Source organism: Nocardia sp. NPDC057663 (assembly GCF_042799895.1).
In the GTDB taxonomy this organism is placed as follows: Bacteria; Actinomycetota; Actinomycetes; order Mycobacteriales; family Mycobacteriaceae; genus Nocardia.
Genome location: NZ_JBHVHX010000031.1, coordinates 1 through 54,573 on the forward strand (window position 1 = coordinate 1; position 54,573 = coordinate 54,573).

Genomic DNA, 54,573 nt, shown 5'->3' on the forward strand with positions numbered 1-54,573 from the left:
CTTCGTCGCCTATGCAACGGCGCCTGACCGGCGGGACGGCCGCGAACCGCCGCTGACGCGGCGGCCCCTCCTCGAGGTCGGGGCGTGTGGGGCTGGGTTTGTCGGAGCGCTGGAGATCGCGAGTACGCGGCTGCTCCTCGGCGCCGCTCCTCGGGGTTGCGGGGGCGGGGCAGGGGTGCGGAAAGTGACCGCGCGATGTCGGGGTTTCGACCGCCGTCGTCCGCGCCGCTACTATCGGGCCCCGTGGTAGAGACGATCGTGCGGCCGGGGCATCCGCCCAAGGATGCTTCGGAGCCCGCGCGACAGGCGCGACTCGGCGGGTGGGCGCGCATCGTCGCGCTCGTCGCCGCTCTCGTCGGCGTACTGAGCGCGATCGCCATCCCGTTCCTCCCGGTCCGGGTCGACACCGCCACGGTGTCCTGGCCGCAGCGCGGCACGACCACCTCGATCGAGTCCCCGCTCGTCGCCTACGCTCCGGCCGCCCTGTCGGCCACTGTGCCGTGCGCCGCGCTGAGCACGCTGGCCGAGAGCGGCGGCGTCGCCGTGTCGACGATTCCGCACCAGTCGGCCGACATGGAGAAGTACGGCTTCGTCGTCAAGGTCGTCGCCGACACCCCCGACCGGCCCGGCCGCGTCGACGTGGTGTCGCGCTCGACACTGCTGTGGACGGCGCCGCTCGCCGATGTGCTCGGCAACACCTGCGCGATCTCCGTCGCGCTCTCACCGCAGGAAGCCGCGGTCACCGCCACGGGTCTCGGCGCGTCCGGCGCGGCGGTGCCCGCCGACCTGCGACCCCAGGTGGTCGGTGTCTTCAGTGAGCTGACCGGTGTCCCGCCCGCCGACCTCGCGGTGCAGGTGGTGGCCGATTCCCGCTACACGACCTCACCGACCTGGATCAAGCTGGCCGCGATCGTGCTGTGCCTGCTCGCGACCGCGCTGTCGCTGTTCGCCCTGCACCGGCTGGACGCGCTCGACGGCCGCTCGGCCCGCCGGTTCCTGCCGCAGCGCTGGTGGCGGCTGCGGCCGGTCGACTGGCTGGTGTTCGCCGTCCTGATCGTGTGGCATTTCATCGGCGCCAACACCTCCGACGACGGCTATATCCTCGGCATGGCCAGGGGTGCCCGCAGTTCCGGCAACATGTCGAACTACTACCGCTGGTTCAGCGTCGACGAGGGCCCGTTCTACACGCCCTACACCGACATCATCGGCTGGATCACCCACCTCTCCGCCGTCAGCCCGCTGGTCCGCCTGCCCGCCCTCGGCGCGGGCCTGCTCACCTGGTGGCTGATCAGCCGCGAGGTGCTGCCCCGGCTCGGCGTGGCGGTGCGCCGTCAGCGGGTCGCGACCTGGACCGCGGCGCTGGTGTTCCTGGCCTTCTGGCTGCCCTACAACAACGGCCTGCGCGCGGAATTCGTGGTCGCGCTGGGTGTGCTGGTCACCTGGGTCTCGGTCGAGCGGGCCATCGCTACCCGGCGGCTGCTGCCCTTCGCCGTCGCGGTGATCGTCGCCGCGTTCACCCTCACCGGCGCGCCGTCGGGCCTGATCTGCCTCGGCGCGCTCGTGGCCGGCGCGCGTGTCGTCACCGCGGTGATCGTGCAGCGGGCGAAGTCGGTCGGCTATCTCGCGCTGCTGCTGCCGATCCTGGCGGCGGGCACGGTGGTGCTGACCGTCGTGTTCGCCGACCGGACCCTGGCCGGTGTGCTGGAGATGTTCGAGGTGCACGGCAAGATCGGGCCGGGGGAGTCCTGGTTCTTCGAGTTCCTGCGCTACCAGTACCTGTTGCAGCTCAATGCCGACGGCTGGCTGACCCGGCGCTTCGGCGTGTTCGCCATGCTGCTCGGCCTGATCGTGTGTACCGCGGTCATGCTGCGCCGCGGCGGCCACATCCCCGGCATCGCGGTCGGCCCGACCCGGCGCCTGCTCGGCATCACCCTGGCCGCCATGGTGCTGATGATGTTCTCGCCCACCAAGTGGACCCACCAGTTCGGCGTGTTCGCCGGCCTGGCCACCTGTGTCGCCGCGGTGACCGCGGTCGCGGTGAGCTCGGAGGTGCTGCGGCCGTTGCGTAATCGCGCGCTGTTCGCCGCCGCCGTCTTCTTCGCCCTGGCCATGACCTTCGTCGGCGCCAACGGCTACTGGTATGTGTCCTCGTGGGGAATTCCCTGGTGGGACAAGCCGCCGACCGTCGCGGGTTTCGGCCTCTCGACCGTGTTCGCCGGCCTGACCGCCCTGGCCCTCGCGGTCGCCGCGTGGTTCCACATCCACCCGAACCCGAAACCACGGGCGGGGCGGCTGGCGGCGGTGCCGGTCCTGGCCGTCGCGGCCGCGATGATGGTGCTGTTCGAGCTGGCCTCCTTCGCGAAAGCCACGATCGCCCAGTACCCCGCCTACTCGGTGGCCAGCTCCAACGTCGAAGCCGCGTTCGCGGGCGGCTGCGGCATGGCCGACGAGGTGCTCGTCGAGACCGACCCGAACGCGTCGATGCTCGCCCCGCTGACCGGCGATGTCGCCACCACGATGGCGGGCGCCGACTCGACCGGCTTCCGCCCCGACGGCGTCGCCCCGGTCCTGACCTCCGACGAGGTGGAATCGACCACGGGCCAGGCGAATTCAGTGTCGGACGACCCGGACACGCTGCGCGACGCCTCGACCTCCGCCGGTTCGGAATCCCGGCAGGGCTCGCTGCAGCTCCCGTTCGGGCTCGACCCGGCGACCACCCCCGTGCTCGGCAGCTACCGTTCCGGCGCGCAGGAACCCGCCGCGCTGACCACCGGCTGGTTCCGCCTGCCCGACGGCCCGCGCGGCCCGCTGCTTGCGATCTCGGTGGCGGGCCGGATCCGGTCGGTCGACGCGGACGGCATCGTGCACCCCGGTCAGGAACTCCTCGTCGAATACGGCACCGCGGCCCCCGACGGCACGGTCACCGTGACCGGACAGATCATGCCGATCGATATCGGCCCCGCCCCGACCTGGCGCAACCTGCGTGTCCCGCTCGACCAGCTGCCCGCAGGCACCGGCGTCGTCCGGCTGGTCGCCCAGGACAAGGATCTCGGCCCCGACCAGTGGCTGGCGGTGACCCCGCCGCGCATGCCGCAGACCACCACGCTGAACGCGCTCGTCGGCCGCGACACCCCCGTGCTGCTGGATTGGGCTGTGGGCCTGCACTTCCCGTGCCAGAACCACCTGCCGACCTACAACGGGATCTCGGTCCTGCCCGAGTACCGCATCCTGCCCGACCGCAACGGCGCCACCATCACCAACCTGTGGCAGGGCCACGACGGTGGCGGCCCGCTCGGCTGGACCCAGCTCCTGTTCACGGCCCGCACCCTGCCGACCTACCTGAACAACGACTGGGACCGGGACTGGGGCTCGATCGAGCAGTACCTGCCCTTGGACAACGGCGCGGTACCCGCGAAGCCGACGGTCGACTCCGACAACCGTTGGGGGACATGGACTCCGGGCCCGATCATCACGGCCTGGTAAGCCCGACCTGCACGCGCTGTCAGCAAGCGCTGAGCATTCAGCAATCGCTCCGATGGTCCAGATTTCGACCGATGGGCGGGATAGTGAACGTTCAGCGCGGCGACCGACCGGCCTCGTCAGGGGGAGTATGCCGCGATGCGCTGCGCCAGATCGGGCAGGTCCGCACCGGTCAGTCCGGGGTAGCCGTGCAGCATGGCCCGCCAGTGGGCCGGGACGGCGGAGGCGCCCCAGCGCGCGCCGAGCAGGCCGCCCGCGATGGCGGCCGTGGTGTCGGTGTCGTTGCCCGCGCGGACACAGGCTTCCAGTGCGCGGGGCAGATGCTCCGGTGTCGACTGGTCGGTCGTGGTGATCGCCCACCAGGCGGTCTGCAGGGCGTGCACCACCCAGCCGTTGTTCGGGAAGTCGTCGGGGGTGCCCTTTTCGGCCTCGTCCAGGCGCTCGGTCCAATACTCCGAGTGCGCTGAGCCGCCGACGTATTCGCGCACCCCACCGAAGTCGGCGTTCAGCACGGCATGCCGCACCGCGTATGTCCATATCTTGCACGCCTCGACGGCATGCTCGTCGTCATGCGTGAGCATCCCGACCCGCCCCGCCGCCGCAACACATTCGTCCGCATCGTCGAGATAGGCGAGCGCCACCGGCGCGGTCCGCATCAACGACCCGTTCCCACCGGTCCGCCCGGTCAGCGACATCGCCACCACCTGCATGTCCAGCGCGGAAGAAGGCCTGGCCGACAACACCTTCCAGGTCTGATTCCCGATATCCGGCGGCTTCGAGTCGAACCACGCGACGAACCCCGCCGCCACCGCATCCAGATCGATCCCCGGCCCGTTCACTGCCGCCAACACGATGGCCAACGCCATCGACGTATCGTCGGTCCACTCACCCGGCGCCCAATCGAACGGCCCACCCCCGACCATATCGATCACCACCGCAGGCCCCGGCTTGGTGAACTCATACCCCGCCCCCAACGCGTCCCCCGCAGCCCCACCGACCAGCACCCCCGCCACCCGATCGGAAAACCCCGCATCCTGCACCGAACTCACCCCTCTCGGGCACCCACTCTCCGATTGTCCAGCTGTCGACCCTACCGCTCGACTTGTGCGACACCCCGAGCTTTCGCCCCGGGCGCGCCCGCTTTCTGCCCGCTGCCGCCGCGGACCAATCGAGGTCCCGCCGTCGTTGCGACGCCGGAACCGCGACCGCTTCAGCGCGCGGCGACTTCGCCGGCCGGTTCAGCAGTGGAGCCGGTGCGGCGCGTCCGGCGGGCTCGGCGGAGGGCGTCGGTGGTGAAGACGACAAGGGCGGCCCAGATCAGGGCGAAGCCCGCCCAGCGGGAGGCAGGCATGGGTTCGTGCATGACGGCGACGCCCCAGGCCATCTGCATACCCGGGGTGAGGTACTGCAGGATGCCCATCATCGAGAGGGGGACGCGCTGGGCAGCGACGGCGAACAGCAGCAGCGGGACGAGGGTGACCGGGCCGGTGGCCAGCATCAGGCCGAAATGGGCGGGGCTGGAGGTGAGTTCGCTGCGGCCGGTGGCGAGTAGCACGATCACGAAGGCCAGGGCGAACGGGACGGCGACGATGCCCTCAGCCGCGATGCCGCGCAGCGCGTCGAGCCGGATCACCTTCTTCACCAGGCCGTAGGTGGCGAACGAGGCGGCCAGGATCAGGGCGATCACCGGTGGCCGGCCGTAGTCGACGGTCAGCACGACCACCGCGAGCGCGCCGAGCCCCAGCGCCGCCCACTGCGCCCTGGTGAGCCGCTCCCGGAACAGTGCCACCCCGATGGCGACCGTCACCAGCGGATTGATGAAGTAGCCCAGTGCACACTCCACGATGTGACCGGTGGTGACGCCGAACACGTACACACCCCAGTTCAGCGACAGCGCCGCGGAGGCGAGGGCCGCCATCCGCCAGGTCCTGGCGTCGATCCCGCGCAGTTCACCCAGCCGCCCGGTCACCGTGAGCAGCAGCAACACCACCGCCAGCGTCCAGAGGATCCGCTGCGCCACCACTTCGGCGGGCGAGGCGAAGGCCAGCAGTCCGAAGAAGGCGGCGAACAATCCCCAGATCAGGTAGGCGCCCGTACCGAAGACGACACCGGGCGGAGACGGGCTGCGCTGCATTCATCCCATGTTACGGCTGACGTAGCCTGACGAGCATGTCCATTTCCGTGCAGGAGCCCGCGGCGACAGGGCTCACCGCAGCACAGGTCGACCAACGACGCCGCGACGGGCGCACCAACGATGTGCCGGCCAGGGCCAGCCGTTCGGTGCGCGACATCGTCCGGGCGAACGTCTTCACCCGCATCAATGCCATTCTCGGTGTGCTGTTCCTGCTGGTGATGTCCACGGGCTCGATCATCGACGGCATGTTCGGCCTGCTCATCGTGGCCAACAGCGCGGTCGGCATCATCCAGGAGATCAGAGCCAAACGGACCCTGGATCAGCTGGCGATCGTCAGCCAGGCCAAGCCGACGGTCCGCCGCGACGGCGTCGCCGAGCAGATCGCGCCGGGCGAGGTGGTGCTCGACGATCTGATCGAGCTCGGCCCCGGCGACCAGATCGTGGTCGACGGCGAGGTGGAGGAAGCCGCCGCGCTCGAGATCGACGAGTCGCTGCTCACCGGCGAGGCCGACCCGATCGACAAGGGTGTCGGCGCGCCGGTGATGTCGGGCAGCTTCGTGGTCTCGGGTTCGGGCGCCTACCGCGCGACCAAGGTCGGCAAGGACGCCTACGCGGCGAAACTGGCCGAGGAGGCGAGCAAGTTCACCCTGGTGCACTCGGAGCTGCGCTCCGGCATCGACAAGATCCTCAAGTTCATCACCTACCTGCTGATCCCGGCGGGTGCGCTGAGCATCTACAACCAGCTGGTCTCCAGCAAGGAGTCCTGGCGACCCGCCGTGTCGGGCATGGTCGCTGCGCTGGTGCCGATGGTGCCCGAGGGCCTGGTGCTGATGACCTCGATCGCGTTCGCGGTCGGCGTGGTGCGCCTGGGCAAACGCAACTGCCTGGTGCAGGAACTGCCCGCGATCGAGGGCCTGGCTCGCGTCGACGTGGTGTGCGCCGACAAGACCGGCACCCTCACCGAGAACGGCATGCGCCTGTCGCACATCGAACCACTCGGCACCTTCGACGACGCGCAGGTGCGCCAGGCGCTGGCCGCCCTCGCGAGCGACGATCCGCGCCCGAACGCCAGTGTGCAGGCCATCGCCGAAGCCCTGCCGGACGCGCCGGGTTGGTCGCAGACCGCCATCGCCCCGTTCTCCTCGGCCAAGAAGTGGAGCGGCATCTCCTATGGCGCCCAGGGTGATTGGCTGCTCGGCGCGCCCGACGTCCTGCTCGATCCCGCCTCCGCCGACGCCGCGCACGCCGAACAGCTCGGCTCGTCGGGGCTGCGCGTGCTGCTGCTGGCCAAGGGCGACCGAACGGTCGACGCCGACGACGCCCCCGGCCGGGTCGAGCCCGCCGCGCTGGTCGTGCTCGAGCAGAAGGTGCGCCCCGACGCCAAGGGGACCCTCGAATACTTTGCGAGCCAGCACGTCTCGATCAAGGTGATCTCCGGCGACAATGCCGTCTCGGTCGGCGCGGTCGCGTCCTCGCTCGACCTGCCCGGCGGCGACCATCCGGTCGATGCGCGCACCCTGCCCGAGGATCGCGACGAACTGGCCGACGTCCTCGACCGCGACACCACCTTCGGCCGCGTCCGCCCCGACCAGAAGCGCGCCATGGTCGGCGCGCTGCAGTCGCGCGGGCACACCGTCGCCATGACCGGTGACGGCGTCAACGACGTACTGGCCCTCAAGGACGCCGACATCGGCGTCGCGATGGGCGCGGGCAGCCCGGCGACCCGCGCCGTGGCCCAGATCGTGTTGCTGGACAACAAGTTCGCGACCCTGCCGTATGTGGTGGGGGAGGGCCGCCGGGTGATCGGCAATATCGAGCGCGTCTCGAATCTGTTCCTCACCAAGACCGTGTACTCGGTGCTGCTGGCGTTCCTGGTCGGCCTGGCCGGTGTCGGTTCGCAGATCTTCGGCTACGACCCGATCGGGTATCCGTTCCTGCCGCGCCACGTCACCATCGCGGCCTGGTTCACCATCGGCATCCCGGCGTTCGTCCTGTCGCTGGCGCCGAACAACGAGCGCGCCCGTACGGGTTTCGTCGGCCGGGTGATGCGCCTGGCGGTGCCCTCGGGTGTGGTGATCGGCGTCGCGACGTTCGTGGCCTACCTGATCGCCTACGCCGGACCGGAAGCCTCCGAGACACAGAAGATCCAGGCCGGTACCACCGCGCTGATCACGCTGATCATGATCGCGGTGTGGGTGCTCGCGCTGGTCGCCCGGCCGTACGTGTGGTGGAAGGTGGTGCTGATCGCGGTCTCGGTGCTTGCCTACATCGCGCTGTTCACGATTCCGTTCACCCGCGAGTTCTTCAAACTCGACCCGTCGAACCCGCGGCTGACGCTGGCCGCGTTCGTGTGTGGCGCGGTGGGCATCGTGCTGGTCGAGTTGGCGTGGTGGGTGCAGTCGCGGCTGTCCGGCAACCGCGGCAAGTTCGTTCCCGCGGTCGGCGCCCAGGGCGCGTGACGGACCGCTGACCAGGCCCGGTTCGCCTCGAGAACCCTTGTGCCCGGCGAACATTCGGTGTTGGAGTACCTTTGCGCACTATGGAGGTATTGCTGCACCAGATCGACGCGTTCGCCGACGCACCGTTCTCGGGCAACCCGGCCGCGGTCATGCCGCTGCCCAGCTGGCTGCCGGATACGCTGCTGCAACAGCTGGCGGAAGAGAACAACCTCGCCGAGACCGCGTTCTATACCTCCGAGTTACCCCCGGACGCCGGTGGTCCGCCCGGCGAATGGCCCGCCTTCCACCTGCGCTGGTTCACCCCGGCGGTGGAGGTCGACATGTGCGGCCACGCCACGCTGGCCTCGGCCACCCAGATCATCGAGGACCTGCATCCCGAGCACGACCGGGTCAGCTTCTACACCCGCTCCGGCTGGCTGCACGTCGACCGCACCGACGACGACGAGTACGTCCTGAACCTGCCCGCCCTCGCCTCGGTGCAGGTCGACCCGGATCCGGCGCTGGTCGCCGCGCTCGGTGTCACCCCGATCCGTGCCTACACCGGCCAGGACGAGGTGATCGTGGTCGCCACCGAAGCCGAAGTCCGTGCCGCCACACCGGATCTCGGCGCCTTCCCGGCCATCCCGCGCGGCGCGATCATCACCGCCCCCGGTGACTCCGCGGATGTCGTCTCCCGCTTCTTCGCCCCCGGCGTCGGAGTCCCCGAGGACCCTGTCACCGGCTCCGCCCACGCCCAGCTGATCCCGCTGTGGAGCCGCGAACTCGGCCGCACCATCCTGACCGCCCGCCAGCTCTCCCGGCGCGGCGGCACCTTGCGCGCCGAACTCGCCGACGACCGTGTCCTGCTCCTCGGCCGCTGCCGCCGCTACCTCGACGGCGTGGTCACCCTGCCCGACTGATCCGGCGCCGTGTCCGTGCCCGGCGCCGGTCGGCTGCCCCGCGAGGCACAGCCGACCGGCGGGCGCGTCCTAGCCGGCCCCGGAGAGGCTGTCCACCAGCGATTCCCGGCGACTCTCACGTATCGCCGATCGCCTCGGCCGCCCCATCGGCCACCAGACTCGATCACCCGCGAGGAAGGTCAGTGCGGGAACCAGGACCGTCCGCACGAGCAGGGTGTCGAGCAGGACACCGAACGCGACGGTGAATCCCAGCTGCGCGAGCGAGACCACCGGCAGCGTGGTGAGCACGGCGAAGGTGGCGGCCAGGACGACTCCCGCCGACGTGATCACGCCGCCGGTGACGGCGAGACTGCGCAGCATGCCCGCCTTGGTGCCCACCTCCGCCGCTTCCTCGCGAGCCCGGCTCACCAGGAAGATGTTGTAGTCGACGCCGAGGGCGACCAGGAACAGGAACGCCATCAGCACCAGACCGGAATCCAGTCCGCTGAACCCGAAGACGTGCTCGAAGACGAACACGCTCGCACCCAGCGCCGCGGCGAAGGACGCCACCACGGTGAGCACGAGCCCGATCGGCGCCGCCAGCGCGCGCAGCAGCAGTGCCAGCACCGCGGTGACCACCAGCAGCACCAGCGGGATGACGACCCTGCGATCGTGCGCCGACGCCTCGGCGGTATCCAGATTCGCCGCGCTCGGTCCGCCGACGACCGTGCCGGGCGCCGTCGTGGCGAGGGTGCCGCGCAACCGCTCGATCGTCGCGGTCTCGGCCGGGGTGTTGGCGAGATCGCGAGGGATGGCGGTGATTTCGCTGATCTCGTCGCCGGTCCGGCCGTACTCGACGTCGGCGATGCCGGGATCAGCGCGCACCGCATCGGCCACCGCGTCCCGGGAACCGCTGGGGCTCACGATGGTCAGCGGAGTGCCCGCGCGGGCCGGGAAGTGGTCGGCGATCACCTGCATCCCTGTCACCGATTCCGGTGCGGTGACGAATTGTTCCGCACGCGAGAGCGAGTCGGTATTGCCGAGCAGGCCCAGGCCGAGCGCACCGAGCACCGCGACAGCGGCCACCGCGCTGAGTGCGGGCCGATCGGCGATGACGGTCCCGATCCTGACCCACAGCCCGGAGGTGCCCGGCGCCGCGGTGCCCGGTCGTGGAATCCGCGGCCAGAAGATCCACCGGCCGCACACCACCAGCATCGCCGGGAACAGCGTCACCATCACCACCACCGTGCAGACGATGCCCGCCGCACCGACCGGGCCCATGCCCGCGGCACTGTTCATGTCCGCGGCCAGCAGGCACAGCAGGCCCAGGCTCACCGTGGCCGCCGACGCCGCGATCGCGGGCACCGTGCGCCGCAGGGCCGCGACCATGGCGGCTCCGACCTCGGCGGTGGTCCGCAGTTCCTCGCGATACCGGGCGACGATCAGCAGCGCGTAGTCCGTGCCGACGCCGAACACCAGGATCGTCAGCACCGCCGCGCTCTGATCGTTGACCGTCACGCCGAAAGCCCGCGTCAGCCCGTACACCGCCGCCATCGCCGCCACATTCGCCACGGCCACCGAGACCAGCGGGACCAGCCACAGCAGTGGACTGCGGTAGGTCAGCAGCAGGATGACCGTCACGACGAGAACGGTCACGATCAGCAGCCGTTCGTCGATGCCCTCGAAGGCGCCCTCGAAATCGGCGTCGAGCGCCCCGGGCCCACTCACCGAAACCCCCAGTCCGGCCGGGTGTTCGGCGACCGCGGCGCGCAGGGCCGCGATGTACTCGGCGGGTTCGCCGTGTGAGCTCGCGACCATGATCGGATACATCACCGCCGCACCGTCGGTGGCGGCGACGGGCTGTGCGGGCCCGGCGGCGCTGCCGTATTCCGCCCGCAGCCGGGCGTAGTGGGTGGTAACCGCATCGCGGTCGGCGTCGGTGAGTCCGCCCGCCCGGTGGTACACCACCAGGAAGGTGTGCTCGGTGCCGCCGGGCAGCGTGGCCGAGAGTTCTTCGGCCAGCGTGGATTGCGCGGCGGCGGGCAGGTAGTCGGTTTCTTTGTCGGACTTCACCGCGTCGAGCGAGCCGGCCAGGGGGAACAGTGCGGCCACCGCCGCGATCCACAGGCCGATCAGCAGCCACGCGCGGGCTTTCGGGAGGAACAGGAATCTCATGGTGAGCAGCGTCGCGCCGAATCCGCCCCGAATCGTCCGCCCACGGGCCGGTCTCGCGGATACTCCGCGCGGAGTACGCACGGTGGGCGCGACTGCCGGACAATGAACGACGATGGACAGGCGATGGCGAACCGACGCAATGCTCACCGCGGCCGTGCTCGCTGTGGAGTCGGTGCTCGCCCGGGTGCTCGCCGAGCAGCGCCCGCTCGACATCGTCGGTGCGATCCTGCTGGTCAGCTCGACCCTGCCGCTGGTGGCGCGCAGGCGGGCGCCGCTCGCCGCGCTGGCGGTGCACATCGGGATCAGCCTGATCTATCACTCGATGGAGTACCCGCACGAAGCGGTTTTTCCCGCGACGATGGTCGCCCTCTACACCGTGGCCGCCTACGGCAACCGGCGCCGCACCGCCCTCGTCATCGTGGTCGTGGTGCTGCTCGGGGTCGGCGGCATGCTGGCCTCACCCGAACTGCACGAGAACCTGGCGCTGCAGGCGTTCGGCGCGACGGGCTGGATCGTGCTGTCCTGTGTTGCGGGGGAAGCGGTCCGGTTGCACCGCGCCTATCTCGGCGAGGTGCTCGCTCGCGCGGAACGGGCCGAGCGCTCGCGCGACGAAGAGGCCGAGCGCCGGGTCGCCGAGGAACGGCTGCGCATCGCGCGTGATCTGCACGATCTGCTCGCCCACACGATCACCGTCATCCAGGTGCAGGCCGGGGTGGCGGGCCATCTCCTCGCCGAAGGACACGCCGAGCCCGCGGTACTCGGCGCCGCCCTGGACACGATCGGCGCGGCGTGCGCCGACGCCCGCGCCGAACTGGGCGCCACCGTCGGTGTGCTGCGCGCGCCCGGCGGCGACTCCCGGTCGCCGCTGCCCACCCTCGAACAGATCCCGGTGCTCGCCGACACGGTGGCCGCGGCGGGCGTCGAGGTGACGACGTCGAGCACCGGCCGCGTCCGCCCGCTGTCGCCGACTGTGGAACTGGTCGCCTACCGGATCGTTGGGGAGGCGCTGACCAATGTGGTCAAACACGCTGGTGCGCACTCGGTTCGGGTCGTGCTGGCCTATCACGACAGCTGTCTGGTCGTCACCGTGGCCGACGACGGTCGTGGGAGACGGTCCACCACACCGGGGTTCGGGATCAGGGGCATGACCGAACGCGCCGAGGCCATCGGGGGAACCTTGCGCGCCACATCGACACCGACCGGTTTCACCGTGATTGCGGACCTGCCATTGGCGAACTCCCTCGTCGGCGTCGTTCAGCGCGAATCTGTCTATGGTGCCTCATGATTCGTGTCGTTCTCGCGGATGATCAAACGCTCGTGCGCGGCGCATTCGCACTGCTGGTGGACTCCGCACCCGACCTCACTGTCGTCGGCCAGGCCGCGACCGGCACCGAGGCGATCACGCTGGCCAGATCCGAGCGCGCCGACGTCGTCGTCATGGACATCAGGATGCCCGAGCTCGACGGGATCGCCGCGACCGCGCGGATCGCCGCCGACGACGACCTGGCCGGCGTCCGCGTCCTGGTGCTCACCACCTACGACACCGACGACAATGTGCTCGCCGCGCTGCGTGCGGGCGCCAGCGGATTCCTCATCAAGGACACCAAACCCGTCGCCCTGCTGGCCGCGATCCGCACCGTCGCCGCCGGCGAATCGCTGCTCTCGCCCAGCGCCACCGCCGCCGTCATCGCCCGCGTCCGCGCGGTCCCCGACCCGACTCCCCGGCCTTCGCTCGGCACCCTCACCGACCGCGAACTCGACGTGCTGATCCGCATCGCGCGGGGGATGTCCAACGCCGAGATCGCCGAGGCGCTGGTCGTCAGCCCGTTGACCGTCAAGACGCACGTCAGCCGGATTCTCGCCAAACTGCTTGCCCGCGACCGGGTTCAGCTGGTCATCGCCGCCTACGAGGCCGGCCTCGTCACGCCGGGCCCCGGCTGACGGGCTATTCGGCGGGAACGGGCGCGTCGTCGGGGGTGGGGGCGACCACGTCGGTGGTTTCCGGCAGCAACGGCGCCACCGCGAAACGGCCCGCGATCGCGTCGGCGGGCAGTGCCTGCACCGCCCGGACACCGGGTTGTGCTGCCAGCTCACGCAATTGGGGGAGGGTGCCGCGCACCACGAGTCCGGCCGTGCACGCGCAGCCGGCGCGCAGCCTGGTCTGGGTGACCCTGGCGACGTCGGCGCTGCGCTGATCGCGGTATTGCGCCGCGGTGAGCAGTCCCGCCGCGGCGTCGGCGGACTTCACCGCTGGTTCGTCGCCCGCCGGGGTGGCGACGGTGATCACCGGCGTCTGCACCCGGTCGATCGGTACGTGCTGGATCACGCCGGCGATACGCAATCCGCCGGCGGCGGCCGGGATCTGTTGCGGAGTCAGGTAATCGGTGAACGACACCAAGGCCCAGTGCAGATCGGTGTCGTCGCCGATGAGCGAGTCTTGCGACTCGTTCAGGTAGTCGTCGATCCGCTCACCTTGCGCGGGTCCGAGCCGATCGGTGGCGACACCCGTCGGCGGTCGCGGATTGACGATGCCGAGCACTACGACGACCACACCCAGCACCACCGCCGCGCCGAGGATCAGCGGCATGCGCCAGGGTGATCGCCGCTGCGCCGGATCCGGCTCGGCGGCGGGCTCTGCGCCCCCGCGGTCGTCCGGCGCCGTGTCCGGCGCCGGTTCGGACGACCGCGGGTCGTCAGGCATTGCGCAATACGTCCAGCGCGTTCGCCAGGTCGTCGGGGTACTCGCTGGTGATCTCGAGCCAGCGACCGTCGGCGGGGTGGTTGAAGCCGAGCTGACGGGCGTGCAGCCACTGCCGTTCCAGGCCGAGGCGCTTGGCCAGGGTCGGGTCGGCGCCGTAGGTGAGGTCACCGCAGCACGGGTGGCGGACGGCCGAGAAATGCACCCGGATCTGATGGGTGCGGCCGGTCTCCAGGTGGATGTCGAGCAGGCTGGCCGACTGGAACGCCTCGACCGTGTCGTAGTGGGTGACGCTGGGTCGCCCGTCGGCGGTGACGGCGAACTTCCAGTCGTTGCCGCGCGCCCGCCCGATCGGCGCGTCGATGGTGCCGCTGCTCGGATCGGGATGTCCCTGCACGAGTGCACGATACTGCTTGTCGACCGTGCGTTGCTTGAAGGCGCGCTTGAGCACCGTGTAGGCGTGTTCGGATTGGGCGACGACCATCACGCCGGAGGTGCCCACGTCGAGCCGGTGCACGATGCCCTGGCGTTCGTGCGCGCCGGAGGTGGAGATGCGGTAGCCCATGGCGGCCAGCCCGCCGACCACGGTCGGCCCGGTCCAGCCGACACCGGTGTGCGCGGCGACGCCGACCGGCTTGTCCACCGCGACGATGTCGTCGTCGGCGTAGAGGATCTTCATCCCCTCCACCGGGGTGGCCTCGACGACCAGCTCCCGCTTGGGCTCGGGGAACACCACTTCCAGCCAGGCGCCCGCGGTCAGCCGGTCGGATTTGCCCGCCGCGACACCGTCGAGCTGCACCGAGCCTTCCTCGGCCAGTGCGGCCACCGCGGTGCGCGACAATCCGAGCAGCCGGGACAGGCCCGCGTCGACCCGCATCCCGTCCAGTCCGTCGGGGACGGGCATCGTCCTGGTTTCCCTCATGCGGTCTCCTCGCTGGTGTGTTTGCGACCGCTGCGGGTGCCGTCCGGTTCGAAACCGAACACGGTGAGCGCGACCAGCAGGATCGCCCCGCACACGATGGCCGAGTCGGCGACGTTGAACACGGGCCACCAGCCGACGGCGACGAAATCGACGACATGGCCCTGCAGCGGGCCGGGGTAACGGAAGATCCGGTCGACCAGGTTGCCCAGCGCGCCGCCGAGCACCATGCCGAGGCCGATCGCCCACCACAGCGAGCGCAGCGTGCGCCCGATCCGGATGACGCCGATCACCACCGCGGCGGCGATCAGGGTCAGCAGCCAGGTCATGCCGGTCGCCATCGAGAACGCCGCGCCCGGGTTGCGCACCAGGGTGAACCGCGCGAAATCGCCGATGATCGGCACCGATTCGCCGGGATCGATGAGAGCGACGGCGAGGCACTTGGTCAGCAGGTCGAGCCCGAACAGTACGGCGGCGATGATCAGCAGCATCGGCAACCGGCGGGGACCAGCGGGTTTGGCTTCGGCTGCGGTCTCGGGCGCGGCGTCGTTCGCCGGTGCCGCTGAGTCGTCGCCGGTCTCGGGAACGGCAGCGTTGTCGGATGGCCGGTCTTCACTCACGCAACCATCATTCCCTAGGGGCGATCGGTGCTGCGCCGCGGTGCCCGGGAGTCCCAGCTGTTACTCAGGAAGCGGTCGTACGCTGATGGCTGTGACGGTGTTGTCTAGTTCTCGCTTGCCCCGCATCGCGCGCCCCGGGGTGTTACTCGTGGCGCTCGTGCTCGGGTTCGCGACCTTCGGCGCCGGGTGCGCCGACCGGTCGGCGTCGCCGGCCGACGTGGAGGGCACCGAGCCGCTCGGCATCGGTAAGGAAGTGACGGTGCCGATCTCGGCGGCGGTCACCACGCTGGTGTCGGCGGGCGACGAGCCGCGCGATCTGCTGCGTCCGCGCTACGCGGTGGGCACCACCCAGGAGGTGACGCTGCGCACCGACTACCGCATCCAGCAGCAGGTCAACGATCAGCCTGTCCGCGATTTCTCGCCCGCCGCGCTGACCATCCCGATGACGGCCTGCGCGGGCGAGGACGGCGTCGACCTCACCGTCGGCACGGTCACCACGCCCGACCCCGCCCTGAACAAGGCGTTCACCACCGCCGACGGCTCCCACGCCGGCCTGGAGATGAGCGATCTCGGCGCGATCACCGAGCTGCGTCTCGCGCCGTCGCCCGATACCCCGAACGCGGCCCGCGCGGCCCTGGAACAGGCCTTCTACCAGGCCGTGTACCGCTCGATCGCGTTCCCCGACGAGCCGGTCGGCGTCGGCGCGGTGTGGACGGTGCGTCAGGAGATCACCGGCGGCGTCACCCTCGACCAGGTCACCACGGCGACCCTGACCAGTCGGGACGGCGACAGGCTCACCATCGATCTCCAGGTGAGCCAGACCCCGACCGACGATGTGTGGATGCTGCCCAACGACGCGGGCGCCCTCGACATCGACGGCTATGTCATGGAGGGCACCGGCACGATCACCGTCGATCTCGGTCTACCGCTTCCGGTGTCGGGGGCCATCGAGGTCGGCGGTCAGCAGACCTACCGGGACTCGCGCAGCGTGAGCACCCTCGTGCAGACGCAGTCGACCCGCGTCTCCTGGACCGAATGATGCGTTCCGCCCTGCTGCGCGCGAGCGTGGCCGCGTCGGCGTGTGCCGTGCTCGCCGGGGTGGCCGGCTGCGGGTCCGACGACGAATCCACCGGGTCGTTCACCTCGGCTGTCACCGCGGCGCCGGGCTCGGGCACGGGCGTCCGTGATCCCGCGCAACTGTCGGCGGGCCTGCTGGCGGCGGGCGATCTGCCCGGGGAGTTCAGCGTCGTGCCACCGCGCACGCTCGCCGGGGACACCACGGTCCCGCCCGCGGCGCCGACCGATCCACCCGACTGCGGGCGACTGCTCTCGCCGATCGCCGAACAGTGGCCGGGGTCCTCGGCCGCCGCGTCGGTGCAGTTCGCCGGGCCGAGCTACGCCACCATCGATATCGATGCCGCGAGCTATCCCGATGCAGCCCTGTCCGCCGCCTTCGACGCACTCCAGGCGCAGCCCCGCCGCTGCGTCACCTACTCCGGCGACGACGCGGGCGTGCACATCGACTACCGCACCGCCGCGCTGCCCCAGCCGCCTGCGGGCGACGCGAGTTCGGCCTTCACCCTCACCGCCACCAGCGAGGGCCTGACGCTCACCTCGGCGACGGCCCTGGTCCAGGTCGGCAACACCCTGGTCCAGGTCGTGGTGACCGCGCCGGAAACGGTGGACCCCGGCGTACTGGCCGACCTGACCGCCGCGCAGGTCCGCAAACTGCGCGGCTGAGCCGTCACCCGGTGACCGGCACCGCGAGCTTGCCGCCGAGATGGGCGATATAGCCGCGGACCTCGTCGGCCGAGCGGTCGGGCACCCCGAAGACGGTCTCGGTGACGCCGAGTTCGGCCCACTGCGCGAGCTGCGCGGCATCGTGGCGTCCGGCGAGCGCGATCACCCGCGGCGTGCCCTCGCGGCCGGCTTCCCGCCAGACCCGGTGCAGCAGGGCGATCTTGTCGCCGAGGTCGCCTTCGGTCGGGGTGGTGATCCAGCCGTCGGCGTGGCGGGCCAGCCACCCGAAGGACTTCTCGGTGCCGCCCGCGCCGAGCAGGACCGGGATGGTCGGGCTGATCGGCTTCGGCCAGGACCAGCTCGGCCCGAAACGCACGAACTCGCCATCGAATTCGGCTTCCTCCTGCGACCAGATCGTGCGCATCGCGTCGAGGTTCTCGCGGAGCACGGTGCGCCGCTTCTTGGGCGGGACGCCGTGATGGGCGAGTTCGTCGGTGTTCCAGCCGAATCCGACGCCCAGTTCCACCCGGCCGCCGGAGAGGTGGTCGAGCGAGGCGATGGTCTTGGCGAGGGTGATCGGATGATGCTCGGCGGGCAGCGCGACCGCCGTCGACAGCGTGATCCGCTCGGTGACCGCGGCGGCCGTGGCCAGCGCGACCCACGGGTCGAGGGTGCGCAGGTACCGGTCGTCGGGCAGCGACGAGTCACCGGTCTGCGGATGGGCCGCGGCGCGCACCACCGGGATGTGGGTGTGCTCGGGCACGTAGAACGCGTCGAACCCGGCGTTCTCGGCCGCCAGCGCGGCGTCGGCGGGCGTGATGCCCCGGTCACTGGTGAACAACACGAGCCCGTACCGCATGTTCCGGCCCTCCGGATCAGACAACAAAACTGTAACAAGTTCTACCAGTCTTTCGGGCCTGCCGGAAGAGCGCGGGCGGGCGAGCCTTTCCCCGGCAGGGCAAGGCGAATAGGCTCGGAACGGTCCGAGCATCAACCTCGACGCGGAGGTATCCGATGTCTGATGTTTGCCCCTTCCCCGCTGGTTATCCGCGAATCTGTCCCGGCCTCTCGTGCGCGGGCGCCGCGGCGGCGATCGACTTCTACACCGCGGTCTTCGGCGCCACCGAACGCATGCGCATGCCCGGTCCCGGCGGAACCGTGGCCCACTGTGAACTGCTGGTCGGCGACTCCGTTCTCATGGTCGGCGACCCGGCACCCGAGATCGGCTTCCCCGACCCGAAGGAGGTCGGCGGTTCGCCGGTCAACCTGATGGTCTACGTGCCCGATGCCGACGCCGCCTTCGCGGCGGCCATCGGCGCGGGTGCCACCGAGATCAACCCGATGACCGACCAGTTCTACGGCGACCGCAGCGGCGCCTTCGAAGACCCGTGGGGCCACCGCTGGACCGTGGCCACCCACATCGAAGACGTGTCGGAGGAGGAGATGCGGCGGCGCATGGAGGAGATGATGAACGCGGCGGGCTGATCAGGCCGCCACAATCGAATCACCCTCCACCCGTACCGGTTTCGACGGCAGCGGCTCGGTGGCCGGACCACCGCTGACGCTGCCGTCGAGCCCGAACCGGCTGCCGTGGCATGGGCAGTTGATGGTGCCGTCGGAGACATTCCCGACCTGGCATCCCGCGTGCGTGCACGTGGACGACAGGCCGACGAAATTGCCCGCGGTCGGCTGGGTGATCACGGTGTCACCGACGATCACCCCGCCACCGACCGGCACGTCGGCGGTTTTGGCGAGCGCGCCCGCAGGCCCACCCACCGGCGCCTGCGCGCCCGCGGGCGCACCGTCCTTCTCCTCCGAACAGGCGGTCAGCGTCGCGGTCGCCGCGAGTACCCCGGCGCCGACCATCACCGTCCTGCGGTCGATCCGCATCTCATTGCTGGTCATGGTGGAACTCCGATCACAACTGTCGTTATGAGCCACCGGTCGGCCGAATCCGACCCGCTCCTTACCGTTTCAACGTGACCCACCCGCCCCGGGTTCGAACCCGCGCCGAATCAGTGGAGACCTCGGGGGATTCCCTGATGTGGGTAGGTGGCCGGCGGGCTTACTGTCACGCAGGTGAAGGCGATCGTGCAGCGGGTATACGGCTCATCGGCGATGTTGAGCGTGGCGGAGGTCGAGCGGCCCGAGCCGGCGGAGGGGCAGGTGCTGGTCCGGGTGCGGGCGGCCTCGGTGAACGCGCGGGACTGGCATGTCATGCGGGGCGATCCGCTGATCGCGCGGTGGATGGATCGGTCGGTGTTCGCGCGGCGCGGGCCCGCGCAGCCGATCAACGGCGGCGATTTCGCGGGGATCGTCGAGTCGGTCGGGGCGGGGGTGACGGATCTGCGGCCGGGGGACGAGGTGTACGGGGAATCGATCAGCGGCGCGTTCGCCGAATACCTCGCGGTGGACGAGTCGGTGGTCAGCCCGAAACCGGCGGGGCTGACCTTCGAAGAGGCGGCGACGCTGCCGTTGGCCGCCAATACCGCGCTGACCTTGCTGCGCGACGTCGAGGCGGGGCAGCAGGTGCTGATCATCGGTGCCTCCGGCGGTGTCGGCACCTTCGCCGTGCAGATCGCGCTCGCCGCGGGCGCAGAGGTGACCGGGGTGTGCAGCACCCGCAATGTCGACCTGGTCCGTGCACTCGGTGCGCACCAGGTGGTCGACTACACCCGCGACACGGTGACCGGACGCTACGACACCGTGCTCGACCTGGCGGGCAGCCGCGCCCTGCGCGAGCTGCTGCGCCTGGTCGAGCCGACCGGCACCCTGGTGCTGTCCGGCGGCGGGAACTACAGCGGGGGAAGCACATTCGGTCCGATCGGACTGATGGCCCGCGCCCAGCTGAGCCGCCCGTTCGTGCGCCCGGCGATCCGGGTCCCGCTCGCACAGCAGAGCCGCGAAGCACTCGCCGAACTCCGCGAACTCGTCGACACGGGCAAGGTGCGTCCGATCATCGACCGGACGTACCCTCTCGACGAGGTCCCCGCCGCGATCCACTACATGGAAACCGAACACGCCAGGGCGAAGATCGCCATCACCGTCGGCTGAGCGCGATCACTGCAACCGGAACTCCATCATCGCGATCGCGTCGTCGACCGCGGTGATGAGGTTCGCCAACCGGATGTGCGGGTCCGGGGCCGACAGCGCCGCCTGGCGATCGGTGGGGCCGATCGGCAGGCGCGCGGCCAGCTCGTAGGAGCGGATTGTCGGGTTGTCGGAGAGGTCCTCCAGCGACGCCGACGGCGGTGGCCGCCGGATGCCGGAGCGGCGGGCGAGCTGCGCGGTCAGGGTGTGCAGTCGATCGGCGCGTTTGCGCAGGTCAGCCAACAGATCGGTATCGTCTGCGCCCACTTCGTCCGGCCACGCCCGCACCTCGGCCCGGGGATAAGGCGCGTCGGTGAGCCACTGCTCGACGCGGATACGGTCGCCGCCGAGGCAGCGCAGCCGGAACCGCGAGCCCGACAGTTCGACGACGTCGGTGATCCGGGCGACGACGCCGACATCGGTGCGCACGTCACCGCCGCCGACCTCGTGCCCGCGCGCGATGAGGACCACGCCGAACTCCGGTTCCCGGCGGCCATCGAGGCAGTCCTCGACCAGCGCGACATAGCGCGGCTCGAAGATCTGCAGCGACAGCGGCTCGCCGGGTAGCAGTACCGCCCCCAGCGGAAACATAGGAATCTCCACCGTCACAGCATGCCCGGTATCGCGCGTGCCGTGCCGATCCGACATGCTCGGTCGCCGTTCATCCCTTGGCGATCGCCTCGAACACGGTCGGGTCGACCAGGGTGGAGGTGTCGCCGAGTTCGCGGCCCTCGGCCACATCGCGCAGCAGCCTGCGCATGATCTTGCCGCTGCGGGTCTTGGGCAGCTCGGGCACGAGGTGGATCTCCCGCGGCCGGGCGATCGGGCTGATCTCCACCGAGACGGCCGCCTTGAGCTCGGTGACCAGCGTGTCGTCCGGTGCGGCCGACCCGGTGAGGATCACGAACGCGACGATGCCCTGCCCGGTCGTCGCGTCGGTCGCGCCGACCACGGCGGCCTCGGCCACGGCCGGGTGCCCGACGAGCGCGGATTCGACCTCGGCGGTGGAGATCCGGTGGCCGGAGACGTTCATGACATCGTCGACGCGCCCGAGGATCCACAGGTCACCGTCGGCGTCGAGCTTGGCGCCGTCGCCGGCGAAATACCAGCCCTCGGAAGCGAAACGCTGCCAATAGGTTTCGCGGAATCGATCCATGTCGTTCCAGATGCCACGCAGCATCGACGGCCACGGCTGATCCAGCACGAGCAGACCCGAGGCGTCGTTGCCGAGCGGGGTGCCGTCGTCATCGACGACCTTCGCCGAGATGCCCGGCAGCGGTGCGGTGGCCGCGCCCGGTTTGGTGGTGGTGACGCCGGGCAGCGGGGAGATCATGATGGCGCCGGTTTCGGTCTGCCACCAGGTGTCGACGATGGGGGTCTGGTTGGCGCCGATGACTTCTCGGTACCAGCGCCAGGCTTCGGGGTTGATGGGTTCGCCGACGGAGCCGAGCAGTCGCAGCGTGGACAGGTTGTGGGCGTCGGGGATCTCGCGGCCCCATTTCATGAAGGTGCGGATCAGGGTCGGCGCGGTGTAATAGATGGTGACGCCGTATTTTTCGATGATCTCGAAGTGGCGGTGCTCGTTGGGGGAGTTGGGGGTGCCTTCGTAGACGACCTGGGTGGCCCGGTTGGCGAGTGGTCCGTAGACGATGTAGCTGTGGCCGGTGACCCAGCCGATGTCGGCGGTGCACCAGTAGACGTCGTCGCCTGCTTTGTGGTCGAAGACGTTGTGGTGGGTGTAGGCGGCCTGGGTGAGGTAGCCGCCGGTGGTGTGCAGGATGCCTTTGGGTTTTCCGGTGGTGCCGGAGGTGTAGAGGATGAACAGGGGGTGCTCTGCGGGGAAGGGGTGCGCTTCGTGCGAAGGCGAAGCGAGAGAAACGGTTTCGTCCCACCACAGATCGCGGACCTCGGTCCACGGCACATCCAGACCCGTGCGCCGCACCACCAGCACATGCTCGACCGAGGACGGATCGTCGCCGAGCGCCTCGTCGACCGCCGACTTCAACGGCGCCGGCTTGCCGCGCCGCCACTGCCCGTCGGTGGTGACGATCAACCGCGCCTGCGCGTCGTCGACCCGCTGGCGCAGTGCCGTCGGCGAGAAGCCCGCGAACACGACCGAATGGGTGAGACCCAAACGCGCACACGCCAACATGGTCACGATCGCCTCGGGCACCATCGGCATGTACACCGCGACCCGATCACCGGCCACCAGGCCCAGCGCGGTGAAAGCGTTGGCAGCCCGCGATACTTCGTCGAGCAGTTCCTGATAGGTGATGTCGCGGGAATCGCCCGGCTCACCCTCCCAGTGGATGGCGACCTGGTCGCCGTGCCCGTCGATGACGTGCCGGTCGACGCAGTTGTAGGCGACATTGAGTTCACCGTCGCCGAACCAGCGCGCCACCGGGGCATCGCTCCAGTCCAGCACCTGGGTGAACGGCGTGTGCCAGTGCAGCCGGTTCGCCTGCTCGGCCCAGAAACCGTCGCGATCGGTCAGCGCCCGCTCGGCGAGGGTGGCGTCGGCATTGGCCTGCGCGACGAACTCCGCGGCGGGCGGATAGCTGGTCGCGTGGTCGGGCCGGGTGGGGTCGGTGACTGCACCGGTCACAAGAAATCTCCTTCGAACAACAGGGGTGAAACCCGTGCCGGTGGTGGGGGAACCACCACCGGCACGGGCAGGGCAACGTCAGTGCGAGATCGCCTTCTCCGCACCGACGCCGGTCAGTGCCCGCACTTCCATCTCCGCGGCCTTGGCGGTGTCGACCTGCTCGCCACGGCCACCGGCGAAGGTGCCGGCCACACCGAGCGCGAACGCCAGCGGGATGGACACGATGCCGGGGTTGGACAGCGGGAACCAGTGGAAATCGGTCCCGGTGATCATCGAGGTCTTGGTGCCCGACACCGCCGGGGAGAACACGATGAGCACGATGGTCGAGATCAGGCCGCCATACATCGACCACAGCGCGCCGGTGGTGTTGAACCGCTTCCAGAACAGCGAGTACAGGATCGTCGGCAGGTTCGCCGCCGCCGCCACCGCGAACGCCAGCGCCACCAGGAACGCGATGTTCTGGCCGTTGGCCAGGATGCCGAGGCCGATCGCGAGCACACCGATCACCACCGCGGTGATCCGCGAGACCCGCACCTGCTTGCGCTCGTCGACATTGCCCTTCTTGAGCACGCTGGCGTAGATGTCGTGGGCGAACGAGGCCGAGGCGGTGATCGTCAGACCGGCCACGACGGCGAGGATCGTCGCGAACGCGACCGCCGAGATCACGCCGAGCAGGATCACCCCGCCCAGTTCGAACGCCAGCAGCGGAGCCGCGGAGTTCTGACCGCCGGCCGCGGCGAGGATCTTGTCCGGGCCGACGATGGCGGCCGCGCCGTACCCGAGCACCAGGGTGAACAGGTAGAACGCGCCGATCAGGCTGATCGCCCAGACCACCGAGCGCCGAGCCTCTTTCGCGGTGGGCACCGTGTAGAAGCGCATCAGCACGTGCGGCAGACCCGCGGTGCCCAGCACCAGCGCCAGACCCAGCGACAGGAAGTTCAGCTTCGAGGTGTCGCTGCCGCCGTACTGGGCGCCCGGCGCGAGCACGTCACGGGCCGCGACGGCCTTGTTGGCCGACTCGCTCACCGATTCCTGTGCGGCGCCGAGGATGTCGGAGAAGTTGAAGCCGAACTTGGCCAGCACCAGCACCGTCATCAGCGCGGCGCCCGCGATCAGCAGCACCGCCTTGATGATCTGCACCCAGGTGGTGCCCTTCATGCCGCCGACCAGCACGTAGACGATCATCAGCAGGCCGACGATCGCGATCACGACCGATTGCCCTGCGCGCGAGGAGATGTCGAGCAGCAGCGCGACCAGGCCACCCGCGCCCGCCATCTGCGCGAGCAGGTAGAACAGCGACACGGTGAGGGTGGTCAGCGCGGCCGCGGTACGCACCGGGCCTTCCTTCAACCGGAAGCTGAGCACGTCGGCCATCGTGAATTTGCCGGTGTTACGCAGCATTTCGGCCACCAGCAGCAGGGCGACCAGCCAGGCGACGAGGAATCCGATGGAGTACAGGAACCCGTCGTAGCCGTAGACGGCGATCGCGCCCGCGATGCCGAGGAAGCTCGCCGCCGACAGGTAGTCACCGGCGATGGCGATGCCGTTCTGCGGACCGGAGAAGCCGCGGCCGCCGGTGAAATAGTCGGCGGCACTGGCATTGTTGCGGCTGGCCCGGATCACCACGACCATGGTGACCGCGACGAACAGCGCGAAGATGGCGATATTGGCGATGGGGTTGCCCACCGTCGTATCCGCGGCGAGCACGCTCATGCGCGACCCTCCTCGAGAGATTCGCGGATGGCCGCGGCGCGCGGGTCCAGCTCACGATTGGCGAAACGGACGTAGAGCCCGGTGATGAGGAACGTGGAGACGAACTGCCCGAGGCCGAGCAGCAGACCCACATTGATGTTGCCGAAGACCTTGGTCGCCATGAAGTCGTGCGCGTACGCGCCGAGCAGGACATAGCTCAGGTACCACAGCAGGAACAGCGCGGTCATCGGGAAGACGAAGCGGCGCAGGCGGTTGCGCAGCTCCTGGAACTGCGGGCTCGCCTGCACGGCGAGCCATTCGTCGGCACTCGGCGTGCGCCGGTCGGGCGCTTCTTCGGTGTCGGTTTCGGTCATGCCTGGTGGTCCTAGCGTGAGGAGTGTCGTGCGTGGGATGACCGTAGGGCAGCGAGCGTGAGTGCATGATGATGTGGCGCGGGTCACTCGGTGAAGGTGGTCGCTCGTGCGGTGAACGGTCGCTGTGGCGCGCCGAACGGTCAGCGCAAGATCACCGGTGGGCGGCGGATTCCGGGTCGCGGTCGGCGCTCATGCCGAGTCGTTCCGGCGCGTGCATGCGCAGGAAGATCCCCGCGATCGTCCGCTTGTCCTGCCCCTTCGTCAGCAGGCTGACCAGGATCGTCACCGCGAACGCCAGCGGCACACTGACCGCGCCCGGATAGTCGACGATCGCCGACGCCCAGCCGCCCGCCAGCTCGGGGGAGACCCCGCCCAGCACCGCGAGCACGGTCGCGCCGCCCGCGGTGATGCCGCCGGTGAGCAGGCCGCTCGCCGCGCCCGCCGCGGTGAGCCCGCGCCACCAGATGCCGAGCACCAGCAGTGGGCACAGGGTCGACGCGGCCACGGAGAACGCGAGCGCGACCGTGCGGGACAGGTCGAGCGTGGCGACGGTCAGCGCCAGCGTCAGGGGCACGAGCCCGGCGACGAGAGCGGCGGCGCGGAAGTCCCGGATCCGGCCGCGCAGCACGTCGGTGCTGAGCACGCCGGCGAGGCTGACCAGCAGACCCGAGGAGGTGGACAGGAACGCCGCGATCGCCCCCGCGGCGGCCAGGGCGGCGAGCAGTTGCCCGCCGAGTCCACCGAGCACCGCGCCCGGCAGCAGGACCACCGCGGCATCGGAGGCTCCGGTGATCAGCAATTGCGGCACGTACAGGCGGGCGAACACACCGAGCAGGATCGGGAACAGGTAGAACAGGCCGACCAGCCCGATCACGGTCAGCGCGGTCCGGCGGGCCGAGGGACCGTCCCGGTTGGTGTAGAAGCGGACCAGCACATGCGGCAGGCCCATGGTGCCGAGGAAGGTCGCCACGATCAGCGAGAACACCTGGTACTGCGGATGTTCGCCACCGAACCCGCCGCCCGCCGCCACCCAGCTCGCACCGTCGGCGGGCGCGCCGGCGACCACCGGGACCGCCGACCCGGCTTCGAGGATCAGCTCGGTGTCGGCGGCCAGCGTGTGATCGCCGGGGGTGAGCAGGACCGGACCGTCCTCGGTGCGCCCGTCCAGGGTGCCGGTGACGGTCACCTGCTGCGAAACATCCAGGTGCACCACCACATCGGTCGAGATGTCGACGGTCGTGCGCTGGTCGACCATCGACGGCGCCGGGGTGCCGACCGGCCGTTCGTCGGCGAGGAAATGCAGCCCGAGGACCAGTGCGGGCACCGCCACCGCCGTCAGTTTCAGCCAGTACTGGAACGCCTGCACCATGGTCACCGACCGCATACCGCCGCCGATCACATTCGCGAGCACGATCGCCCCGACCGCGACGGCACCGACCCAGGGCGGTGCCCCGAGCAGGATGTGTAGCGTCAGCCCCGCGCCCTGGAACTGCGGAATCAGATATACCGCGCACACCAGCACCACGAGCCCGGCGGCCATGCGCCGCAACCGGATCGAGCCCAGGCGGAACTCCGCGAAGTCCGGCACGGTGTACGCGCCCGATCGGCGCAACGGCGCCGCGACGAACATCAGCAGGCCCAGGTATCCGGCGGTGAAGCCCACCGGATACCAGAGCGCGTCGGCGCCGTACTTGGCGATGAGCCCGGCAACACCGAGAAACGAAGCAGCGGAGAGATATTCGCCCGAGATCGCGGCCGCATTCCAGCGCGAACCGACCGTCCGTGAGGCGACCAGGAAGTCGGACGTCGTGCGCGACAGGCGAACTCCGTAGAACCCGATCCCGACGGTGGCGAGTGCGGCCAGTAGCAGGGCGGCGATGGTGAGCGCGGGGTTGTCGGGACTCATCGTGAGCCTCCGCTCCGGGGACTGCGTCGAGGCATCGGTCAGTCCCCGGCCAGTTCCAGGAAGTCGTCCTCGTTGTGTTGGGCCAGCCGCACGTATACCCGGCCGACCGCGTAGAGCGCCGGAAAGGCCAGCACCCCGAGGACGAGCCAGGGCAGGCGGATACCGGCGACCGTCGTCTCGGCGATCGCGTCGATGCTGAACAGCACGGGTAGCGCGCCGAACCCGGCGACCACGACCAGCCCGAGGCGGAGCGCGAGGCCCAGTTGCGCGCGGATCAGTCCGCCGATCAGCGCCGCGCCGAGATCGGTCTGCTCGACCACCTCGGTGCGGGTGCGCACCTGACGTGCCCCACGCCGCTGCGCCAGCACCACCCGTTCCCGTGGTGGCCGCTGCGGACCTGTCACCGTTGCGACCAGTTCTGTCGCGGACCGTGCACCAGCCGCTGCTTGAGTTCGCGCACCTGCCGCCTGCTCACCGGCAGCTCCACCGCCCCGGCCGCGCCCTCGGCACGCAGACAGACCACGGTCCCGTTCCCCGCGCTGCGCAGCCCGGTGACCAGGCGCAAAGCAACCAGATATGACCGGTGCACGCGCAGGAATCCCGCATCCTCCCACCGTGATTCGAGCGCCGAAAGCGGGATCCGCACCAGATGCGACCCGCTCCCGGTATGCAGCCGCGCGTAATCGCCATCAGCCTCGACCCACGCGACATCGGCCCGGTTCACCAGCGTGGTGACCCCACCGAGCTCCACCGGAATCACCTCACTAGGATGCGCAGGCGCCGGCGGCGCGACCGCAGGCACCGACACCCTGGCGGCAACGATCCGCCGCACCGCCTCGGCCAGCCGCGCCGCCCGCAACGGTTTCAGCAGATAATCCACCGCCCCCAGATCGAACGCGGCCACCGCGTGATCGTCATGCGCCGTCACGAACACCACCGCGGGCGGCTCCGCGAACTCCGACAGAATCCCCGCCAGCTCCATCCCCGTGAGCCCCGGCATATCGATATCGAGAAACACCGCATCGATCGGATGCGCCCGCAACAACCGCAACGCACTCGTCGACTCACCCGCCCGATGAATCTCCCCGACCCCGCTCTGGGTGCTCAGCAGATACACCAGCTCATCGAGCGCCGGCTTCTCGTCATCGACGGCGAGCACCCGCAGAGCGGTCGGGGGTTCATCGGTGTTCCAGGTCACAGCCCGTCCATGGTAACCGCCGTTTCCGGACACGGTGCTCACGCCGGTCCATGCGTCCGGGGTCGAACCGTATCTGCGGCCGGTCGTGCTGTGAGAACGCTGACGACGAACTGGTGTCAGGCGCGGATTCCGGCGCGGAATTTCGGTACCCGCATGCTGACTTTCGTGCCCGCGCCGGGGGCGGTGTCCACGACCAGGCCGTAGTCGTTGCCGAAGGCGGCGCGGAGGCGGTCGTCGACGTTGGCGAGGCCGACGTGGGCGGCTTCGCCGGTGCGGGCGGGGCCGGTGTCGGTGTCGACGGCGTCGAGGGCGCCGGAGCGCAGTAGTTCGGGGTCCATGCCGATGCCGTCGTCCTCGACGCTGATCAGGCAGTCGGTGCCCTCGTCGCTGGCCACGATGCTCAACTGCCCGCCGCGGGCGCCGCCGCCGAGGCCGTGCCGGACCGCGTTCTCGACCAGTGGTTGCAGGGCGAGAAACGGCAGCACGACACCGAGCACCTCCGGCGCGATCTGCAACCGCACGTCGAGTGCGTCGCCGAAGCGAGCCTGTTCCAGCGCGAGGTAGCGCTCGATATTGCGCAGTTCGTCGGCGAGGACGGTGAATTCGCCTGCGGCACGGAAGGAATAGCGGGTGAAATCGGCGAATTCGAGGATGAGTTCGCGGGCGCGGTCGGGGTCGGTGCGGACGAACGAGGCGATCGTGTTGAGCGCGTTGTAGATGAAATGGGGACTGATCTGGGCTCGCAGCGCACGAAGTTCGGCCCGGTCGACGCGGGCGCGGGAGGCGTCCAGCTCGGCAAGCTCCAGCTGCCCGCAGGCGTATCGAGCCACCTCGCCCGCCGCCCCGAGCATGCCGGGCCCCGGCTTCCCGGTGGTCACCATCCCTAGGGCCCCCACCGCCGCCCCCGTGTCGATCAGCAGCGGCTGCGCGATGAGCGAATGCTCGTCTCCGGTGATCAATACCGCCCGCTCGTCGGCGATCGCCCGCCGCGCCGCGTCGGCGAACGCGTCGACCATCCCCGTATGCGGCCCGTCCCACGCCAGCAGCGTCGCCTCGGCGTCTACCACCCCCAGCGCCTCGGCCCCGGCCAGCGCCCGCAGATGCGGCGCCGCCTCCTGCGCCGAGTCCGCCGTCAACCCCCGCCGCAACGGCACCGCGGCCAGCGACGCGGTATGCAACGCCTGATGAACGGCCCGCTGAGCAGGCGTGGTCACCACCCGCTGCGTCCGCCGCCACACCAGCCACGCGGTGATCAGGACGATCACCACACACGCCAGCACCACCGCCGTGGTCGTCACCGTGCGCTCCCGTCTGCCCGCGTCATGAACCGGCCACCGTGAATCCGCGGCGGCCGCCGGGCACGACCATCATCGACTCGGCCGGACACCCCTCGCCACCCGGTGCGGACATGCGCCGATTATTGCCGCGGGCCGGCACCGTGCGCCGGTGACGTCGACAGGCGGCCGTGCGCCGGGTGCACCGCCGAGGAACTAGCGGAAAACAGACGTTGCCCAGGACTCGCCGGTGACCTTCGACACGACACGCCGGACCGTGCCAGGGCGGGGGCGGGACGCCCGTGTGGCACGGGAAAAGTTGTCGGACCCCCGTGCATAGAATGCCAAGGCCAACCCCCGTCGACACCCTGGGAGGAAGGACCGTCTTGGCCTCGTCCGGATCGTTCGTTCACCTGCACAACCACACCGAGTACTCCATGCTCGATGGTGCGGCGAAGATTTCGCCGCTGTTCGCGGAGGCGGAACGGCTGGGCATGACCGCCGTCGGCATGACCGACCACGGCAACATGTACGGCGCCTCGGAGTTCTACAACAGTGCCAAGAAGGCGGGCATCAAGCCGATCATCGGCATCGAGGCCTACATCGCGCCGGGTTCCCGGTTCGACACCAAGCGCGTGCAGTGGGGTGATCCGGGGCAGAAGGGCGACGACGTCTCGGGTTCGGGTGCCTACACCCACATGACGATGGTCGCCGAGAACGCGACCGGCCTGCGCAACCTGTTCAAGCTGTCGAGCCTGGCCTCCATCGAGGGCCAGCTGGGCAAGTGGGCGCGGATGGACGAGGAGATCATCGCCCAGCACGCGGAGGGCATCATCGCCACGACGGGCTGCCCGTCGGGTGAGGTGCAGACCCGGCTGCGTCTCGGTCACGAACGCGAGGCGCTCGAGGCCGCCGCGAAGTGGCAGGAGATCTTCGGCAAGGAGAACTTCTTCCTCGAGGTGATGGACCACGGTCTGTCGATCGAGCGCCGGGTCCGCGAGGGCCTGATCAATGTCAGCAAGCAGCTCGACATTCCGCCGATCGCCACCAACGACTGCCATTACGTCACCAAGGACCAGTCGACCAATCACGAAGCGCTGCTGTGCATCCAGACCGGCAAGACGCTCTCGGACCCGACCCGCTTCAAGTTCGACGGTGACGGCTACTACCTGAAGTCCGCCGCGGAGATGCGCGCCATCTGGGACGCGGAAGTCCCCGGCGCGTGCGACAACACCGAGCTCATCGGCGACCGCGTGCAGTCCTACGACGACGTGTGGGCCCACCGCGACCGGATGCCGATCTTCCCGGTGCCCGAGGGCCACACCCAGGCCACCTGGCTGCGCAAGGAAGTCCTCGACGGCCTGGATCGCCGCTTCCCCGACGGCCCGCCGCAGGATTACCTCGCGCGCGCCGACTACGAGCTCGGCGTCATCTGCGAAATGGGTTTCCCCGCCTACTTCCTCGTCGTCGGTGACCTGATCCGCCACGCCCTCGACGTCGGCATCCGCGTCGGCCCCGGCCGTGGTTCGGCCGCGGGCTCGCTCGTCGCGTACGCGATGGGCATCACCAATATCGACCCGATCCCGCACGGTCTGCTGTTCGAGCGGTTCCTCAACCCCGAGCGCGTCTCGATGCCCGATATCGATATCGACTTCGACGATCGCCGCCGCGGCGAGATGGTCCGCTACGCCACCGACAAGTGGGGCAGCGACCGCGTCGCCCAGGTGATCACCTTCGGCACCATCAAGACCAAGGCCGCGATCAAGGACTCCGCGCGAGTCCTGTTCGGCCAGCCCGGTTTCGCCATCGCCGACCAGATCACCAAGGCGCTGCCGCCGCCGATCATGGCCAAGGACATCTCGGTCTCCGGCATCACCGACCCCGACCACGAGCGGTACAAGGAAGCCGCCGAGGTCCGCGAGCTCATCGGCTCCAACCCCGACGTCGCCAAGATCTACGAGACCGCGCGCGGCCTGGAAGGCCTGATCCGCAATGCCGGCGTGCACGCCTGCGCGGTCATCATGTCCTCGGAGCCGCTGACCGACGCCATCCCGGTGTGGAAGCGCGCGCAGGACGGCGCGATCATCACCGGCTGGGACTACCCGTCGTGTGAGGCCATCGGCCTGCTGAAGATGGACTTCCTGGGTCTGCGCAACCTCACCGTCATCGGTGACGCCCTGGAGAACATCAAGGCCAACCGCGGCATCGATCTCGACATGGATCACCTGCCGCTCAACGACCCGGCCACCTACGAACTGCTCGCCCGCGGCGACACCCTCGGCGTGTTCCAGCTCGACGGCAGTGCCATGCGCGATCTGCTGCGCCGCATGCAGCCCACCGGCTTCGAGGACATCGTGGCCGTGCTGGCGCTGTACCGCCCCGGCCCGATGGGCATGAACGCCCACAACGACTACGCCGACCGCAAGAACGGCCGCCAAGAGGTCAAGCCGATCCACCCCGAGCTCGAAGAGCCGCTGAAAGAGATCCTCGCCGATACCTTCGGCCTGATCGTCTATCAGGAACAGATCATGCAGATCGCGCAGAAGGTCGCCGGGTACTCGCTCGGCCAGGCCGATATTCTGCGCCGCGCCATGGGTAAGAAGAAGCTCTCGGTGCTGGAGGAGGCCTACGCGGGCTTCCGCGAGGGCATGCTCAAGAACGACTTCTCCGAGCCGGCGATCAAGGCGCTGTGGGACACCATCCTTCCGTTCGCCGGCTACGCGTTCAACAAATCGCACGCCGCCGGCTACGGCCTGGTCTCCTTCTGGACCGCCTACCTCAAGGCCAACTATCCGGCCGAGTACATGGCGGGTCTGCTCACCTCCGTCGGTGACGACAAGGACAAGGCCGCGATCTACCTGTCGGACTGCCGCAAGATGGGCATCACGGTGCTCCCGCCGGACGTCAACGAGTCCGAGCAGAACTTCGCCTCGGTCGGCAAAGACATCCGCTTCGGTCTGGGCGCGGTCCGCAATGTCGGCGCCAACGTGGTGTCCTCGATCATCGCCGCGCGCAAGGAGAAGTCGAAGTTCACCGACTTCTCCGACTACCTGAACAAGATCGACGCGCTGGCCTGCTCCAAGAAGGTCACCGAATCGCTCATCAAGGCAGGCGGTTTCGACTCCCTCGGGCATCCGCGCAAGGGCCTGCTGCTGATCCATTCCGATGCGATCGACGCGGTGATGTCGACGAAGAAGGCCGAGGCGATCGGCCAGTTCGACCTGTTCGGCGGCTTGGACGACGGCGACGACTCGGTCGCCTCGGTGTTCAACGTGAAGGTCCCCGAGGACGAGTGGGAGACCAAGCACAAGCTCGCGCTCGAGCGAGAGATGCTGGGCCTCTACGTCTCCGGGCATCCGCTCAACGGCGTCGAGCACGTGCTGGCCGCCCAGGTCGACACCCCCATCCCGGCGATCCTGGAAGGCGACGTCAAGGACGGCGCGCAGGTGACCATCGGCGGCATCCTCGCCTCGGTGAACCGGCGCATCAACAAGAACGGCCTGGCCTGGGCCTCGGCGCAGCTCGAGGACCTCACCGGTGGCGTGGAGGTGCTGTTCTTCCCGCAGTCGTACTCGGTCTACGGCATGGACGTGGTCGAGGACGCGGTCGTGCTGGTCAAGGCCCGCGTCTCCGTCCGCGACGACCGGATCTCGCTGATCGCCAACGACCTTGTGGTGCCGGACCTTTCGGCCATCGGCGTGGCCAAGCCGGTAGCGGTCGTCATGACGACTCGCATGTGCACCCCCGACAAGATCGGTGAGCTCAAGAAGGTCCTGTCGCGCCACCCCGGTACCTCGGATGTGCACGTCCGCCACGTCGGCGCGCGCGAGAAGACGACCTTGCTGAAGCTCGACGACAGCTGGCGGGTCTCCCCGTCCTCGGCGTTGATGGGTGATCTGAAGGCCCTGCTCGGTCCCGGCTGCCTGGGCTGACTCTCGGTCATCGCACTGGATCCGCCGGGTCACGGCGGGTGCTGATCGAAACGCGGCGGACGACGGGCTAGCGTCGAGAGACGTGACGACAGCGACTCGACTCGACTCACCTCTGCGGTCATCGACGCGCGTTCCCGCGCGGCCGGGGCGATCGGTGTTGCTCGTCGCGGCCGCGCTGATCGTGGCCCAGCTGGTGCTGCGTAGCTGGGTCGCCGCGTCGGGGTTCTTCTACTGGGACGATTTCATCCTGATCGGCGAGGTGGGCAGGCACCCGCTGTGGTCGGCCGAGCTGCTGTTCACCAGCCATGACGGGCATGTGATGCCGTTGGCGTTCGTGCTGACCTGGGCGGTGACCGCGGTGGCGCCATTGCAGTGGGGTGCGGCGGCAGTGGTGCTGGTTGTGCTCCAAATGTTCGCCTCGCTGGCGGTGCTGCGGTTGGTCGTCGTGCTGCTCGGGACCGGCGCGCGGATGTTGGTGCCGCTGGTCTTCTACCTGTTCGTGCCGTTGACGGTGCCCGCGTTCGCCTGGTGGTCGGCCGCGGTGAACGCCCTGCCGTTGCAGATCGCGCTCGCCTGGGTGAGCGCGGACGCGGTGCTGCTGGTGCGGACCGGGCGCAGGCGGTACGCGGTGTCGGGCGCCGCGGTGTTCGCGGTGGCGCTGCTGTGCTTCGAGAAGGCGGTCGTCGTGCTGCCGGTCGCGTTCGTGGTGGTGGCGCTGCTGGCGTACGTGGCGGGAGACTCGGTGCGGGCGGCTGCTCGGCGCGGTGCGGCCTTGTGGACAGCCGCGGGCGCGGTCCTGCTGGCCTGGTCGGCGTTCTTCCTGCTCGTCATCCAGCGCCCGCGCGGACTGTCCCGGCCCGAACAACCCACCGCGCTGCTGCGACAGGCGCTCTCGGACGGCCTGGTGCCCGCCCTGTTCGGCGGACCGTGGCGCTGGGAACGCTGGCAACCGGCGACCCCGTGGGCGGACCCGCCGGGTATCGCGGTCGCCCTGTGCTGGGCGGCGCTGATCCTGTTCGCGGCGTGGACGATCCGCACGCGCGTCCGGGTCGGCGTGGTCTGGGCGTGCATGGCCGCCTACACCGTGCTGACCGTCGCGCCCGTGGTGGTGCTGCGCGACGGGCCGGGCACCGCGGCGCTGCTGCTGCAGTCCATCCGCTATTTCGCGGACTTCGCCGTCATCGCCTGCCTGGGTCTCGCGGTGATCATGACTGCCTTGCGCGATGCACCTCGCGAAACGAGAACTGCTGCCGCATCGGCTGATTCGTTCGCCGCGTCGACGCTTTCCCGAAGTCGCATCGGCGCTGCCGGCATGGACAACGCGGGAAGAGCTGCCGACGTGGGCAGGCCTGTCGACGTGGGCGATGTGGGGAACGCTGGAAACGCGGGCAGCGCTGCTGACGTGGGCGGTGTGGGCGACCTTCGCATCGGCGGCGACGCTCGTGGCTACCGGGATGTTCACCGCAGTGCCGGGCTCGCGGGGCAGGAGCTTCCGGTGCGGCGCAGCGCGGGCGTGGCGGTGACCATGATCTTCCTGGTGAGCAGTGTGTTTTCGACTGTCACCTTCACCCGATCGTCGGAGCCGAGTCCCGCCCGCACGTACGTCACCGGTGTCCGTGCCGCGCTACCGGGCGTGGACGCACCGCTGCTGCCGCAAGAGGTCCCGTGGAATGTGCTGAACCCCCTGGCCTTTCCACAGAACATGACCGACCAGGTGTTCGCCTCGCTCGCCGGGCCCGGCACCTTCGCCCGGTCGACACCCCACCTGCGGATGTTCACCGACGACGGCCGGCTCGTCGATGCCCAGGTCTGGTGGAACCGCTCGATCGTGCCCGCCCCCGAACCCGGATGCGGCTACCGGGTGGCGGGAGGAGAGGCGGTGCGGCTCCCGCTGGACGGTCCGATGCAGATCCGCGAGTGGACCGCCCAGCTGAACTACCTGGCCGATCGTGACGGCACGATCGCCGTGTCGTTCGAAGGCGGCGCCGAAACCGTCGCCGAGGTGCGGGCCGGGCTGCATCCCGGCTATCTCCGCATGCTCGGCGGCGGTTCGGCACTGCGCGTCCGCGCACTCACCCCCGGCATCGAATTGTGCTTCGGCGCAGGACCCGTCGGTGTGGTGGCACACGACTGATGCAGGTCAGGCCTCGTCGACCGCGGCCGCGGCGATATCCCGCAACTGCGTCGCCAGCGGTTCCGCCGCCACCGCAGCGGCCCGCTTCAACGCCACGGGATCGGCCACGGTCCGCGCGGCATGCAGCAGCGCGTCCGGGTCCAGTACCTGGAGACAACCGGTCAACTGCTCGTCGGTGGCCACTTCGATGATCGAGCCGAGGGTGAGCCAGTCCTCGCGGGTGGCGAGCTCGCGGCTCACGGCCAGCGACATGTCCATCGGCAGTCTGGCGATCAATTCCGCCGACCGCTGCAGATCGAGGAAGGCGGCGGCTCTGGCCAGGAATTCGGGGCGCAGCCGTCGCGCCACCGAGATCGCGCGTGGGATGTCGAGCACGCTGGCCAGGTGGGCGGTCATCAGCACGCTGTCGCTGTGGGTGGCGACCTTGGCGGCGACGGGGGCGGGCAGTACCCGGACCGCGGCGAGGATCTTGCCGAGACCGTCGGCGGTGGAGTCGAAGAAATAGCCGGTCACCAGCCGTCGGAAGGTGTCGATATCGGCGGCGGGAGCGTCGGCGAGGAAGCTCAGGCGTTCGTCGGGGACGTCGAGCGCGGCGGCGAGCCGGGAGATGGCGACGGCGGCCGCGGTCACAGTCCCACCACCTTGCGCACCGCGCCGCGCAGGAAGACGGGCAGGTTGTCGAGGGCGCCGAAGGCATCGGCGGCGAGCGCGTCGATGCGGTGCTGCAGTCCGGCCTCGACCAGTCCGGTCAGGTCGGCGAGCTGCTCGGGGGTCAGCTCGGCGAAGCTCGGTGGCAGCGGGGAATTCAGCAGTCGACCGAGGTCGTCGGCGGGGGATTCGGTCATCGTGCCCTCCTGGATGGCAGTGGGTCTCGAAAACTCGTCGGGCCCAAAGTAATCGATCGACATTCGCCGACCGGGGCCGGACGACCCACCGCACGCGAGCCGGCTCGGCATCACGACCACGCTGGTCGTCCTGCCTGATCACCGCGCGCATGCGATGCTGGGGCCATGAGGCAGTTTCGGGTGTGGGCGCCGGAGGCGGGGGCGGTGCGGCTGCAACTGGACGAGGTGGCGCATCCGATGCGCCGCAACGGCGGCGGCTGGTGGTCGGTCACCGTCGACGCAGGTCAGGGCGCCAGATACGGCTTCGGAATCGACGACGATCCGACGGTCCTCCCCGACCCGCGCTCGCCGCGTCAGCCCGACGGCGTCCACGAACTCTCCGCCGTCCACGACCTCGATCCCGGCGTCTGGACCGATCAGGGCTGGACCGGCAGGCAACTCGCCGGTTCGGTGTTCTACGAGCTGCACATCGGCACCTTCACCCCCGGCGGCACCTTCGACGCCGCGATCGAGCGACTCGACCACCTGGTCGCCCTCGGCGTCACCACCGTCGAGCTGATGCCGGTCAACGCCTTCGACGGCACCCACAACTGGGGCTACGACGGCGTCCTCTGGTACGCGGTGCAGGAGAGCTACGGCGGACCCGACGGCCTGCAACGCTTCGTCGACGCCTGCCACGCCCGTGGCCTCGCGGTCTGCCTGGATGTCGTCTACAACCACCTCGGCCCCTCCGGCAACTACCTGCCGCGCTTCGGCCCCTACCTCACCGGGGGCCGCAACACCTGGGGGCAGAGCCTCAACCTGGACGGTCCCGGCTCGGACGCGGTCCGCCACCACATCATCGACAACGCCCTGCGCTGGCTGCGCGACTTCCACATCGACGCCTTGCGCATCGATGCCGTCCACGCCCTCGTCGACCGCACCGCGACCCACCTGCTCGAAGAACTCGTCGTCGAAACCACCGCCCTGTCAGCGCATCTGGGCCGTCCGCTCAGCCTGATCGCCGAGAGCGACCTCAACGACCCCCGTCTGATCACGCCCCGCGCGGCGGGCGGCTACGGCTTGACGGGTCAGTGGAACGACGACCTGCACCACGCGGTCCACACCGCCGTCTCCGGCGAACGGCAGGGCTACTACGCCGATTTCGGCTCCCTGGCCTGCCTGGCGCACACCCTCACCCACGGGTTCTTCCACGCCGCAACCTATTCCAGCTTCCGCGGGCGCACCCATGGCACGCCGCTGCGTCGCGACCTGATTCCCGGCAGCGCCCTGCTCGGCTACACCTGCACCCACGACCAGATCGGCAACCGGGCCGTCGGCGACCGGCCGAGCGAATACCTCACCCCCGGCCAGCTCGCGGTGAAAGCGGCGCTGGTGCTGCTCTCGGCGAGCACGCCGATGCTGTTCATGGGGGAGGAATGGGGCGCGCGCACGCCGTTCCAGTTCTTCACCTCGCACAGCGATCCGGTCGTCGCCGCCGCCACGTCGTCCGGGCGCAGGACCGAGTTCGCCGAGCACGGCTGGGCCACCGACGACGTGCCCGACCCGCAGGACCCCGGCACCTTCACCCGCTCCAAGCTCGACTGGACCGAACCGACCCGCGAACCCCACGCCCGGCTGCTCGCCTGCTATCGCGCGCTGCTCACGCTGCGCGCATCCAGGGCGGAGTTCACCGACCCGTGGCTGGAACGGGTCTGGGCCGACTACGACGAGGCGCAGCGCTGGTTCGTCCTGCGGCGCGGCCGGATCTCGGTGGTGTGCAACCTGGCCGAGGACGAGGCGGTGATCCCGGTGCACGGACGGGTCCTGCTCGCCTGGGCCCCCGCCACCGAATCCGGTGCGGGGACGCTCATCTCGGGCCACAGTTTCGCCGTGCTCGAAGAAGGTGACGGCGCGGGCACCGTGGTCACCGAGTGACGCGGCCAGGGCACGGCTAGGGCACGGTCGGGATCCGACCGTTGCCCAGGCGAACAGACGACCGTACGGTAATACGATGAGCAACGACGCTTACGGGCAGGACAGTGCTGCCCTTCCGGCCGGTGTGGGCGGTTTCGCCCCGGCCGGATTCGGTCCGCTGGTGCGCGCCTTCGCCACCTTGATCGGCCATCGCCACGGTGCGGGCGGCGCCCTCGCGATCTATCGGCACGGGGAACCACTGGCCGAGTTGTGGACCGGCAGCGCGGGGGACCGGTCGTGGACGGCCGACACCGCGCCGATCGTGTTCTCCGCGACCAAGGGTGTCACCGCGACCGTCATCCACCGGCTCGCCGACCGCGGCCTGATCGACTACCAGGCGCCGGTCGCCGAATACTGGCCGCGTTTCGCCGCCAACGGTAAGGGCGCGATCACCGTCGCCGACGTGCTCACCCACCGTTCCGGGCTGTCCTCGCTGCCCGCGGTCGCCGCGACCGCCGTCGAATCCCTCGATCACGAACTGATGGAGGAGCGGCTCGCGCTGGCCGCCCCCGACCGGCTGCTCGGCGTCCCGACCTACCACGCCCTCACCTACGGCTGGCTGCTGGCGGGCCTGGCCAGAGCCGTCACCGGCCGGAGCATGAGCGAGCTCATCCGCAGTGAGGTCACCGATCCGCTGGGGATCGACGGCATCCATCTCGGCCGCCCCGCCGCCGGCTCGTCGACCGAGTACGCGCGGCTGGCGGGCACGCACCTGAGTGTGGTGGGCAACCCGCTCGCCGCCGGATTCCTCGACCGGATCGGCCAGCGCATCCCCGGACCGCTCGGCGCCGCCGCGCGCTGCCTGTTCGTCCCCGGCCTCGACGGCATCCTCGACGGCGACGATCCGACGATCCTCGACACCGAAATGCCCGCGGGCAACGGTGTCTGCACCGCGGCCGGACTGGCCAGGATGTATGCCGCGCTGGCCGACGGCGTCACGGTCGACGGCCGCCCGTTCCTGCAGCCGGGCACGCACGCGGCGATCCGACGGGTGCAGACCTACCGGCTCGACCACGCCCTGTTCTACTTCCCGATGATGTGGCACCTCGGCTACCACTCCCTGCCGATGCCCGGCGCCAGGAACGCGTTCGGCCACATCGGACTGGGTGGTTCCTTCGGCTGGGTCGACCCGCAGTCGGGACTGTCGGTAGCCTTCGTGCACAACCGTCTCGACCAGGGCCTGCTGGCCTACGACCAGTTCGCCGTCGGCTGGCTGCTGCCGCTGGCCGTCGCCGGGGCACACGCCACCCGCAGCCGCGGGCCGAAGATCGACCGCGCGGCCGCGTAGCTCCTCAGGTGAGGTAGCGATAGGCGGGAGAACCCGGTTCCAGGCGCTCGGCCTGGATCGGGGACTCCTCGATGCGATGCAGCAGCGACGCCAGATCGTCGGTGGTGCCGAGTTCGATGCCGACCAGCGCCGCCCCGGTCTCGCGGTTGTTGCGCTTGACGTACTCGAACATGGTGATGTCGTCGTCGGGGCCGAGGACGTCGTTGAGGAAGCGGCGCAGCGCACCGGGTTCCTGCGGGAAGTCGACGAGGAAGTAGTGCTTGAGTCCGCGGTGCACCAGCGAGCGTTCGATGATCTCGCCGTAGCGGGAGACGTCGTTGTTGCCGCCGGAGACCAGGACGACCACCGTGGAGCCGGGTTCGATCTCGACCTCGGCCAGTGCCGCCGTGGCCAGGGCGCCCGCGGGCTCGGCGATGATGCCCTCGTTCTGGTACAGGCCGAGCATCGCGGTGCAGATGGCGCCTTCGTCGACGTGCATCATCCGGAAAGACGCTGTGCCGGTGGGGGAATCGGTGGTGGTGAGCAGTGGGAGCGAGGCGTGCGAGACCACGCTTCCGCCGAACGCGGACACCGCCTGGTAGGGCAGGTCGCCGATGCGGCGCACGGCGGCGCCGTCGACGAACGGGTCGATCTCGGGCAGCGTCACCGGACCGTGCGCCACCAGCGCCGCGGTCATCGAGGCCGCGCCCGTGGGCTCGACACCGAGCAGACCGGTCTGCGGCGCGCGTTCGCGCAGGTAGGTGCCGATGCCGGCGAGGCAGCCGCCACCACCGACCGGGACGATGACCAGGTCGGGCGCGGTGCCGAGCTGCTCGAGGAATTCGGCGGCGATGGTGCCCTGGCCCGCGGCGGTGCGCGGGTCGTCGAACGGCGGCACCATGGTCGCGCCGGTCCGGGCGACATCGTCGGCGGCGGCCGCGGCGGCCGCGTCGTAGGTCTCGCCGACGGCGATGAGCTCGACGAACTCGCCGCCGTGCACGCGGATGCGGTCGCGCTTCTGCTTCGGGGTGGTGGTCGGCACGTAGATCCGCCCGCGCACGCCCATCGCCTGGCATGCGAAGGCCACGCCCTGCGCGTGGTTGCCCGCGCTGGCCGCGACGACTCCCGCCGCGCGCTCGGCGGCGGTGAGCTGGACCATCAGGTTGTAGGCGCCGCGCAGCTTGTACGAGCGCACCGCGGTGAGGTCTTCGCGCTTGAGATACACCTGCGCACCGGTGCTCGCCGACAGCCGCGCGGAGTACTGCAGCGGAGTCGGCTCGATGATGTCGGAAATTCGCTTGGCGGCGGCGTCGATCTCGTCCGCGGTCAGCGGCGGACGGGTTACGGACACTTCGGCAACGTCAGCGATGGGGGACACCCGGTAAATGCTACCGAGGCGGGTACGGCGCCCCGAGGGCGCGCCTCGGAGTGGCCTGCACCGAACCCGCCGGGCGACGGGTTCGGTGGGGCGCGGACGCTAGCGCGGGGTGAGGACGAAGACCGGGATCTGGCGATCGGTCTTCGTCTGGTACTCGGCGTAGTCCGGCCACACCTCGACCGCGCGCTCCCACCACAGCGCCTTCTCCTCGCCGAAGACCTCACGGGCGGTGTAGTCCTTGGTGACGGTGCCGTCGCGCAGTTCGACGTGCGGTTCGGCCTTGACGTTGAAGTACCAGACCGGGTGCTTCGGTGAGCCGCCCAGCGAGGCGACGACGGCGTAGTCACCGTCGTGCTCGACGCGCATCAGCGGCGTCTTGCGCAGCTTGCCGGTCTTGGCGCCCTTGGTGGTGAGCAGGACGACGGGCTTGCCCTGAAGCGACGTGCCCGTGGCTCCGCCGGAGTTCTCGTAGGTCTCGGCCTGCTTACGGGCCCAGTCCGAAGTGCTCGGTGCGTACTCTCCTGTCAGTGGCATGATGTGCACAACGATTGCTGACCGTGTGATGTTCCCGACAAGCCTGTCCGCAAAAGTTCGGTAGCCCGAACTTCGGTGTCCGTCTATCCTGTGTACATGGCAGTGGTCACCCCATCGGCAGCATCCGCGACGGTCGACATCGCGGGCAGTGCATGGCCGGTCTACAAGCTCGAGGCGCTGGTCGCCGGGCTCGTCGTGGGCGCCCTGCTGCTGTTGATCCTCGGTTCGGCGCAGGCCGCCGTCCTGGCCGCGGCCGCCGTCGCCGCCCTGCGCTGGTCGATCGGCGCCGTCCGCGCGCACTCACTGCGCTAGGTCGAGCTCGCTCAGCTCCCCGCGCGAGAGCACACCCAGTTTCGGATACGCCTTGTACAGGTGATGCCCGACCGTGCGGTGACTCAGGACCAGGCGCGCGGCGATCTCCCGATTCGACAGTCCTTGCGCGGCCAGCCGCACGATCTGTGATTCCTGCGGGGTGAGCACGCTGAGCGGGCCCGCGCTCGCCTTGGCGCCGATCCCCACCCCGAGCGCGGCCAGTTCGGTGCGCGCTCGGTCGGACCAGGGCGTCGCGTCGAGCCGTTCGAACACCTGGAGTGCCTGTTCCAGCTGCCCGCGCGCGTCGACCTTGCGCTTTTCCCTGCGCAGCCATTCGCCGTAGAGCAGGCGGGTGCGGGCCTCGTCGAACAGACGGTTCCCGGCGAGCGCGGCCACAAAGTGCTGCTCGGCGTCCGGTCCGTCGGCCAGCAGCGCGCTGCCCCTGGCCGCCAGCGCCGCGATCCACTCCTGTCCCGCCCGTGCCGACCACGCGGTGAGCCGCGCCAGCGCCTCGGTCGCCTGTGCGGTGGCGCCGAGCCGGGCCGCGACCTCGATCTGGTCCGCGAGACAGCGCAATCCGCTGACGTGATGCCGGGCCGGTTCGACCGTCATGTGCTCGAGCTCGGCCCTGGCCTGCTCGAGCCTGCCCCGGCCGAGGGCGAGCAGGGCCAGCGCCGCGTGCGCCCACGGCGCCCCGACCGACTGCGCTCCACCGAACTCCTCGGCCGCCGCGCGATCGGCGTGCGCGCGACAGCCCTGTTCGTCACCGCGCATCGCCGCCAGATAGGCCAGGAACGCGGTGAGCTGACTGATCCACTGCGGCTGGCCGATGTCCTCGGCGATCCGCACTCCCTCCTCGGCGGCGACCCGGCTCTCTCCTGGCCGTCCACCGAACAGCGCGGCCTCGGACCGGAAGAACAGCAGCGGCGCGAGCAACGCGATCCGGCCCTGCTCACGGCTCTCGCCGATGAGCTCGTCGGCCAGCTCGCCGACCTGGTCGTCCTGTCCGACGACCAGCCCGCTGCCGCACAGCTGCACGAGGTCGGCGGGACTGTCGGCGCCGTTCGCGCGGGCGGTGTCCGCCGCATCGCGCAGGTCGACCGTGTGCTGCCCGGCCACCGATCCGGTCAGGTATCGCACGATCGGGGTGATGGGATCGTCTTCGTCCAGCCGCAGCGTGGCCAGCAGCTCGGCGACTTCGTCGAGTTCGGCGGGCCCGAGATACCAGGCCGTGTGCACCGCCCGGGTGACGATGCGCGCCGCGGCCTGCGGTTCCTTCGCGCGTAACGCGATTGCCGCCGCCATCAGCCGCCGATGCGCGGAACCCGGCTTGCCCGCGGCGAATTCAGCCTGCGCGCGAACCAGGTCGAGACGCAGGTCGTACTCGTCACCGGTGGCATGCGGCGAGGCCTGGTCTGCCGCCTGCACCGGTCGGCCGGTCAGTGCGGTCTCGGTGGCGGTGGCTCGCCTGCGAAGTGGGGCTTCGTCGGCGTCGTTGAGTGCCGCCGCCCGGTCGGCGAGGTGGGCGGCCGCAGCGGTGAGCCCGGCCTCGCCGGCGGTCTCGGCGGCGAGGACGAGCCTGCGCAACCGGGCATCGCCGTCGACGCTCAGTGCCGCGGCCCGCTCGTACGCGGCGACCGCGCCGTGGAATCCGTTGCGGCGCCGGGCCCGATCGGCGGTGCGTTCCAGCGCGGACGCGGCCTGCTCGTCGGGACCCGTGGCGGCGCAGGCGAGATGCCAGGCGCGCAGGTCGGCTGTGTCGTCGCCGGCCAGCGCATCGGCGAGGGCGCGGTGGGCGGCAAGCCGGGCGCTCAGCGCGGAGCCCTGGTACACCGCGGCGCGAGACAGCGGGTGCCGCCAGGTCAGCACTTGCCCGTCCGTACCGATCAGGCCCGCGTCCTCGGCTGGTTGGAGGTCGGGCAGTGCCGCACCGAGTGTGGCCGCGGCGCGAAGGACCGGATCGAAGTCGGTCGAACCCGCGGCGGCAGCGACCAGCAGGATGGTCCTGGTGGTGGCGGGGAGCCGGGCCACCCGGCCGTGGAACGCCAGCTGCAGGCGCTGCGTCAACGGCAACGGGTCGAGGTCGTCTGCGCCTGCCACGCCGAGAGCCGACGGAAGTTCCAGCAGCGCAAGCGGATTGCCGCACGACTCGGAGAGCAGTCGATACCGCGTCGCCGGGGTGAGCGTGGTCGGTCCCGTGTCGAGCAGCGCCGCGGCGGCGTCGGCGCGCAGCCCGGACAGCGCCAGTTCGGGCAAGCCGGGCGCGGGAAAGTCGCCGGGGCCGGAGCGGGTGGCGAACAGTATCACCACACCCTCGGCGTCGAGCCTGCGTGCCGCGAACAACAGCGTCTCCGCCGTCGCCCGGTCCAGCCAGTGAGCATCGTCGATCAGGCACAGCAGCGGGCCGTCGGCGGCCTCCTCGGCCAGCAGCGTCAGCAGGGCCAGGCCGATCAGCATCCGGTCGGCGGGGGTGCTGTCGCCCAGTCCGAACGCGGCTTCCATGGCGTCGCGCTGCCGCGGCGGCAGCCGGCGCACCAGTTCCATCCCTGGCCGCACCAGCAGATGCAGTGCCGCGAAGGGCAATTCGGCCTCCGACTCGATGCCGGCGCTGCGCACCGTCGGAATGCCTTGCGCCGCCGCGTAGTCCAACAGCGCGGACTTGCCGATCCCGGCCTCGCCGCGCAGGACGAGCGCCCCGCTGCGCCCGGCCCGCGCCCCGGTCAGCAGGTCGTCGATGGTCGCCTGTTCGGCTTCGCGTCCGTGCAGCATGCGCACCACGGTATCGCCGTACCTGTACCGGCGGTGCCTACGCAACGAGAAGTACCTATAGGCGACTGATTCGACGGACCCCCGGTGCGCCATAACGTAGGTGTCATCGCAGGAACAACCCGCGAAACACCAGCTCACAGCACATTTCGGAGGTCGAGATGAACACCGTCGTCGCACAGTACCTGGAGGCATGGAACACCCGCGAACCCGGCGCCCGCCGCGCCGCTGTCACCCGCCTGTTCACCCCGGAGGCGCGCTATGTCGACCCCCTGGTCGCGGTCACCGGCCACGCCGAACTCGAGGCCGCCATCGCCGGCGTGCAGGCCCAGTTCCCCGACTGGACGTTCCGCCTGGCCGGACCGGTCGACGCTCACCACGACCAAGTGCGCTTCACCTGGGGCCTCGGCCCCGCCGACGGTGACGCCGTGGTGATCGGCTTCGACGTCGCCGTGCTCGCCGACGGCCGCATCGACAGCGTCTACGGCTTCCTCGACCAGGTCCCCACGTCCGCCTGACCCACCTTCGGAAAACCAGGAGATCCGCCATGACCACCGCCACCGCCCCGTCCCGCCTGTCCGCCCTGCTGAACTCCGGTGAGCGCCTGCTGCGCCTGTCGCTGCGCCTGGACGCCGTCGTCACCGGTGCCAACGGCATCGCCTACCTCGCGCTGGCGCACCCGCTGGAACGGCTGCTCGGACTCGATTCCCGCGCGGGCCTCGCGATCGGCGCCTTCCTCACCGCGTACGGGCTCGCGGTCGCGGTGGTGGGCAGCACGGCGCGAATCAACCGCGTTGCCGCCTCGGCGGTCGCGATCGGCAACGTGACCTGGGTGCTCGCGAGTCTGGCCGCCGTGCTGTCCGGCGCGCTCGGTCTCACGACGGTCGGCACGGTATGGGCTGTGCTGCAGGCGATCACCGTCGGCGCCTTCGCCGCGCTGCAGTACCTCGGTCTGCGCCGCGCACACTGAGCGACCGGAAACGCGGGGCTACGGATGACACCGTGGCCCCGCGTTCGTGCGCTCAGCGCACCAGCAGGGCAACCGGGAGACGGGCGAACAGCTTGTCGATCCGCACGCTGCCCGCGAAAGTATTGCCGGTCAGCCGGTCGATCCAATTGCCCTCCGGCAGTTGCAGTGTCGTATCGAGCCAGCCGGTCGCGGCGAGCCCGACCGAGTGCCTGGTCGCCACGACGATCACCTCGGGCGCCTCGCCCGCGGGTCCGCGTCCGTAGGCGACCAGCCGCTGCGCGTGCTCCCCGACCGCGTAGAGCGGCAGATATGTTCCGCCGACGAAGCACTCCGGTCGCTCCCTGCGTAACCACAGCGCATAGGCGACCACCCACATCTTCGCCGCACCGGTGGTGTCCAGTGTCGGTGGCTCCGTGAGAGATTGGAGCAAACCCGCGCGGACCGCGAAATTGACCGGCCGCCGGTTGTCGGGGTCGACGAGGGAGTCCTCCCACAATTCGGTGCCCTGGTAGATATCCGGGATGCCGGGACCGCACAGCTGCAACAGCTTCTGCGCCACCGCATCCGACCAGGCGTGCGGTGCGAGTTCATGGGCCAGATCGCCGATACCGGTACCGACCGGACCGTCGATCACCGCGTCCAGCCAGCCGTGCACCGCCGCCTCGAACTGCGCGTCCGGCTCCTCCCATGACGTCTTGACGCCCGCCTCGCGAATCGACTTCTCCGCGAACAGATGCAGCCGATCACGCAGACCGGGCACCGACGACGCGGGCCGCCCGTCAGCGGGCCACACCCCGAACATGTTCTGCAACAGGAACAGTGCCGTCGCACCGTCCGGCGCGGGTGTGGTCTCCAGCCAGCCGCGCACCCGTTGCGACCAGATCTCGGCCACCTGCGACAGGACTCCGATGCGGGCGCGCACGTCCTCGCCGCGCTTGGTGTCGTGGGTCGACAGGGTCGTCATGGTCGCGGGCCAGCGCTGCGATCGTTCGCTGTTGGACAGGTGGAAGTCGTTGACGGAGTGGCCGAATCGCGCCGGATTACCGCCCACCTCCTGCAACGACACCAGCCGCGCACCCTGGTAGAACATGGTGTCCTCGACCGACTTGGCGGTGATCGCGCCACACACCTGGGAGAACCGGGTCGCCGCCTCGCCGCCCTTGGCCAGCGCGGTCACCAGCACCGACAGCGGCGCGGTGAGCTCGGCATTGCGCTTCTCCACCTCGGCGACCACGGCCGCGGTGATCCCGGCCAGCGGCGCGTAGTCCACCCGGTACACCGGCATGAACGCCAGCACCTCGATGGTCGCGTTGCTCACCGCGAGCGTGTCGAAACTGCCCGCGTTCCCGTCGCGTTTGATCGCGGAGACGAGTCGCCGGATCTCCGGCGCGAGAATGGTTTCCGCCACCGCGCGCTTGATCCGGTGCTCGGTCTCGCCGAACCAGGCCCGGTCGCTCCCGTGCCCGGCGACGTGCTGGGACAGCTCGGTCATCGCCGCCTCGCCGGCCGGGTCGATCAGCACTCCGCCGATGTCGGCGAGCGCGTCGTACCCGGTGGTGCCGTCGACCGGCAGCGTCGCGTCGAGGGGTTCGCGGTTGGCGAGGATCTTCTCCACCAGCAGCAGCCGCTGCGGGCCGATCAGCCTGCGCAGCCGGGTCAGGTACGCGCTGGGGTGCGACAGGCCGTCCGGGTGGTCTACTCGCACACCGTCGATCAGATCGTGTTCGCACCAGGCGGCGAGCTCGCGGTGGGTCGCCTCGAAGACCTCGGGGTCCTCCTGGCGGATCGCGGCCAAGCTGTTCACCGCGAAGAATCGCCGGTAGGTGCACACGCCGGCCTTCCAGCTCACCAGCCGGTAGTGCTGGCGGTCGTGGATGCGCAGCGCGTTGTCACCGTCGGTGCCGGGCGCGATCGGGAACCGCAGATCATGCAGCGCCAGCATCGGTTCCGGCCCCGAGCGGTCGACAGTCAGCGCGGCCGGATCGTTCTCGCTCTGCAGCACCGGCAGCGCCAACCGGCCGCCCGCGCCGTTGCCGGGACTCCAGTCGATGTCGAAGTACTTGGCGAACTTGGATTTCTGGCCGTTGCGCAGCACGTCCCACCACCACGGGTTCTGCCGCGGATCGGCGACGCCGACATGGTTGGGCACCAGGTCGACGATCAAACCCATCCCGCGACTGCGCACTTCGTCCGACAGCGCTTTGAGACCGGCCGGGCCGCCCAGCGCGGCCGACACCGTGGTGGGGTCGGTGACGTCGTACCCGTGCGTCGAGCCGTGCGTCGCGGTGAGGATCGGCGACAGATACAGGTGCGAGATGCCCAGCTGCTGCAGATATTCGGCGATCGCGCGGGCATCGGCGAAGGTGAGGGCGTCGGGCCGCAGTTGCAGCCGGTAGGTGCTGCGCACCGTGCTCGGCCGGATGGGCGCGCGATGCAGCAGGGTCAGCGGATCGGTCACGTAGGTCTCGGTCATCGTTTCGGCTAGGCGGTTCGGCGCAGGACGAGCAGGCAGCGGCTGGGGACGGGGAGTGACGCGGCCGCGGGATGGACCGCGTCGGCCGCGCCGGTGGGGGTCGAACAATCCAGGGCCAGAGTCCATTCGGCACCGAACTCCGGTCCTGGCAGCACGAACTCGAGCGCTTCGTCGTGCGCATTGAAGTACAGCAGGAACGAGTCGTCACTGATGCGTTCGCCCCGCGGTCCCGGTTCGGGAATGCCGTCGCCGTCGAGCAGCACGGCCAGGGACTTGCCGAAACCGCTGTGCCAGTCGTCGGTGGTCATCTCGGCGCCCGCCGGCGTGAACCACGCGATCTCGCGTTTGCGGTCCTGTCCGTCACCGGGTCCGGCGGCCAGGAAGCGACGTCGCCGGAAGATAGGATGTGCGGTGCGCAGGGCGATCACCGAGCGGGTGAACTCGAGCAGGTCGGCATTGGTCCGCGCCAGCGACCAGTCCATCCACGCCAGCGGCGAATCCTGGCAGTACACATTGTTGTTGCCGAGCTGGGTCCGGCCGATCTCGTCGCCGTGGGCCAGCATCGGCGTGCCCTGGCTCAGGATCAGGGTGGCCAGCAGATTGCGTTGCTGGCGGGCCCGCAGTTCCAGGATCGCCGGATCGTCGGTCGGGCCCTCCACGCCGCAGTTCCACGACCGGTTGTGGCTTTCCCCGTCGCGGTTGCCCTCGCCGTTGGCGTCGTTGTGTTTCTCGTTGTAGGACACCAGATCCCGCAGCGTGAACCCGTCGTGCGCGGTGACGAAGTTGATGCTCGCGCCGGGTCGCCGGCCGGTCGACTCGTACAGGTCCGAGGAGCCGGTCAGCCGATAGGCGAACTCGCCCAGCGTCGCCGGTTCACCGCGCCAGTAGTCGCGCACCGTGTCGCGGTATTTGCCGTTCCATTCGGTCCACAGGCTCGGGAAGTTGCCGACCTGATAGCCGCCCTCGCCGACATCCCACGGTTCGGCGATGAGTTTGACCTGGCTCACCACCGGGTCCTGGTGCACCAGGTCGAAGAACGCGGAAAGCCGGTCCACGTCGTGCAATTCGCGCGCCAGCGTCGCGGCGAGGTCGAACCGGAAGCCGTCGACATGCATGTCCAGGATCCAGTAGCGCAGCGAGTCCATGATCAGCTGCAGCGTGTGCGGATGCCGCACATTCAGACTGTTACCGGTGCCGGTGTAGTCCTTGTAGAGCTCCGGGTCGGTCTCGTCGAGCCGGTAGTAGGCGGCGTTGTCGATGCCGCGCAGGCTCAGGACGGGGCCGAGATGGTTGCCCTCGCCGGTGTGGTTGTAGACCACGTCGAGGATCACCTCGATGCCCTCGGCGTGCATCGCGCGCACCATCGCCTTGAACTCGGCGACCGCGGCATCGCCGCGCGGGCGGGCCGAGTACTGGTTGTGCGGGGCGAGGTAGCCGATGCTGTTATAGCCCCAGTAGTTTCGCAGGCCCTGGTCGGTCAGCACGTGATCGTGGAAGAACTGGTGCACCGGCATGAGCTCGATCGCGGTGACGCCCAAGCTCTTCAGATGCCCGATGATCGCCGGATGCCCCAGGCCCGCGTAGGTGCCGCGCAGTTCCTCGGGAATGTCGGGATGCGTCATCGTCATGCCCTTGACGTGCGCCTCGTAGATCACCGTCTCGTGGTACGGCCGGTTCGGCGGCCGGTCGGCGCCCCAGTCGAAGAACGGGTTGATCACCACCCCGGTCATGGTGTGGCCCAGCGAATCCAGTCCGTAGGTATACAGCGACGGATCGTTGACGAACTGTCCGTCGAAGGCCTTCCCGTACGGATCGAGCAGCAATTTGCTCGGATCGCAGCGCAAGCCGAGCTCCGGCGCATAGGGGCCGTGGATGCGGAAGCCGTACCGCTGACCCGGCGTGACCGCGGGCAGATAGGCGTGCCAGACGTACCCGTCGACTTCGTCGAGATTCACCCTGGTCTCGGAGCCGTCCTTGGCGATCAGGCACAGTTCGACCTTGGTCGCGACCTCGGAGAACACCGAGAAGTTCGTGCCCGCGCCGTCGTAGGTGGCGCCCAGCGGATAGGCGGTGCCGGGCCAGACGCCCAGTGGGGTCACCTCACCGGATCGGTCGTTCGGGCTCGACATGCTACGACAGTAGAGGAATCCGGTCCCCGGCTGCGCGAATGCGCGGTGGGTGCTTCGTCACGCCTGGTCAGCGGGCATCGGGGCGCCCGTGGCCGCGAGCAGCCGCCGGGCATAGCCGGTGCGCCGGGCCAGCGCGGCCAGTCCGCCGAAGATCAGCCGCTGCAGCGGCACGGGCGGGCCGGCGAGGTAGCCGTCCTGGTACTCCCAGAGCAGGCCGAGGGCGAGCGGGTTGCGCGGCAGTGTGCTCGCGGTGGTCCTGTTAGCGTTGTCGAGGCCGCTCCAGAACTCGAACATCTCCCAGTGCCGCAGCGGCGGGCGGATCACGTGATCCACGACCGTGTCCTGCGCCTCGTTCCAGAACTCGTGCACGGCGCGCGGCGGCGCGGTCACGGTGTCGCCCGGCCCTGCGACGATCTCGGTGCCGTCGATCCGGAACCGGATCCGGCCGGTGCGAATCGTCCAGGTCTCGCTGATCTCGGGATGCCAGTGCGGGCCCGCTTCGCGCCCGATGTGCGGGAGCACGTGCTCGAGCCGCAGGTAGGCGCCCTGGTCGTCGGCGCCACGGTCGACCAGTGTCACGCGGTGGCCGTTGCGGAAGGTGAGGACGGTGCCGATGTCAGCCATCATCCAGATATAAAGGTAACCTTCCTATTATGTCAATGGACCGACCCCCGACCTTGCTGAAACTGCTGGTCCAGGCGACCGATGCCTATGAGCGCGACCTGAACGATCGGCTGCGCGCCGGGCTCGGGACCGACCTGCGGCCCGCGCACTACGCCGTGTTCCGGTACCTGGAACCGGGCGGCTCGCGGGTGACCGCGCTCGCCGAGGCTGCGGGGATGACCCAGCAGTCGATGGGTGAACTCGTCACACACCTCGAGCGGTGCGGCTATGTGGAGCGCCGCCCCGACCCCGCCGACCGGCGGGCGCGGCTGATCGTCGCTACCGCGGCGGGCGGCAAGGCTCTCGCGCTGGCGGGCGAGCACATTCGCCGGATCGAGGAGGCGATCGCGGCCGCACTCGGCGGACCCGCACTCGCCGACGTTCGTACCGCGCTGGGGCGCATTCCCGGTGTCATCGCCGATCAGCCCGTCGGCCGCGAACCGTAGGTGATAACTTGAACGGTGTTCAAGGCCGTCGCTCCGGCGGCACCGGGCGACGACGAGGAAACCTGTGGACCTGACTCCCGAGCAGATCACCGCCCTCGATGCCGAACACGTCTGGCATCCCTACGGCGGCTTCCCTGCGACCACCGAACCGCTGGTCGTCGCCAGTGCGGCGGGCACCAGGCTCACCCTCGCCGACGGCCGCGAACTCGTCGACGGGATGAGCTCCTGGTGGGCGGCCGTGCACGGCTACCGGCACCCGGTGCTCGACGCCGCGTTGCTCGCGCAGTCGCAGCGGATGAGTCACGTGATGTTCGGCGGGCTCACCCACGAACCGGCGACCCGGCTGGCCCAGCTGCTCGTCGAGATCACGCCCCCCGGGCTGGACAAGGTGTTCCTCTGCGATTCCGGCTCGGTCTCGGTCGAGGTCGCGGCGAAGATGTGCCTGCAGTACTGGCGCGGCGTCGGCAAGCCGGCGAAGCATCGGCTGCTGACCTGGCGCGGCGGCTACCACGGCGACACCTTCACCCCGATGAGCGTGTGCGACCCCGACGGCGGCATGCACTCGCTGTGGACCGACGTCCTGACCGAGCAGATCTTCGTCTCCGCGCCACCGGTGGGCTTCGAACCCGATTACGTCGCCGAGCTCGAACGGTCCGTCGCCGCCCATCGCGACGAGCTGGCCGCCGTGATCGTCGAACCGGTCGTCCAGGGTGCGGGCGGGATGCGCTGGCACGATCCGCGCTATCTCACCGAACTGCGCCGGATCTGCGACGAGAACGACGTCCTGCTCGTCTTCGACGAGATCGCCACCGGATTCGGCCGTACCGGCGCGCTGTTCGCCGCCGACCACGCCGGCGTCGCGCCCGACGTGATGTGCGTCGGCAAGGCGCTGACCGGCGGCTATCTCACCCTGGCCGCCACGCTGTGCACCGCGCGGATCGCCGAGACGATCAGCGCGGCGCACGGCGGGCTGATGCACGGTCCGACCTTCATGGGCAATCCGCTGGCGTGCGCCGTCGCGGTGGCCTCGATCGAACTGCTCCGCTCGCGGGACTGGCGCGGTGAGGTCGCCCGGATCGAGTCCGAGCTGCGGGTGGGTCTGGAGCCGATCGCCGGACTGCCGGGCGTCGCCGACGTGCGGGTGCTCGGCGCGATCGGCGTCGTCGAGCTCGACGAACCGGTCGACATGCGCGCGGCCACCGACGCCGCCGTCGACGCGGGCGCCTGGCTGCGCCCGTTCCGCAATCTCGTCTACACGATGCCGCCCTTCATCAGCACCACCGAGGACATCGCCACCATCACCGGCGCCGTGCGCGCCGCGGTCAAGGCCTCGCTCGGATGACGCCACTGAACGGTGTTCAAGTATGCTGCTCAGCTGTGACTATGGATCCGTTGAGCTGGTTGGACAAGCGCGCGGCCGAGCGGGTCGACGCCGGGCTGCGCAGAGAGTTGCGCGTGCGCGCCGCCGAGTCGCCCGCGATCGACCTGGCCTCCAACGACTACCTCGGACTGGTCCGCCATCCCGAGGTCGTCGAGGGCGCGGTCGCCGCGGTGCGTCGCTGGGGCGCCGGATCCACCGGTTCCCGCCTGGTCACCGGAACGACCGCCGAACACGCGCAGCTCGAAGCCGAACTGGCCGAATTCGTCGGCGCGGAAACGGGATTGGTCTTCGCGTCCGGCTACGCCGCGAACCTGGGCGCGGTGACCGCACTCGCCGGGCGCGGCACCCTCGTCGTCTCCGATGCGGGCAGTCACGCCTCGCTGGTCGACGCGTGCCGGCTCTCGCGGGCCAGGGTCGAGATCGCCCCGCACCGTGACGTCGCCGCCGTGGAACGCCTGCTCGCGGAGCGCTCCGAGGAACGTGCGCTGGTCCTCACCGACTCGGTGTTCAGCGCCGACGGCGACCTGGCCCCGCTCGCCGACCTGCACCGGGTGAGCCGGGCCAACGGCGCGGTTCTCATCGTCGACGAGGCGCACGGGCTCGGTGTGCGCGGCGCGGGCGGTCGCGGTCTGGTCCACGAGATGGGTCTGGCGGGTGAACCGGACCTCGTCATCACCGCCACCCTGTCCAAGGCGTTCGCCGCCCAGGGCGGGGTCGTGCTCGCCGACGCGCGGATCCGTGCCCACCTGATCGACGCCGCCCGCACCTTCATCTTCGACACCGGCCTCGCCCCCGCCGCGGTCGGCGCGGCCCGGGCCGCACTCGGTCTCCTGCGCCGCGACCCCGCGATGGCGTCGCGGGTGCTCGACCGCGCGGCCGATATCGCGCGGATCGCCGGGGTGCCGGAACCGGACTCCGCGGTCGTCTCCGTCGTGCTCGGCGAGGCCCAGCTCGCCTTCGACGCCGCCCAGGCCTGCCGTGCACGCGGACTCGACGTCGGCTGCTTCCGTCCGCCGTCGGTCCCCGAAGGCACCTCCCGCCTGCGGCTGACCGCGCGCGCGAACCTCACACCCACCGAACTCGACGTCATCGCGGAGGTTCTCGGCGAGGTGCTCGCCGAGGCCCGCGGCAAGGAAGTGGTGACGGCATGAGCCTCCTGCTGATCAGCGGCACGTCGACCGATGTCGGCAAGACGGTCGTCACCGCGGCCGTGGCCGCCGCCGCCCAGGCCGCGGGCCGGTCGGTCGCGGTGTGCAAACCCGCCCAGACCGGCATCGCCCCCGGCGAACCCGGTGACCTCGCCGAGGTCACCCGTCTGTCCGGCGTGACCCGCACCCTCGAACTCGCTCGCTACCCGGAACCGCTCGCCCCCGACACCGCCGCCCGGCGCGCAGGCATGCCCCTGCTGTCCCTCGGCGACACCGTCGCCGCGATCGACGCCCTGCGCGACGCCGACCTGGTGCTGGTCGAAGGCGCGGGCGGGTTGCTCGTCCGGATGGGGGAGTACACCCTGCTCGACCTCGCACAGAAGCTCGGTGAGCCGGTTCTCGTCGTGGCCGCCGCCGGACTCGGCACCCTCAATCACAGTGAACTCACCACCCGCACCCTGGCCGCGGCAGGCGTGCCCTGCGCCGGCTTGGTCATCGGCTCCTGGCCGACGGAACCCGACCTCGCCTCGCACTGCAATCGAGACGACCTGCCCCGGGTCACCGAGGCCCGGCTGCTCGGCACGGTCCCCGCGGGAGCGGGGCAGTGGGACCGCGACCGCTTCACCGCCGCGGCCCCGGGCTGGTTCCCCGCGGACTGGCGTCCGTGATCGATTCCGAAGATGATGGACGGTGTCCACAACCGGCTCTGACCAGCCGATTTGACTTCGCGTTCGTGGCTGCGTAACTTAATTCGAGTCAGAGCGACACGGACACCGACCCGGTGCCGAACTGCTGAGCCTCTCGAGGCTAGCGGATGGTGCAGGGAAACGAGGTAGGACGATGAGCGCCTGACTGATCATGTGTGCAGGGTTACAAACTCCGGACTTGCTTCGGTGGATTGCCTGCGCTAAAGTATGAACCCTTGCCCTGCCGAAGCCCCTGCGAAATGTTGCGGGTAGAAGCTTGTGCGTGTGTTCTTTGAGAACTCAATAGTGTG

44 protein-coding genes are annotated in these 54,573 nt (G+C 69.9%); 20 read left to right on the forward strand and 24 right to left on the reverse strand.

Going from position 1 to position 54,573, the window contains the following annotated elements; translation table 11 throughout:
• Positions 1 to 243: 243 nt before the first annotated feature.
• A complete protein-coding gene (locus ACFVAV_RS33510; protein WP_379039641.1) occupies positions 244 to 3,483 on the forward strand; it encodes an arabinosyltransferase domain-containing protein in 3,240 nt (1,079 codons plus the stop codon).
• A 116-nt stretch (positions 3,484 to 3,599) separates the two neighbouring features.
• On the opposite strand, the gene ACFVAV_RS33515 is transcribed toward ACFVAV_RS33510, so the two are convergent.
• Both ACFVAV_RS33515 and rarD read right to left on the reverse strand, forming a co-directional pair.
• Positions 3,600 to 4,529, reverse strand: a complete 930-nt coding sequence (locus tag ACFVAV_RS33515) for an ADP-ribosylglycohydrolase family protein (protein ID WP_379039642.1) — start codon at positions 4,527 to 4,529, stop codon at positions 3,600 to 3,602.
• A gap of 161 nt (positions 4,530 to 4,690) precedes the next feature.
• The gene (gene rarD / locus ACFVAV_RS33520) at positions 4,691 to 5,614 is read right to left on the reverse strand and encodes an EamA family transporter RarD (protein ID WP_379039643.1); all 924 of its coding nucleotides are present in this window, start codon (positions 5,612 to 5,614) and stop codon (positions 4,691 to 4,693) included.
• 35 nt (positions 5,615 to 5,649) lie between these two features.
• On the opposite strand from rarD, the gene ACFVAV_RS33525 reads away from it, so the two are divergent.
• Both ACFVAV_RS33525 and ACFVAV_RS33530 read left to right on the forward strand, forming a co-directional pair.
• The gene (locus ACFVAV_RS33525) at positions 5,650 to 8,073 is read left to right on the forward strand and encodes a cation-translocating P-type ATPase (RefSeq protein ID WP_379039644.1); all 2,424 of its coding nucleotides are present in this window, start codon (positions 5,650 to 5,652) and stop codon (positions 8,071 to 8,073) included.
• A gap of 80 nt (positions 8,074 to 8,153) precedes the next feature.
• Positions 8,154 to 8,972, forward strand: a complete 819-nt coding sequence (locus ACFVAV_RS33530) for a PhzF family phenazine biosynthesis protein (RefSeq protein ID WP_379039645.1) — start codon at positions 8,154 to 8,156, stop codon at positions 8,970 to 8,972.
• A gap of 69 nt (positions 8,973 to 9,041) precedes the next feature.
• Here ACFVAV_RS33530 and ACFVAV_RS33535 read toward each other — a convergent pair whose 3' ends face one another.
• The gene (locus ACFVAV_RS33535) at positions 9,042 to 11,126 is read right to left on the reverse strand and encodes an MMPL family transporter (RefSeq protein ID WP_379039647.1); all 2,085 of its coding nucleotides are present in this window, start codon (positions 11,124 to 11,126) and stop codon (positions 9,042 to 9,044) included.
• 112 nt (positions 11,127 to 11,238) lie between these two features.
• Here ACFVAV_RS33535 and ACFVAV_RS33540 point away from each other — a divergent pair, with 112 nt between their 5' ends.
• Complete coding sequence (locus tag ACFVAV_RS33540) at positions 11,239 to 12,411, forward strand: sensor histidine kinase (protein ID WP_379039648.1); 1,173 nt, start codon at positions 11,239 to 11,241, stop codon at positions 12,409 to 12,411.
• Positions 12,408 to 13,067: a response regulator gene (locus ACFVAV_RS33545; protein ID WP_379039650.1), complete on the forward strand. Its 660-nt coding sequence runs from the start codon at positions 12,408 to 12,410 to the stop codon at positions 13,065 to 13,067. Before ACFVAV_RS33540 ends, ACFVAV_RS33545 begins: the two co-directional genes overlap by 4 nt.
• A 4-nt stretch (positions 13,068 to 13,071) precedes the next feature.
• Here the strand turns inward: ACFVAV_RS33545 and ACFVAV_RS33550 are convergent, their stop codons facing one another.
• From ACFVAV_RS33550 to lspA, 3 genes are read right to left on the reverse strand one after another with little or no spacing between them, the layout of a single operon-like run.
• Complete coding sequence (locus ACFVAV_RS33550) at positions 13,072 to 13,827, reverse strand: hypothetical protein (protein WP_379039651.1); 756 nt, start codon at positions 13,825 to 13,827, stop codon at positions 13,072 to 13,074.
• Positions 13,820 to 14,746, reverse strand: coding sequence for an RluA family pseudouridine synthase (locus ACFVAV_RS33555; protein ID WP_379039652.1), 927 nt, complete (start codon positions 14,744 to 14,746; stop codon positions 13,820 to 13,822). Before ACFVAV_RS33555 ends, ACFVAV_RS33550 begins: the two co-directional genes overlap by 8 nt.
• Positions 14,743 to 15,363 (reverse strand): signal peptidase II, encoded by a 621-nt coding sequence (gene lspA, locus ACFVAV_RS33560; protein WP_379039654.1) that lies wholly within the window; start codon positions 15,361 to 15,363, stop codon positions 14,743 to 14,745. The genes ACFVAV_RS33555 and lspA overlap by 4 nt, the downstream gene beginning before the upstream one ends.
• 85 nt (positions 15,364 to 15,448) lie before the next feature.
• Here lspA and ACFVAV_RS33565 point away from each other — a divergent pair, with 85 nt between their 5' ends.
• The gene (locus tag ACFVAV_RS33565; protein ID WP_379039655.1) at positions 15,449 to 16,402 is read left to right on the forward strand and encodes a hypothetical protein; all 954 of its coding nucleotides are present in this window, start codon (positions 15,449 to 15,451) and stop codon (positions 16,400 to 16,402) included.
• On the forward strand, positions 16,399 to 17,103 hold the full coding sequence (locus ACFVAV_RS33570; protein WP_379039657.1) for a hypothetical protein: 705 nt from the start codon (positions 16,399 to 16,401) through the stop codon (positions 17,101 to 17,103). Before ACFVAV_RS33565 ends, ACFVAV_RS33570 begins: the two co-directional genes overlap by 4 nt.
• 4 nt (positions 17,104 to 17,107) lie before the next feature.
• Here the strand turns inward: ACFVAV_RS33570 and ACFVAV_RS33575 are convergent, their stop codons facing one another.
• The gene (locus ACFVAV_RS33575; RefSeq protein WP_379039658.1) at positions 17,108 to 17,962 is read right to left on the reverse strand and encodes an LLM class F420-dependent oxidoreductase; all 855 of its coding nucleotides are present in this window, start codon (positions 17,960 to 17,962) and stop codon (positions 17,108 to 17,110) included.
• A 155-nt stretch (positions 17,963 to 18,117) separates the two neighbouring features.
• Here ACFVAV_RS33575 and ACFVAV_RS33580 point away from each other — a divergent pair, with 155 nt between their 5' ends.
• Positions 18,118 to 18,588, forward strand: a complete 471-nt coding sequence (locus ACFVAV_RS33580) for a VOC family protein (RefSeq protein WP_379039659.1) — start codon at positions 18,118 to 18,120, stop codon at positions 18,586 to 18,588.
• On the opposite strand, the gene ACFVAV_RS33585 is transcribed toward ACFVAV_RS33580, so the two are convergent.
• Positions 18,589 to 19,008: a ubiquinol-cytochrome c reductase iron-sulfur subunit gene (locus ACFVAV_RS33585; protein WP_379039660.1), complete on the reverse strand. Its 420-nt coding sequence runs from the start codon at positions 19,006 to 19,008 to the stop codon at positions 18,589 to 18,591. It lies immediately after the preceding gene.
• A gap of 174 nt (positions 19,009 to 19,182) precedes the next feature.
• On the opposite strand from ACFVAV_RS33585, the gene ACFVAV_RS33590 reads away from it, so the two are divergent.
• Complete coding sequence (locus tag ACFVAV_RS33590) at positions 19,183 to 20,157, forward strand: NAD(P)-dependent alcohol dehydrogenase (RefSeq protein WP_379039661.1); 975 nt, start codon at positions 19,183 to 19,185, stop codon at positions 20,155 to 20,157.
• A gap of 6 nt (positions 20,158 to 20,163) precedes the next feature.
• Here the strand turns inward: ACFVAV_RS33590 and ACFVAV_RS33595 are convergent, their stop codons facing one another.
• The 8 genes from ACFVAV_RS33595 to ACFVAV_RS33630 form a co-directional block, all read right to left on the reverse strand.
• A complete protein-coding gene (locus ACFVAV_RS33595; RefSeq protein WP_379039662.1) occupies positions 20,164 to 20,796 on the reverse strand; it encodes an LON peptidase substrate-binding domain-containing protein in 633 nt (210 codons plus the stop codon).
• Positions 20,797 to 20,854: 58 nt separating this feature from the next.
• The gene (gene acs, locus ACFVAV_RS33600; RefSeq protein ID WP_379039663.1) at positions 20,855 to 22,798 is read right to left on the reverse strand and encodes an acetate--CoA ligase; all 1,944 of its coding nucleotides are present in this window, start codon (positions 22,796 to 22,798) and stop codon (positions 20,855 to 20,857) included.
• A gap of 78 nt (positions 22,799 to 22,876) precedes the next feature.
• A complete protein-coding gene (locus ACFVAV_RS33605) occupies positions 22,877 to 24,511 on the reverse strand; it encodes a cation acetate symporter (RefSeq protein ID WP_379039664.1) in 1,635 nt (544 codons plus the stop codon).
• Positions 24,508 to 24,864 (reverse strand): DUF485 domain-containing protein, encoded by a 357-nt coding sequence (locus ACFVAV_RS33610; protein WP_379039666.1) that lies wholly within the window; start codon positions 24,862 to 24,864, stop codon positions 24,508 to 24,510. Before ACFVAV_RS33610 ends, ACFVAV_RS33605 begins: the two co-directional genes overlap by 4 nt.
• 151 nt (positions 24,865 to 25,015) lie before the next feature.
• Positions 25,016 to 26,770, reverse strand: a complete 1,755-nt coding sequence (locus tag ACFVAV_RS33615) for a cation acetate symporter (protein WP_379039667.1) — start codon at positions 26,768 to 26,770, stop codon at positions 25,016 to 25,018.
• A 38-nt stretch (positions 26,771 to 26,808) separates the two neighbouring features.
• Positions 26,809 to 27,174, reverse strand: coding sequence for a hypothetical protein (locus tag ACFVAV_RS33620; RefSeq protein ID WP_379039668.1), 366 nt, complete (start codon positions 27,172 to 27,174; stop codon positions 26,809 to 26,811).
• Positions 27,171 to 27,968, reverse strand: coding sequence for a LytR/AlgR family response regulator transcription factor (locus tag ACFVAV_RS33625; protein WP_379039670.1), 798 nt, complete (start codon positions 27,966 to 27,968; stop codon positions 27,171 to 27,173). Before ACFVAV_RS33625 ends, ACFVAV_RS33620 begins: the two co-directional genes overlap by 4 nt.
• A 116-nt stretch (positions 27,969 to 28,084) precedes the next feature.
• Positions 28,085 to 29,266 (reverse strand): sensor histidine kinase, encoded by a 1,182-nt coding sequence (locus ACFVAV_RS33630; protein ID WP_379039672.1) that lies wholly within the window; start codon positions 29,264 to 29,266, stop codon positions 28,085 to 28,087.
• 317 nt (positions 29,267 to 29,583) lie between these two features.
• On the opposite strand from ACFVAV_RS33630, the gene dnaE reads away from it, so the two are divergent.
• A complete protein-coding gene (gene dnaE / locus ACFVAV_RS33635) occupies positions 29,584 to 33,174 on the forward strand; it encodes a DNA polymerase III subunit alpha (RefSeq protein WP_379039673.1) in 3,591 nt (1,196 codons plus the stop codon).
• 82 nt (positions 33,175 to 33,256) lie between these two features.
• Positions 33,257 to 35,308: a hypothetical protein gene (locus ACFVAV_RS33640; protein ID WP_379039674.1), complete on the forward strand. Its 2,052-nt coding sequence runs from the start codon at positions 33,257 to 33,259 to the stop codon at positions 35,306 to 35,308.
• 6 nt (positions 35,309 to 35,314) lie between these two features.
• Here ACFVAV_RS33640 and ACFVAV_RS33645 read toward each other — a convergent pair whose 3' ends face one another.
• Both ACFVAV_RS33645 and ACFVAV_RS33650 read right to left on the reverse strand, forming a co-directional pair.
• Positions 35,315 to 35,938 (reverse strand): hypothetical protein, encoded by a 624-nt coding sequence (locus ACFVAV_RS33645; protein ID WP_379039675.1) that lies wholly within the window; start codon positions 35,936 to 35,938, stop codon positions 35,315 to 35,317.
• Positions 35,935 to 36,153, reverse strand: coding sequence for a hypothetical protein (locus ACFVAV_RS33650; RefSeq protein ID WP_379039676.1), 219 nt, complete (start codon positions 36,151 to 36,153; stop codon positions 35,935 to 35,937). The genes ACFVAV_RS33645 and ACFVAV_RS33650 overlap by 4 nt, the downstream gene beginning before the upstream one ends.
• Positions 36,154 to 36,318: 165 nt before the next feature.
• On the opposite strand from ACFVAV_RS33650, the gene treZ reads away from it, so the two are divergent.
• On the forward strand, positions 36,319 to 38,070 hold the full coding sequence (treZ, locus tag ACFVAV_RS33655) for a malto-oligosyltrehalose trehalohydrolase (RefSeq protein WP_379039677.1): 1,752 nt from the start codon (positions 36,319 to 36,321) through the stop codon (positions 38,068 to 38,070).
• 76 nt (positions 38,071 to 38,146) lie between these two features.
• Positions 38,147 to 39,397, forward strand: coding sequence for a serine hydrolase domain-containing protein (locus ACFVAV_RS33660; RefSeq protein WP_379039678.1), 1,251 nt, complete (start codon positions 38,147 to 38,149; stop codon positions 39,395 to 39,397).
• 4 nt (positions 39,398 to 39,401) lie between these two features.
• Here ACFVAV_RS33660 and ilvA read toward each other — a convergent pair whose 3' ends face one another.
• Both ilvA and ACFVAV_RS33670 read right to left on the reverse strand, forming a co-directional pair.
• On the reverse strand, positions 39,402 to 40,754 hold the full coding sequence (ilvA, locus tag ACFVAV_RS33665) for a threonine ammonia-lyase IlvA (RefSeq protein WP_379039679.1): 1,353 nt from the start codon (positions 40,752 to 40,754) through the stop codon (positions 39,402 to 39,404).
• 99 nt (positions 40,755 to 40,853) lie between these two features.
• Positions 40,854 to 41,288, reverse strand: coding sequence for a nitroreductase family deazaflavin-dependent oxidoreductase (locus ACFVAV_RS33670; protein WP_379039680.1), 435 nt, complete (start codon positions 41,286 to 41,288; stop codon positions 40,854 to 40,856).
• A gap of 96 nt (positions 41,289 to 41,384) precedes the next feature.
• Between ACFVAV_RS33670 and ACFVAV_RS33675 the strand changes: the two genes are divergently transcribed.
• A complete protein-coding gene (locus ACFVAV_RS33675) occupies positions 41,385 to 41,600 on the forward strand; it encodes a hypothetical protein (protein WP_379039682.1) in 216 nt (71 codons plus the stop codon).
• On the opposite strand, the gene ACFVAV_RS33680 is transcribed toward ACFVAV_RS33675, so the two are convergent.
• The gene (locus ACFVAV_RS33680; RefSeq protein ID WP_379039683.1) at positions 41,589 to 44,369 is read right to left on the reverse strand and encodes an AAA family ATPase; all 2,781 of its coding nucleotides are present in this window, start codon (positions 44,367 to 44,369) and stop codon (positions 41,589 to 41,591) included. The two genes, ACFVAV_RS33675 and ACFVAV_RS33680, sit on opposite strands and share 12 nt — an antisense overlap.
• A gap of 158 nt (positions 44,370 to 44,527) precedes the next feature.
• Between ACFVAV_RS33680 and ACFVAV_RS33685 the strand changes: the two genes are divergently transcribed.
• Together ACFVAV_RS33685 and ACFVAV_RS33690 are read left to right on the forward strand one after the other, a co-directional pair.
• Positions 44,528 to 44,884: a nuclear transport factor 2 family protein gene (locus ACFVAV_RS33685; protein ID WP_379039684.1), complete on the forward strand. Its 357-nt coding sequence runs from the start codon at positions 44,528 to 44,530 to the stop codon at positions 44,882 to 44,884.
• A gap of 29 nt (positions 44,885 to 44,913) precedes the next feature.
• A complete protein-coding gene (locus tag ACFVAV_RS33690) occupies positions 44,914 to 45,336 on the forward strand; it encodes a hypothetical protein (protein ID WP_379039685.1) in 423 nt (140 codons plus the stop codon).
• Between the two features lie 52 nt (positions 45,337 to 45,388).
• Here the strand turns inward: ACFVAV_RS33690 and treY are convergent, their stop codons facing one another.
• The 3 genes from treY to ACFVAV_RS33705 are packed head-to-tail and all read right to left on the reverse strand — an operon-like array spanning position 45,389 to position 50,562.
• A complete protein-coding gene (treY, locus tag ACFVAV_RS33695) occupies positions 45,389 to 47,809 on the reverse strand; it encodes a malto-oligosyltrehalose synthase (RefSeq protein ID WP_379039686.1) in 2,421 nt (806 codons plus the stop codon).
• An 8-nt stretch (positions 47,810 to 47,817) separates the two neighbouring features.
• On the reverse strand, positions 47,818 to 49,938 hold the full coding sequence (gene glgX / locus ACFVAV_RS33700) for a glycogen debranching protein GlgX (protein WP_379039687.1): 2,121 nt from the start codon (positions 49,936 to 49,938) through the stop codon (positions 47,818 to 47,820).
• A gap of 57 nt (positions 49,939 to 49,995) precedes the next feature.
• The gene (locus tag ACFVAV_RS33705; protein ID WP_379039688.1) at positions 49,996 to 50,562 is read right to left on the reverse strand and encodes a cupin domain-containing protein; all 567 of its coding nucleotides are present in this window, start codon (positions 50,560 to 50,562) and stop codon (positions 49,996 to 49,998) included.
• Between the two features lie 35 nt (positions 50,563 to 50,597).
• Here ACFVAV_RS33705 and ACFVAV_RS33710 point away from each other — a divergent pair, with 35 nt between their 5' ends.
• The 4 genes from ACFVAV_RS33710 (at position 50,598) to bioD (ending at position 54,244) form a co-directional block, all read left to right on the forward strand.
• Positions 50,598 to 51,047 carry a MarR family winged helix-turn-helix transcriptional regulator gene (locus ACFVAV_RS33710; protein ID WP_379039689.1) on the forward strand — a complete coding sequence of 150 codons (450 nt, stop codon included), beginning with the start codon at positions 50,598 to 50,600 and terminating at the stop codon, positions 51,045 to 51,047.
• Positions 51,048 to 51,111: 64 nt separating this feature from the next.
• Entirely contained in the window at positions 51,112 to 52,389 is a 1,278-nt protein-coding gene (locus ACFVAV_RS33715; protein WP_379039690.1) for an adenosylmethionine--8-amino-7-oxononanoate transaminase, read from the forward strand.
• Positions 52,390 to 52,430: 41 nt separating this feature from the next.
• Positions 52,431 to 53,579, forward strand: coding sequence for an 8-amino-7-oxononanoate synthase (locus ACFVAV_RS33720; RefSeq protein WP_379039692.1), 1,149 nt, complete (start codon positions 52,431 to 52,433; stop codon positions 53,577 to 53,579).
• A complete protein-coding gene (gene bioD, locus ACFVAV_RS33725; RefSeq protein ID WP_379039691.1) occupies positions 53,576 to 54,244 on the forward strand; it encodes a dethiobiotin synthase in 669 nt (222 codons plus the stop codon). Before ACFVAV_RS33720 ends, bioD begins: the two co-directional genes overlap by 4 nt.
• Positions 54,245 to 54,573 lie beyond the last annotated feature (329 nt).

Coding starts and splice junctions, on each gene's coding strand:
- ACFVAV_RS33535 (WP_379039647.1), bottom strand. CDS start 11,126: ATGAGATTCCTGTTCCTCCCGAAAGCCCGCGCGTGGCTGCTGATCGGC.
- ACFVAV_RS33685 (WP_379039684.1), top strand. CDS start 44,528: ATGAACACCGTCGTCGCACAGTACCTGGAGGCATGGAACACCCGCGAA.
- ACFVAV_RS33610 (WP_379039666.1), bottom strand. CDS start 24,864: ATGACCGAAACCGACACCGAAGAAGCGCCCGACCGGCGCACGCCGAGT.
- treY (WP_379039686.1), bottom strand. CDS start 47,809: ATGACCGAGACCTACGTGACCGATCCGCTGACCCTGCTGCATCGCGCG.
- dnaE (WP_379039673.1), top strand. CDS start 29,584: ATGCCAAGGCCAACCCCCGTCGACACCCTGGGAGGAAGGACCGTCTTG.
- ACFVAV_RS33530 (WP_379039645.1), top strand. CDS start 8,154: ATGGAGGTATTGCTGCACCAGATCGACGCGTTCGCCGACGCACCGTTC.
- ACFVAV_RS33705 (WP_379039688.1), bottom strand. CDS start 50,562: ATGGCTGACATCGGCACCGTCCTCACCTTCCGCAACGGCCACCGCGTG.
- ACFVAV_RS33680 (WP_379039683.1), bottom strand. CDS start 44,369: ATGCTGCACGGACGCGAAGCCGAACAGGCGACCATCGACGACCTGCTG.
- bioD (WP_379039691.1), top strand. CDS start 53,576: ATGAGCCTCCTGCTGATCAGCGGCACGTCGACCGATGTCGGCAAGACG.
- glgX (WP_379039687.1), bottom strand. CDS start 49,938: ATGTCGAGCCCGAACGACCGATCCGGTGAGGTGACCCCACTGGGCGTC.
- treZ (WP_379039677.1), top strand. CDS start 36,319: ATGAGGCAGTTTCGGGTGTGGGCGCCGGAGGCGGGGGCGGTGCGGCTG.
- ACFVAV_RS33690 (WP_379039685.1), top strand. CDS start 44,914: ATGACCACCGCCACCGCCCCGTCCCGCCTGTCCGCCCTGCTGAACTCC.
- ACFVAV_RS33585 (WP_379039660.1), bottom strand. CDS start 19,008: ATGACCAGCAATGAGATGCGGATCGACCGCAGGACGGTGATGGTCGGC.
- ACFVAV_RS33565 (WP_379039655.1), top strand. CDS start 15,449: ATGGCTGTGACGGTGTTGTCTAGTTCTCGCTTGCCCCGCATCGCGCGC.
- ACFVAV_RS33675 (WP_379039682.1), top strand. CDS start 41,385: ATGGCAGTGGTCACCCCATCGGCAGCATCCGCGACGGTCGACATCGCG.
- ACFVAV_RS33660 (WP_379039678.1), top strand. CDS start 38,147: ATGAGCAACGACGCTTACGGGCAGGACAGTGCTGCCCTTCCGGCCGGT.
- ACFVAV_RS33525 (WP_379039644.1), top strand. CDS start 5,650: ATGTCCATTTCCGTGCAGGAGCCCGCGGCGACAGGGCTCACCGCAGCA.
- ACFVAV_RS33540 (WP_379039648.1), top strand. CDS start 11,239: ATGGACAGGCGATGGCGAACCGACGCAATGCTCACCGCGGCCGTGCTC.
- ACFVAV_RS33720 (WP_379039692.1), top strand. CDS start 52,431: ATGGATCCGTTGAGCTGGTTGGACAAGCGCGCGGCCGAGCGGGTCGAC.
- ACFVAV_RS33605 (WP_379039664.1), bottom strand. CDS start 24,511: ATGAGCGTGCTCGCCGCGGATACGACGGTGGGCAACCCCATCGCCAAT.
- ACFVAV_RS33575 (WP_379039658.1), bottom strand. CDS start 17,962: ATGCGGTACGGGCTCGTGTTGTTCACCAGTGACCGGGGCATCACGCCC.
- ACFVAV_RS33710 (WP_379039689.1), top strand. CDS start 50,598: ATGGACCGACCCCCGACCTTGCTGAAACTGCTGGTCCAGGCGACCGAT.
- ACFVAV_RS33670 (WP_379039680.1), bottom strand. CDS start 41,288: ATGCCACTGACAGGAGAGTACGCACCGAGCACTTCGGACTGGGCCCGT.
- ACFVAV_RS33550 (WP_379039651.1), bottom strand. CDS start 13,827: ATGCCTGACGACCCGCGGTCGTCCGAACCGGCGCCGGACACGGCGCCG.
- ACFVAV_RS33580 (WP_379039659.1), top strand. CDS start 18,118: ATGTCTGATGTTTGCCCCTTCCCCGCTGGTTATCCGCGAATCTGTCCC.
- ACFVAV_RS33615 (WP_379039667.1), bottom strand. CDS start 26,770: ATGAGTCCCGACAACCCCGCGCTCACCATCGCCGCCCTGCTACTGGCC.
- ACFVAV_RS33545 (WP_379039650.1), top strand. CDS start 12,408: ATGATTCGTGTCGTTCTCGCGGATGATCAAACGCTCGTGCGCGGCGCA.
- rarD (WP_379039643.1), bottom strand. CDS start 5,614: ATGCAGCGCAGCCCGTCTCCGCCCGGTGTCGTCTTCGGTACGGGCGCC.
- ACFVAV_RS33650 (WP_379039676.1), bottom strand. CDS start 36,153: ATGACCGAATCCCCCGCCGACGACCTCGGTCGACTGCTGAATTCCCCG.
- ACFVAV_RS33555 (WP_379039652.1), bottom strand. CDS start 14,746: ATGAGGGAAACCAGGACGATGCCCGTCCCCGACGGACTGGACGGGATG.
- ACFVAV_RS33570 (WP_379039657.1), top strand. CDS start 16,399: ATGATGCGTTCCGCCCTGCTGCGCGCGAGCGTGGCCGCGTCGGCGTGT.